Origin of the sequence: Aliagarivorans taiwanensis DSM 22990 (assembly GCF_000429505.1) — a bacterium.
Classification (GTDB): Bacteria; Pseudomonadota; Gammaproteobacteria; order Enterobacterales; family Celerinatantimonadaceae; genus Aliagarivorans; species Aliagarivorans taiwanensis.
Window position 1 is genome coordinate 112,359 of sequence record NZ_AUBZ01000002.1, and the last position, 57,671, is coordinate 170,029.

Genomic DNA, 57,671 nt, shown 5'->3' on the forward strand with positions numbered 1-57,671 from the left:
CGATGGCGCTATGGTCCACCACCCGTGAGCGCGCAAAGTCGATCACCACATCTTGAGGGTCGTTCTTGGCATCGAACAGCTCTAAGAAGTTGGCGGTGGAGGCGAAGAACAGCGGGCCGTTGAGTCGGTAGGTTTTGCTTTCACCGTCGATGGTGGAAATCGCATGGATCTGCTTGGCGTGTTTGTAAGCGAACACCAGCGCAGAGACAATCACCCCAACGAATACCGCAATGGCCAGATCGGTGAAGATGGTCACTACGGTCACCAGTACGATCACGATAAAATCAGCCCTTGGCACCTTGCGGAACATGTTCAGGCTGGCCCACTCGAAGGTGCCCAATACCACCATAAACATCACCCCGACCAAGGCGGCCAGCGGGATCTGCTCGATAAGGCTGGAGCCAAACAGGATAAAACACAGCAGCGCGAGAGCGGCGGTAATGCCCGACAGGCGACCACGGCCACCGGAGCGAATATTAATCATGCTTTGGCCGATCATTGCACAGCCGCCCATGCCACCAAACAAGCCGGTTACCACGTTGGCAGTACCCTGGCCGATGCACTCACGATTACCGCGGCCACGGGTGTTGGTCATCTCATCGACCACGGTCAGGGTGAGCAGCGATTCAATCAAACCGATCGCCGCCAAGATCAGTGCGTAAGGGAGGATAATCTTCAGCGTTTCCAGGTTAAACGGCACGCTGGGAATGGCAAAACTTGGCAGGCCGCCGGCAATTGAGCTCGCCGGATCGCCAGTCATGGAGCGGACAAAATCCACCACGGTGCGAGTGTCCAGAGCGGCCAGCTGAACCAGCGCCGTTACGCCAACAATCGCCACCAGGGAAGCGGGTACCGCAGTGGTTAGCTTGGGCAGGAAGTGAATCACCGCCATGGTTAGCGCGACCAAGGCGAGCATGGTGTAGAGCTGAGTGCCTTGCATCCACTGTAGTTGGCCGTCTAAATCCGGGATCTTAAACTGCCCAAGCTGGGCCAGGAAAATCACGATGGCCAAGCCATTCACAAAGCCGAGCATCACTGGATAAGGTACCATGCGGATAAACTTACCGAGGTGGAATACCCCGGCGAGGATCTGCAGTATCCCCATAAGCACCACCGTGGCAAATAGGTACTGCACGCCATGTTCGGCGACTAGTGCCACCATCACAACTGCCAGTGCGCCGGTTGCGCCAGAGATCATGCCCGGACGACCACCCATGATGGAGGTAATCAGGCCCACCATAAATGCCGCGTACAGGCCCACCAAGGGTTCGACTCCAGCAACAAAGGCGAAGGCGACCGCTTCTGGCACAAGGGCCAACGCGACCGTAAGGCCGGAAAGCAGATCATTTTTGACACTGACACCCTTAAACTGGGGGAACTCGAACATGGTTATATCCCTATCATGACGTTGGTTGGCTTCGTTACACGAAATCGCCGCGAGTCTAGCATCATATGTGATCATCATCAAAAAAAGCTGATGCTTTAATCTTCTGCTACAAACCCTTAGATCTCCTCTAGAGCTGGAGATAAGTGCTTGAATCAGACATACTTATTGCTCGTGACTCAGGGTATGGAACTGTGAACACTCTCGCTGCCAACACTACAATGCGCCGGGCTTTGCATCATCTTTGGCACTTTAGCATCGCCTTGGTGCGTCGCCTGCAACACGACCGCTTGACCATGATGGCGGGCTCCTTGGCCTACGTCACCCTGCTGTCTTTGGTGCCTCTAGTCGCTGTCACCTTTTCTATTATTAGTGCTTTTCCGATGTTTGCCGACTTTCAGGGCTTGATTGAAGACTTTGTTTTCAACAACTTTGTGCCGGCGGCCGGGGCGGTGGTGAAGCAAAACCTGCGCGGTTTTGTCGAGAACGCTTCGCGTATGACTACCGTGGGGGTGTTGGCGCTGATGGTGGTGGCCTTGCTGCTGATCTCCGCCATCGACAACAGTTTAAATAAGATCTTTCGGGTGCAAGCGCACCGGCGTTGGACCCGTGCCTTTCCCATGTATTGGACGGTTCTGACGCTCGGCCCGCTGTTAATGGGCGGCAGTCTGGCGGTAAGCTCCTACCTGCTGTCGCTGCAGCTATTTCGTGAAACGGCCGTCACCTCGCTACTTAGCGAACTATTGCGCGGGCTGCCGTTTATCTTTTCGGTGGGCATGTTTTGCTTGCTGTATCTGATGGTTCCCAACCGGCGAGTGCCCTTTATCCATGGTCTGGCTGGCGCGGTGGTGGCGGCCTTGCTGTTTGAGTTGGGTAAGCGCGGCTTCGCTATCTATATTGCATCCTTCCCGACCTATCAGCTGATCTACGGCGCCCTTGCTAGCATCCCGATCTTGCTGGTGTGGATCTACCTTAGTTGGGTGGTGGTGCTGTTTGGCGCCGAGTTTACCGCGGCACTGGACGAGTACCAGCAAGTGCAGCGGCAGGCTCAGTTATCATCGGGACCACAAGCTCTGGATCAAGCCAGCTCGCCTCAGCAAGCGAAGCAAAAGCAACAAGAACAACAACAGGAACAAGCATGATTGCATTAATTCAACGAGTGTCTCAGGCCAGCGTCAGCGTGGCTGGTGAGACGGTAGGGGAAATCCAACAAGGGCTGCTGGTTCTGCTGGGCGTGGAGCAGGGCGACGACGAGCAAAAAGCAAATAAGCTGTGCGACAAGGTCATCAAGTACCGCCTGTTTGCCGATGAACAGGGCAAAACCAACTTAAACGTCCAGCAAGTGAATGGCTCGCTGTTGGTAGTATCGCAGTTTACTTTAGTGGCAGATACCGACAAGGGGCTGCGCCCCGGCTTCTCGCGTGGCGCTTCTCCGGAGCAGGCCAAACACCTTTATCAGTACTTTAGCGAGGCTTGCAAAGAGCGTGGCGTGCCCACCGAAAATGGCCAGTTTGCCGCCGATATGCAGGTCAGTTTGGTTAATGATGGACCGATGACCTTCTGGCTGCAGGTCTAGAGAGTCTTGCGCGCCGCCACATGAAACTCATGGCAAAAGCCCACAATTTTTGTCGTTTTTTTCTCAATCTGTGGCTTTGTCACATGCAAAGCCACTAGCCCCTAAGTAGTATCGCCTTACTTGGCGTTCCCCTTGGTAACGAGTATTTCGTTTATCTTCGATTAATTTGGGAGCGCGTCCAATTGAGCTCGTCCAATTGAGCTCGTCCAATAGAGCTAAGGCTAAGAGGTAAGGCTATGTTTCCCTATCAAAATTCCCAACTCGATACCGAACAGCGAATCGCCGATCTGTTGGCGCGCATGACCCTTGAAGAGAAGGCTGGTCAGCTATTGCAGCTACCCGCCCACAATCCAGAATACTTCGAACAGCTCGAAGAGATGCACATTGGTTCCTACCTGCATTGTACCGATCAGCAGATGCACCAACTGCAGCAGCGCGCTGCTAATACCCGCTTGGGTATCCCGCTAATTTTTGGTATCGATGCGATCCATGGTCACTGTCTGGAGAACGACACCACCGTGTTCCCCACCCAGCTGGCAACCTCCTGCTCGTGGGATGCGCAGTTGCATCGCGACATGGCTGAAGCGACGGCAAAAGAAGTGCGCGCCTGTGGTCACCACTGGACCTTCTCGCCGGTATTGTGTGTGGCGCGCGATGCGCGTTGGGGCCGGGTGAGCGAAACCTACGGTGAAGATCCTTGGCTGATTGGCGAGCTGGCTGCGGCGACCATTGAAGGCTACCAAGGCGAGCAGATTGGTGGCGCTGAAAGTATCTTGGCCTGTGCTAAACACTATGTTGGCTACGGCGATACTCTAGGTGGCCGTGACTCTTACGAGGGCGATACCTCCAAGCGCAAGCTGCTATCGACCTTCTTGCCACCCTTTGAAAAAGCGGTGAAGCAGGCCAACTGTGCCAGCCTGATGACCGGCTATCACTCGATGGATGGCGTGCCGGCTACCAATAACAGCTGGCTGTTGCGTGATGTGGCCAAGGACGACTGGGGTCTGGAAGGGTTTATCGTGACCGACTGGGAGAACGTCACCTCGCTGCATACCAAGCAGGGCGTTGCCGAGAGCCGCAAACACGCCAGCTATCTCGCCTTGGCGGCAGGTAACGACATGATGATGTCGAGCCCGCACTTCTATCAAGACTGTGTTGAGTTGGTCAATGAAGGCCAGCTAGATATCGCGCTGGTGAATGATGCGGTTGCCCGTATCCTGCGTATGAAGTTCAAGCTAGGCCTGTTCGATGAGCAGCGCTTCGCTGATGTCAGTAAGAAAGCTCAGGTGATCGGCAACGACGCCCACTGGGATCTGTCGCTGCAAGCCAGCCGCAAATCCATGGTGCTGCTGAAAAACGATGGCATCCTGCCGCTAGAGAGCGATCGTCTGCAACGGGTGCTGCTGGTGGGGCCAAACTGTGATGACGTGGTGGCGCAACTCGGCGACTGGTCGTTCGGCTCCATGCAAGCCGGCGCGGCCGATGACAGCTTCCACCGTGAAGATACCACCACAGTGCTGGACGCCTTCAAACTGGCGGCTGAGCGCTATGGCTTCCAGCTGGACTACCTCAAAGGCGCAGATTGTGTCGATGCCGAGTTTAACGAAATCAGCGAAGCAGTTGAGCTGGCTAAACAAGCCGATCTGGTGGTGGCGTGTGTGGGAGATACCCTGCGTTTGAACGGGGAGTTTCATGACCGTGCGATGCTCGATCTCACCGGGCAACAACAGGCCTTGCTGGAAGCGGTACAGCAAACTGGTACGCCGCTGGTGGTGAACTACATCGCCTCTAAACCGCTGACGATTCCGTGGATTAAGGAGCATGCCAACGCACTGCTGTGCGCCTTCAACCCGGGCTGTAAAGGCGGTCAAGCGATCGTTGAGACCCTGTTCGGCGAGATTAACCCAAGCGGTAAGCTGACCATCAGCTTCCCGCATCATGTGGGGCAGCTACCGGTTTACTACAACAAGTTCCAAGGTTGGCATGCGCAAAACTCGCAATATCTGGATGGCCAGGAGCGCTACATCGACCTGCCAATGGAACCATTGTTCGCCTTTGGTGAAGGCTTGCAGTACACCACTTACCGCTATCAGGATATGCAGCTTAGCGCTAGCGAGTTACGCACTGGTGAGGTACTAACCGTGAGCGTTGAGGTGAGCAACACCGGCGAGCGCGACGGTGAAGAGATTGTGCAGTTGTATTTTAACGACATTTACAGCTCCGTGACCACGCCAATCCAAAACCTGTGCGCCTACCAGAAAGTGTCGCTCAAAGCTGGTGAGTCAAAGCGGGTGAGCCTCAGCTTAGCGGTGGATGAACTGTATGTGATTACGCCGGAGCTTGAGAAGCGTGTCGAAAATGGCGATTTCGAGGTCATGGTTGGCGGATCGAGCAAACCTGATTCACTATTGTGTAAGCGGTTTACTGTTGTCGGTTAGTCCGACGCCAGGCCTTGTCACACAAGGCCTGGCGCTGTTTAGCTCGGCGCCAAGAGTGGACCGATGTCACACCGCTGAATCTTAGCAAGTTGTTGTAAAATAAGCGCTTATTCACATGAACTTGGTGTAAGGTGATTTTTTTTCGATGAAATTACATCAGCTTGCGGAGAAAAGTTGCTGCTGTTCACAGAATCGACGGTCAGCTTTGATACTCAATTGACTTTAGTTCGAGGGATCAGTGATAGTCAGTGTAAGCGCTTTCAATATGCCAATGTGGCGTTAATAACTAGAGTGGTTCAAAACCAAGAGTAGGTCAGGGGAAGTTGAGCGGTGGCAACGATTAAGGAAGTTTCAGAACTTGCACAGGTATCTCAGGCGACAGTGTCGCGGGTTATCAATGGTCACAAACGAGTTTCTGAGGCTAATCGAGAGCGAGTGCACAAGGCAATGAAAGAGTTGGGTTATCGCCCTAACTCATTTGCCCAAGCATTGGCGTCAAACCGCTCAAACAGCGTTGGCATGGTGGTCACCCATATCTCGGGTAACTTCTTTGGCCCGATGCTACATACCGTTGAAGAGACGCTGCGCGCGCAAGGTGTCCACCTGATTGCTGCGAGTGGCTACGACGACCTCGAGAAAGAGCGCGATGCGGTGCGTTTTCTATTATCCCGTCAGGTTGATGCGCTGATCTTGCATACCAATGCCTTGCCCGATGATGAGCTCATCGAGCTCAAGCAGCAAGGAACCCGAGTGGTTGTTATCAACCGCTTTATTCCTGAACTGGCTGAAGATTGCATCCGCTTGGACAACGAGCTAGGTGGTTACTTAGCGACTAAGCATCTGCTGGATCTGGGCCATAAAAAAGTTGCTCATATCTCAGGGCCGCTGCTCTACGAAGATGCCCGCGATCGCTTTAATGGCTATCGCAAAGCGCTGGATGAGCATGGGGTCGAGTTCGATCCGCGGCTAATCGTCGAAGGTAGCTTTATGGAAGACCGCAGCATGCCGGTTATCGAAAAGCTATTTAAGCGCGATGTAGAGTTCAGTGCCGTGTTCTGCGGCAACGATAACCTGGCGTTGCAGGTGTATGACTGGCTCTCACAAAACAACTACACACCGGGAGATCAATACTCGGTGATTGGGTTCGATGACATGGCTTTCGCCCGGCACCTGCGCCCGCGCTTAAGCTCCATCGATTTCCCGATTATAACCATGGGCAAACTCGCCGCTGAGTATGCTCTGGATAAAGACAGTACCCGACAGCGAAACAGCAATCTTCGTCTGGAGCCTTCTTTGATGGCCCGAGACTCCTCTGCTAATCGTCGCTGCTGAAGGAAAATGACTAAAAGAATTGAGGGGGCCATCGAGCCCTTAAGTTTAATGCGCTGTTGTGCAGCTTGGAGAATTTAACGTGGCTTCGTTAACCTTTAAAAACGTAAAGAAGAGCTTTGGTAAGACCGAAGTAGTAAAGGGCTTTGACCTGGAAATTAAAGACGGCGAGTTCGTTGTTCTGTTGGGTGGTTCTGGCTGTGGTAAGTCGACAACCCTTCGAATGGTGGCTGGTCTTGAAAGCATTACCTCCGGTCAGATCCTGATTGGCGATCGTTGCATCAACGATGTTGAGCCGATCGACCGCGACCTGGCGATGGTATTCCAAAGCTATGCACTCTACCCACATATGACCGTGGAAGAGAACATCTGCTTCGCCCTAAAACTGGCGGGCATGAAAAAAGAAGAAATCCAGAAGAAAGTAAACTGGGCCGCCGAGATGCTGCAGCTAACTCCGCTGCTGCAACGCAAGCCTAAGCAGCTTTCTGGTGGTCAGCGTCAGCGTGTTGCCATGGGCCGCGCGATGGTTCGTACTCCACAACTATTCTTGTTCGATGAGCCGCTGTCTAACCTGGATGCCAAACTGCGTGGCTTGATGCGCTCTGAGATTAAAGCGCTGCACCGTAAACTGGGCACCACCACTCTGTACGTTACCCACGATCAGGTAGAGGCAATGACCTTGGCTGACCGCGTAGTGATTATGGAGAAAGGCGTTATCACCCAGATTGGTACGCCGCACGAAGTATTCAGTAAGCCTGCCAACAAGTTTGTGGGTGGCTTTATTGGTAGCCCAACCATGAACATGATCCCAGCCAAAGTGCAGCAGAAAGACTCCAAGCTGGTACTGTCGATGTCAGACCAAGAGCTGCCATTGCCAGCGCAGTTTGAAGGTAAGGCACAAGCGGGTCAGGAAGTGACTGTGGGTATTCGCCCAACCGATATCCACCTACGTGAGAAGCAAGTGGCAGAAGGCTCAGCCCTGAAAGCCCACTGTAAGCTGAAGAACCACGAGCTACTGGGCGCAACCGTGCTGCTCAATGCCGAAATGGGTGGCCAAGCTATCGTGGCGGAAGTGCCAAACGAAGATGCTGAGTTACACGAAGACCAAGAGCTATTTATCGATACCAAGTCGTTCCACTTGTTCGATAAGAACAGCGAGCTGTCGCTAATCTAGTTCTGTATTCCCTTAACAAGGCCAGCCATCGTGCTGGCCTTTTTTGTACCCGCCGAATAGCTGCATCCTGTATCTTTCCAACCCTGCTCTAGTTGACCCACTCATTAATGAACTGTTCAGGCCGAGAGATACGGCGGGTTCGCTTACTTGTTCGCTTGCTGGATTGGCCGTAAATACATCAATCACTGAGCTACTGCTTTGATTGCGAACGATTACACTATCGTATGGGTTTTCGGTGGTAGACTAAAATATCGCCTATATCTTGTGGGTGGACATATGATCTAAATAATGGAGTGAGGGTAGCTCATTATGCTGCCTTTCACACGATTTCATAACTTGATTTGATCTGTGCAGATTTTTGGCTGTTGCCATGTGATATATCGCCCAAACTTCATTGAGCAGTTAATTAAACTGGTTTCCGATGTCCGCAAAGATTGGGCACACATTATTAAACCTATAAGGAAATCAGTTATGAAAATGAAAGCGCTTACAGTTGCAATGGCAGCGGCGATGGCAATGAGCGGTAACGCGATTGCTCAAGATGGTTTCAGCTTTAGCGGTTACGCCCGTTACGGTGCAACCTACCAAGCAAATGAAGATTCTCTGTATGTTGGCCCTGCGGGTGAAGTAAACGGCCGTAGTGCTGGTCGTTTGGGTAACGAATACAACGGTGGTGAATTCCAGTTTGACTACAACACTACTGCTGCAAGTGGTGCTCGTTGGAAAGTTGGCGTAATGCTGGATCACTGGGCTGCCTACGACTGGTATAGCTCTGGCGACGTAAACCTTAAGAAAGCGTTCGCTGCCGGTACCGGTATCTTTGCTTCACAACCTGATATGACGGTTTGGGCAGGTCGCGACTTCCACCAGCGTCCTCAAACCAATCTGATGGACTACTTCTGGATGACTCACGATGGTCAAGGTGGTGGTTTTGATAACTTGGATCTAGGCGGCGCTAAGATGAACCTAGGCTTTGTTGGCCAAGTTGACTGTAGCCACCCTGACCCAGATGTAAATGGCCATGGTTGTCACGGCAACGACAGCGGCGTTTACGCGATTACCAGTAAACTGCACTCGATTGAAGTTGGCGCGGCTACTGTAGATTTCTACGCTAACTACGGTTTCACCTCTGAAGCGATCGATACCGATGACGCAGGTATGGCCTCAAGCGCTTACCAATTGGCAGCAAACGTTAAGATGGCTGGCCACTCGTTGGTGGTTCGCTACTCTGACAATGCTCAAGATAGCGTATTTGACCTGAAAGAAGACTACAGCGCTTTGTTCGTACATATGGAAGGTGGCTTTGGTTTCTCTGAGCGCTCTGGTATGGACTACGGCATTGGCTATCAATCGGTAGATGCTGATGATGACGCAGAAGATCGCGTAAACTACAACGTGGTAGTACGTCCACATATCTCTTGGGATGACACCCACTCTACGTGGCTAGAAGCTGGCTACAGTGTGGTTGACTACGATGAAGGCTCTAAGAACTCTGCCTGGAAACTGACCCTGTCTCAAAACATGGCGGTGGGCCCTCACACCTGGTCTCGCCCAATGCTGCGTTTCTACGCAACTGTGGGTAATGCAGACAACAAGAACGACGGTACTGATCTAGATACCCTGACTCTTGGCGCAATGTGGGAAGCTTGGTGGTAAGTCTGGCTTAACCAAGTAAACACTGCCTTAACACTTAAGCCCCCGGTCCGGGGGCTTTTTCTACTCAATCCAGCCTCCAATGCATAGGCGACCAAGTACAGACCTATTTTCCGGCTCTCCGCGGTGAACAGCATGTTGAGCTTAACCTGTCAGCAGGCGATCTTTACCCTTCACTCCCTTGTTTTTTGCACTCTGAAACTCGCGCCAAAGCCCCATTGCATACTGTGCACACGATCACGCGAATGGTAGCGTTTTCAACGCTTCAAAGTTTCACCATGAAACCGCGGTCTTTGCTTTCATCGAAGCGATTGCTGATATTTATAGAAAATACTACTCGATAACCCTTCAGGCAGTTGCTTATTCATTTATAAGTCGAATAAAAAAAAGCTATAACTGTATAAAAGGGCTCTAGTGGTTGTTATGTCTATGTTTTCGCAATGTGATAGCGAGGCTTTTGTAGAGAATTGTCTCGTGAGTTTGATCTCGTTTCCAGCTTAGTTGCCTTCTTATAATTTTTCCAGTCGCCGAGGAAGTCAGCGTGGCGGCTTAAAAATAACAAACACAAGGAATTGAAATCATGAAATTGAAAGCGCTTACAATTGCACTAGTCTCTAGCGGCATGCTGTTCAGTGGCACTGCAGCAGCCGGCGAGTTTAGCTTTGGTGGTTACGCTCGCTACGGCGCGACCTACCAAGGCAGCGAAGATGCACTATACGTGGGTCCTGCAGGTGAACTGAATGGTCGCAGTGCCGGTCGTTTGGGTAACGAATATAACGGTGGAGAATTCCAGTTTAACTACCACACTGAAGCGGCAAGCGGTGCTAAATGGCAAGTTGGTGTAATGCTGGACCACTGGACTCAGTACGATTGGTGGAGCTCAGGTGATGTTGCTCTGAAAAAAGCCTTTGCAGCAGGTACTGGTATCTTCGCTTCTCAACCTGATATGACTGTATGGGCTGGCCGCCGCTTCCATCAGCGCCCTCAGACTAACTTGATGGACTACTTCTGGATGACTCACGATGGCCAAGGTGGTGGTTTTGATAACCTCGACTTGGGCGGCGCTAAACTAAACATTGGTCTTGTAGGTCAAGTTGATTGTGGTTCTCACCCAGGCGGTGCGGATGGCATTGGCTGTCACGGTAATGACAACGGCAAGTACGCCCTGACTTCTAAGCTACACAGCATCGGCATCGGTTCTGCTTCTCTTGATCTGTACGCTAACTACGGCTTTACTTCAGAAGCTCATCCTGACAACAGCACCAATGCTTACCAATTGGCTGCAAACTTGAAGATGGCTGGTCACTCATTGGTTGTTCGTTACTCTGATAACGCCAAAGACACAGTATTTGACCTAGTTGAAGACATGGAAGCGTTGTTCATCCACTTAGAGGGTGGCTTCAGCTTCTCTGACCGTGCAGGCATGGACTACGGTATCGGCTATCAAGACATGGATAAGTCTGCGACTAACTACAACGTGGTTGTTCGTCCACATATCTCTTGGAATGATACCCACTCTACCTGGTTAGAAGCGGGTTACAGTGTGGTTGATGTGGAAGGTCAAAGCAAAGACAACGAGGCGTGGAAGCTGACCCTATCGCAAAACATGGCGGTAGGCCCTCACACCTGGTCTCGTCCAATGCTGCGTTTCTACGCTACCGTGGGTGAAAATGACAACGCGGGTGTTACCCAAGATGTGTTTACTCTAGGCGCAATGTGGGAAGCTTGGTGGTAAGCCCTGCAACCGACGCATAGCTTAGTGAAGCCGCCTTAATAGGCGGCTTTATTTATCCCTTCCTTGCATGCGTGACACCACCAACTACTTCCACCTTATTTTCCGACCTTTCTACCCTGCCGAGCCCAACCAACTTATCAGCAAAAATTAATAGGAAGCATGCAAACCAGCTATGAATCCTGTTGCAAGGAGGTGCCTGAAACGGTGTGCTGAATCTCAAAAAATGGCGAGTTGCATCAGGTGCATAAAATCTCTATGAAATCGTTATCATGAATTTCATGACAGTAAAGTTTATAAAAGTGTGTTTATCCTGAGGTAAACGTCATCCCTAGGTCAATCTGTAGTCACTGGCATGCTGGTTTGAATCTTAAATGATGTTTTTGTTGGGTTGCTGAAATATATCTCTTTCTGCTGTCAGTGTGATCAAGCGGTTTCAAGCTTGCGAACGCTCGTGAGTTTGATCTCATTTCATCTTTTTTTGACTCCATATAATTTGTGACGTTAGCTCAGTGGCTTAGTTTCCTGCAGCTATCAAATAAAAAACAAATCACAAGGAATTGACATTATGAAATTGAAAGCGCTTACAATTGCACTGGTCTCGAGCGGCGTACTCTGCAGTGGTATTGCAACTGCTGGTGAGTTTAGCTTTGGTGGCTATGCCCGCTATGGTGCAACCTACCAAGCTGATGAGGACTCTCTATACGTAGCGCCTGCCGGTGACCTCAATGGCCGCAGTGCTGGTCGTTTGGGTAACGAATACAACGGTGGTGAATTCCAGTTTAACTACTTCACCGAGGCGGCTAGCGGAGCGAAGTGGCAAATCGGCGTCATGCTTGACCACTGGACCCAGTACGATTGGTGGAGTTCGGGTGATGTTGGCCTGAAAAAAGCCTTTGCGGCGGGTACCGGTATCTTTGCCTCTCAGCCTGATATGACAGTATGGGCGGGTCGTGATTTCCACCAACGTCCTCAGACCAACCTGATGGATTACTTCTGGATGACCCACGATGGTCAAGGTGGTGGTTTTAAGAATATGGACCTAGGTGGCGCTAAGCTGAACCTTGGCATTGTTGGCCAAATTGACTGTGGTACCCACCCGGGTGATGCTAATGGTATTGGCTGTCACGGTGGTGACAGCGGTAACTATGCTTTGACCAGTAAATTGCACGGTATTGGCTTGGGTAGCGCTACCCTGGACATCTATGCCAACTACGGCTTTACCTCGGAAGCGAAACCAGACAACGATACTAACTCTTACCAAATCGCTGCCAACGTTAAAATGGCAGGTCACTCGTTGGTGGTTCGCTACTCTGACAACACTAAAGATAGTGTTTTTGAGCTAACTGAAGGTAAGAAGGCTTTGTTTGCTCACTTGGAAGGTGGCTTCGGGTTCTCTGAGCGTGCTGGCATGGACTACGGTATTGGCTATCAGTCACTTGAAGAAGCTGATGATAGCGCTGATCGTGCCAACTACAACGTAGTGGTTCGCCCGCATATTTCTTGGGATGACACTCACTCAACCTGGTTAGAAGCTGGCTACAGCGTGGTTGATTACGATAATACCGATGCAACCAATACTGCCTGGAAACTGACCCTGTCGCAAAACATGGCGGTAGGTCCTAAGACTTGGTCTCGCCCAATGCTGCGCTTCTACGCAACTGTGGGTAACGCCGACAACGAAAGCAACAGTACTGATCTAGATACCCTGACTCTGGGTGCAATGTGGGAAGCATGGTGGTAAGCCCCGCCTCTTAACCATCTAAAATAGAAAAGCCGCCTGTAACAGGCGGCTTTTTAGTTCTGTTGAATCTGTCCGTGACTAGAGCAAGGGCATCGGCAAGCGATTCAGCGAAAACTCACTGTCATTAAAGATCAGGTTAATCTGATCGCGCCCATCGACATTATCCAGATACCCCACCTGACGTAGGCCTTCGACATACAAACGATAAGGGCTGTTATCGAAAAACTCTTCGTTGACGCTCATATGGGCGTTCACATCCAGATAGCGCAGCAGTTGCTGTTCGTAGCTGATGTCTTCCAGGCGAAAGGGCTGAACAATGACCTTGGCTTTGGCATCAACATCTCCTTGCATCTTTACGCCGGCTTGCTGGGTATCGATGTCGAAGGCAAACTTACGCAGATCCCATAGCAGCGGCTTGTTGAGCAGCGCTTGGAACAGTTGTTGTTGCTCTTCGGCGCTGGGCGACTGACTTTGCTGGGCGATAAGCTCGAGCAACAACTGCTCTTCCACACCGCCTAGCTGGGCATCCAATTGCAGGTTAGCAAGCTCAAGCTGTTGGCCTTGGCTGCGGCTGGTGATTTGGGCAATACGGGTTTGCAGGTCAAGATAGCTCAAGCCATTCTCGACAAGGTACTGGTTTTGCGTATCAAAATCGCTGGCCGTCACTGCAAAGCCTTCGGCTACCCAGTCTAGCTGTTGTAGCGACCAGTGGCTGCGCTCGGCCAGCCATTGCTGCTCAACCCGGGTAAAGCGTTCGTTCAGGCTGAGACCTTTCACGCTGAAGTGATCGCGGCTGTTTATCCCCTTCAGGCTGGCGCCTTGCCAGCTCATCTCCAGCTCGCCCTTGGTGCCTGCCAAGTCGCTAGTAAATACTGCGTTGAGTGGCTGGATCTCGAAGGGCAGGGCATCCAGCTTGCCGCTAAAGGCTTGGATATTGAGTTGGCTGTTAAGTTGATCGAGCCAAAGATTGGCGTGCCATTTACCTTGGTGGGGGATGTGGGTGAGTCCGTGGCGATGCAGCCACGCTTGAATGCTGCCCTGAGTCATGTCCAGCTGCCAGTGACCACTGGCCCACAGTGGCAGTAGCTGAACGTTCTGATCGATGAAAAATGTCCAGCTCTGCGTCTCGTCTAGCGCAAGCTCAAGTTGCCAACGTTCTTGATAGCTGACGGGGCTGCGCTGGCGGTCGAGCAAGGTTAAGCTGAGGTCATCTTGCTGCGCTAGCTCATTGAGCAGGCTTTCACTGTGCTGCTGGTAGCTATGGTGGGTGAAGTACTGAAGCGAGACAATCACCACGAGAATTGCCAGCACAATGAACTTTTTCATCTATCTCTTTCCTAACGTTATGGCGCACTATTGTGTGTATTGGACTGCGCTACAGCGCCCTAGCTTATCACCGAAGTGGTTAAAATGCGTGGTCACACTGGCGGTGAAGGCTTATAGTTATTACTTATGTCAACAACGGATGTTAGTCATGGTTGCAGTGGTCTGCCCCGACTCCATAGGGGAAATGGAGAAGTACTATCACTTTCGCTGGGAGGTGCTTAACAAGCCGTTGCAGCTGCCCTTGGGAAGTGAGCGCGATGCCTACGATGCCCACAGCATTCATCGGATGATCTGCGACGAACAGGGTGATGCGATTGCTGTGGGACGGCTGTTTGTCAGTGACAATCAAGAGGCGCTGATCCGCCATATCGCGGTAGATCCCATCAAACGTAACCAAGGCATAGGTACGCTACTGATGATGGCGCTGGAGAAAGCGGCGCACAGCGAGGGGGTCAAACGTGTGGTGGTAAACGCCCGCGGCGATTCGGTACCGTTCTTTCTCAGCTGCGGTTTTGAGCCCAATGGCAGCGCCACCTTCGATAAGGTGAAAGTAAAGCAACAGCAGATGGTAAAGGAGCTCTCCGATACGCATCGCTTTGTTCGTCAGCCTAAGCTGTGCACCGAGTTACAGCAGATTTTTAATCAGCAGATCCCACTCAGTGAAAAGATGGGCTTGCGGCTGAGACAGTACACCGGCAACCGTCTTACCACTTCCCTGCCATTGGCTGGAAACCACAATCCCCACCAGACCATGTTTGCCGGCAGCCTGTATAACCTGGCGACTTTATCCGCTTGGGGGATGATCTGGCTGATGCTAAAAGAGCACGGCATCGACGCCGATATCGTGCTGGCAAAATCGGAAATCCGCCATCGCCACGCAGTGACTGAGGATGCCCGAGCCGCCGTGAACAAACGCAGCATGAAGGGCAGCTTGTTGCCGCTTATCAATGGTATAAAGGCCAAGATGCGCGTGGTGGTCGAGATCGGCGACAGCCAACAATGCTGCGCCGAGTTTCGCGCGGTGTTTGTGCTGTTACCGACTGCGCCACCGGCATCCGGCTAGCGCGCTTGGCAAGCCTCAGGGCGGTTAATCGGCTCGACGTGGCTGGCTTGCTCGAGGGCATAAGCCCACGGGCTGTCTTGATGAAACAAGTAGGTTTGCGGTGAATCGCTGGTTCCCCGCCAGCGCTGGGTCAGTTGCCAGCAATCTTGCTCTTGCACCTGAAGCTCCACGTTACGGCTGTGCTGGGCTAAATCGAACTCACCGGCTAGCTGCAGCTGATAGCGCATGCCCGGCAGTTGCTGCGGCGGAATGTGTAGCTTACCTTCGCGAAAGTCGACCTGCAGGCTCAGCTCGCTCAGTTGAGTAACCCCGCGCGGCAGCGCTTGAGGCTCGGTCCATACCAGCGCAACGCCTTGCTTCACCAACGCAGAGGGTGATTCAAAGTGTTGCTCTGGATGGTCAATCACTTGATCGAGCCCTAACTCTAAGTCGCCGCCGGGTAGCTGCAGTAATCGGCTGTTCAGTTGCAGCTCGCCCTCTAAGTTGGCCACGAACTCTTGCAGCTGGCCCTGCCAGCGGCCGCTAAGCTCAAGGTCGCCCACCAAGCGAAACTGACGGTTGTCCGCCAAGCGAGCCAAAGGGCTGATATCCAGCAGCAGAGCCTGCAGCTGTGCTTGCCACGGGCGGTGCGGCTGATCTAGCTGGGTTTGCGCGCTTAGCTCCAGCTGCCCGAGGGGGAGTTCGGCGTACACGCTCAAATAACCTAGCTCGGCCTGTGAGCTGGCATCCACATTAAAGCGTTGCACCACCAAGCCGCGGTAGGCCAGCTCTGGCGCCTCTAGAAACAGCGCGCTGGAGGGCTGCCACAACTGCTCCATCGGTTGCCATTGGCCATCTTCGATAAGTGACAGGTCGCGCAGGTCCAGACTGATCCCTTCGGCGGCGAAGGGGAAGCTATCCACATAGGAGAGCAGCTTTAACTTATGCACTCGGACCTGCTCAAGATACAGTCTGTTTAGCGGTAGCTCGGTGCGAGTTGCTTGACTTTGTTGCGGATTGAACCAGCTCTCCTCAATCGCGAGTTCAATATCATTGGCGGCAAAGCGGCGGATGTGCAGTGACCTGTCGGCAAGCGTGTACTCGCCGCTCACATCAAACTCGCCTTCAAAGGCTTGTGCGCCGAGATAGCCCAGCTGCCATAGCTCCGGTGTCAGCTTGGCTTGAGCGGTGAGCTGCTGGAAATGGTACTGATTGTAGGAAAACTCGCTGGCCTGCCCACTTAGCTCGCCGGACAACTGCTCGATGGCGAACGGCCAAGGTAGGTGTAACTGGCTTAGCTCGGCGTTGACTTGGTTGAGGGTTATTGAGTGTACTGGCTGTCCCTGTTCGGCGGCGTGGCTGAGCATTGCGCTGGAGTCGATAATCAGGGCGCGGCGCAGCGAAAGCTGTTCCAGCCACGCGAGCTCAGGCAATGGACTATCCGCTGGGGCTGGCGACGGCGCTTGTTCATTAAAGTACTCAAAGCGCAGGGTATCGATGACCAGATCGTCTATCCGTAGGTGCTTATCGCGCCAGTTGGCTTGCGCGTAAATACTGCCCTGATAAAGGTCGGCGCTTAGGTGATTGAGCTGCAAGGTGCTGCCATCCCAGGCGAGCGCCAACTGAGGTGCAGCGAGGTTAACCCACGGTGTATGCAGCTGCCCGGCATTTAACAGTAGCTTGAGTCGCCAGTTCTCTGGGTCGAGGCTGTGCTGCTGATAGAGCTGCCAATCCTCAACGATCAGCTCGCCTTTGAGCAGGCGAAAGCTATCGAGGCCATCTTGGTAGTGCACATCGGCATCACTGAGTAGCAGCTTGCCGATACTGGCTTGCTCGAACCACGGTAGCTTACTGCTGGAGGGCTGCGATGTGGTGTTTGAGCTTGTCAGGATACTCGGGCGCAGCGCCAGCTGAGGCTGACGAACTTCTAAGGTGTTGACCCTTAGGTGCTTGTTGAGTAGTGCACTGGCAGAGAGCTGCAGTTCGAGCTCGTCTACCAGTAGCGAAGCGGTATTGGTTTTGCCAACCCGAACTTGCTTGAGGCGCAACACCAGTGGCGCGGAGAGCTGCCAGTCGGCGCTGCGATAGTCGACCTGCCAGTCACTTTGTTGGTTGACCCACTGGAGGATCTGGGAGCGATATTGGTCGGGATGAAACGAGAAGGCCAGGAAGGTTAACCCGGCCAATACCAATAGCAGCAAGATTGCGAGTAGGTCTATCAGGCGTCGGAGCACCACTTATCCTTGTCACTGAGCACTAATTAACATCCATTTTATTATCATAGATTTAGCGCACACAAGGAGTAAACACTCAGCAATGACTGGTTAGCTGGCCCGCTCCAGTGATGACGCCGCTCCAAGCTTACCCTGCAGGTAGTCTTCCAGCTGCGAAACCTGCTGTTCGTTTAAGTAAAGGCCTTGCTTGGTGCGCCGCCAAAGAATGTCCTCGGCGCTGACTGCCCATTCGTTGTCAATCAGGTAATCGACCTCACTTTGGTACAAGCTGCCGCCAAAGTGCTGACCTTTTGCTTGGCTAAGTAGCAACTCAGCGCGGCTGCCATAGTGTTTAATCCAGCGCTCCAGTATGTCTGAAGGTTGCTGGTTATGATGTTGGGCACTTGCGCGTATGTACTCATCGCGGGTGCCTGTGATATCGCCACCCGGCAGAGTATGGCTGGCAGTCCATTCCGGGCCCATTTCGGGAAAACTGGCTTGCAGCATTTTTAGCGCGGCTTCTGCCAGCTTGCGATAAGTGGTCAGCTTGCCGCCGAATACCGATAACAGCGGGGCGCCATCCACCTCAGGCGACAGCTCCAGGGTGTAGTCACGGGTGACCGCGGAGGGGTCACTACTTTCATCCTGACAAAGTGGGCGTACCCCAGAGAAGCTATGTACCACATCGCTTGGGCTAATTGACTGTTTAAAGTGCTGGTTGACGATGTCGCACAGGTAGCTCACTTCATCATTGCTGATCGCCACCTTGGATGGGTCGTCTTGGTATTCCACGTCGGTGGTGCCAATTAGGGTGTAGTCCTGCTGATAAGGAATGGCGAACACAATCCGCTTATCGGCATTTTGCAGGATATAGGCTTGGCGCTCATCGTGGATCTTCGGTACCACAATGTGGCTGCCCTTCACCAAGCGAATGGTACGCGGCGGCAGTTCGCGGATGGTCGATTCGATAAAGCTCTGCACCCACGGGCCCGCCGCGTTCACCAAGCCCCTGCTCTGGTAATGCTTGCTCTCGCCGCTGCGACGGTCTTTGACTTCCACCTGCCACACACCGGCTTCGCGACGGGCACTGACCACTTGCTGGTAGTTGCCCACCAATGCGCCTTTTTCGGCGGCTTGCTGGATATTGGCCACTACCATGCGCGCATCATCGACCCAACAGTCGGAGTATTCAAAGCCACGGGTAATGTTCGGCTTGAGTGGGCTACTTGGGCCAAAGCGCAGGCCCTGACAGCCTTCCAGCTGGCCGCGCTTGGCAAGGTTGTCGTAGAGGAACAAGCCGCTGCGAATCATCCACCACGGGCGCAGGTGAGGGCGATGGGGCAGACGAAAGCGCATTGGCTCGACCAAGTGCGGTGCCTTGCTCAGCAGGGTTTCGCGCTCTTGCAGCGCTTCTCGCACCAAACGAAATTCGTAGTGCTCAAGGTAGCGCAGCCCGCCATGGATAAGCTTAGAGCTGGCCGATGAGGTGGCGCTAGCGAAATCGTTTTGCTCGAATAGGGCAACCTTTAGTCCGCGACCGGCCGCGTCGGCGGCGATACCCGCGCCGTTGATCCCACCACCGATGATCAACAAATCAAATAACTGCTTGCTCACGCCCTTCTCCTTGAGTGCAAATGCGCGTTTATGATCGTTTGCGAAGAATATAGTTCGTATTACGCGCATGATCCATAGAAAAGTTCACATTTGCGCGGTTAGAAATGAAACACTTGTTTAACTAGAGCTCAGGCTCTAGGCTGTAACAAGGCATTAACATAAGGGTTGGAGATGCAGCTTCATCGCATAGCGGGGCATATTCAAAATATCTATCTGGTTCAGTACCCAGATAAACTGCTGCTGTTAGATGGCCTGTGCCGCGCCGATGTGGCGGTGGTGGAAGCCTACGTGCGTGGACAGTTGGCGATGCAGCCACAAGATATCAAAGCGGTGGTGGTCACCCATATGCATCCCGATCACGCGGGCGGTGCGGCACTGCTGCGGCGGCGCTATGGCTGCCAAATACTCACCTGGCAGCACAGCCACGCCTGGTATCGGGGGGCTTGGGGGCTAGGGCGATATCTGTGCGATATGCTGCTTGCTTACTTTGTGGCGCGCCGTCAGGGCAAGTGTTGGCAGAACCTGTTTTACTCGCCCTACCTTAAAGCCGATGGCCACTTGGACGATGGCCAGCCGATTCCCGGATTCGAAGACTGGCAGGCCCTGCATACCCCCGGTCACACCGATCGCGACCTGAGCGTCTATCACTCGCAATCACGCGCCATCTATGTGGCGGACAGTATTATTCGCATCAAGGATAAGCTGGTTGCGCCGTTTCCGGTGCACTATCCTGCTCGCTATCGACAAAGCCTGACGCGCCTGATGCAATTAGAGATTGGGGAGTTTTTGCTGGCACACGGTGAGGGAGGGGCGCTCAGCCGAGCGCAGCTGAGCGAGTTGATCATCAACAGCCCTGAGCGGCCGTCATCGTATTATCGTTTGGCCAAGCAGATGCTGCGGCGTCAGTTTAGCGCTTAGCGTTCTAGTTGCGCTTCCCCAGCGCAATGCAGGCGTACCTCGTTGAGTGTTAAGCATTCGCGCAACTCAGATTGCGGGGCTTGGTCGGTGAACAGCCGGTCGACCTGACTGATCGAGCCAATATTGACCATCGCATTGCGGCCAAACTTATGATGATCGGCGGCCAGCCACACCTCGCGCGAGCTGTCGATAATCGCCTGTGTCACCCTCACCTCGTGGTAGTCAAAATCCAGCAGTGAGCCATCGTTGTCCACGCCACTAACGGTGATGATCCCGTAGTCGAGGCGGAACTGCTTAATCAGATCGATGGTGGCTTCGCCGACGATCCCACCATCTTTATTGCGCACCTCGCCACCGGCCACAATCACCTGACAGTCCGCCTTGCCCATCATTAACGCAGCAACATGCAGGTTGTTGGTGACCACGCGCAGGTCGTTGTGTTCCAGCAATGCTTGGGCGATGGCCTCGCTGGTGGTGCCGATATCGAGGAATAGCGAGGCACCATCGGGGATCTGCTCGGCGATCAGGCTGGCGATCTGCTGTTTGGCATCAGCCGCGAAGTTCTTGCGGGCTTGATAGCTGTCGTTGGTCACGCTGCTGCTACGCAAGGATGCTCCGCCGTGGTGGCGCAGGATCTGCTGCTGGTCGGCCAGCTGATTGAGATCGCGACGGATGGTTTGCGGGCTGACCTGGAGCTGGGCGACCAAGTCTTCGGTGCTGCGAAAGCCATGCTGGCGAAGTTGCTCAATAATCTGCTGGTGGCGTAGCGCTTGTTTCAAAGTGGCATCCTGTCTCTGCGGCGAATAGGCCTTGTTGGTGTGACTACTTTAATAATCTTGAGTCAGTAAAGTTTGATCATGATCAACTATTTCGAAAGCGAACTGCGTGCTTTGAGCGAAATCGAGCATAATGCGCTCAAGACGTTATGCAAGGAACATCAATGAGTCACGAACAGTATGTAGTCGCGCTCGATCAAGGCACAACTAGCTCGCGTGCCATCATATTCAACCATCAAGCCGAAATTGTTGCCAGCTCTCAGCAAGAATTTCCCCAGTACTATCCCAAACCGGGCTGGGTGGAGCACGACGCTATGGAGATCTGGGCCAGTCAAAGCGCATCCTTGACCGCGGTGTTGGCAAAGAGCGGTATTCGTAGCGATCAGATTGCTGCGATTGGTATCACCAACCAACGCGAAACCACCATTGTGTGGGACAAGAACACCGGCATGCCGGTATGCAACGCTATCGTCTGGCAGTGTCGACGCACCACCGAGATCTGTGAGCAATTGCGCGAGCAAGGCTGGGAAGACTATATTCGCGACAACACCGGCTTGGTGCTGGATGCCTACTTCTCGGGCTCCAAACTGAAGTGGATCCTGGAAAACGTACCGGGGGCGCGGGAGAAAGCCGATGCCGGGGAGCTGCTATTCGGTACGGTCGATAGCTGGCTGGTTTGGAAGCTCACTAATGGGCGGGTGCATGTCACCGATATGAGTAATGCCTCGCGCACCATGCTGTTTAACATCAATACCCTGGAGTGGGATGACAAGCTACTGGACTTGTTTGGCGTGCCGCGCAGCATGCTGCCGGAGGTTCGCGAATGTAGCGAAGTTTATGGCCAAACCAACATCGGCGGTAAAGGCGGTACTCGGATCCCGATTGCCGGGATCGCTGGTGACCAGCAAGCGGCGCTATTCGGCCAGCAGTGTTTCAATCAAGGCATGGCCAAGAATACCTACGGTACCGGCTGTTTTTTGTTGATGAACACTGGCGATAAGCCAGTACGCTCGCAACACGGCCTGCTCACCACCATTGCCTTTGGCCTGAATGGCAAGGTGAATTATGCCTTGGAGGGCGCGGTGTTTATGGGCGGTGCGACCATTCAATGGCTGCGCGATGAGCTGGGGTTGATCCGCGATGCCAGCGATACCCAATATTTTGCTGAGAAGGTTAGCGATACGAATGGGGTGTATCTGGTGCCGGCCTTTGTCGGCCTGGGCGCGCCATATTGGGACCCCTATGCACGTGGCACCATGGTCGGCCTTACCCGTGGTGCTAACCGCAACCACATTATTCGCGCTGCACTGGAGTCGATCGCCTACCAAAGCCGTGATCTACTGGACGCGATGCAGGCCGATGCCGGGATTCCCCTTAAAACCCTGCGAGTGGATGGTGGCGCAGTCGCTAATGATTTCCTGCTGCAATTCCAAGCGGATATCACTGGCGATGAGGTGGTGCGACCAAGCCTGATTGAATCCACCGCACAGGGCGCTGCTTTCCTAGCAGGTCTGGCGGTGGGTTATTGGAAAGATACCGCCGAGCTGGCCGACAAGGCAGCCATCGATCGCAGTTATCTGCCAAAGATCGAAGAGTCGCACCGCGAACGGCTGTATAAAGGCTGGAAACGCGCCGTTGAGCGCAGTCTTGCCTGGGAAGAGTAGCGCAGCCTCGTGTGGGAACTCCCGTGAGAAGAGCATGCAAGGTATGCTTAAAAGCCGGACTGAGTCCGGCTTTTTTGCGAGCCGGCTTTGTTGAGACAGTTAGAAAGGAATAGGCGATGTTGGGTGATGTAGTGCTGTTAATGGTGTTGGTGTTTGTCGGGCTGTGGTTTTGGCAGCTGCGGCAGATGGCCGAGGCGAGTGAGCGCCACGCCAAGCGTGCCTGCAACAGCCAAAACCTGCAGCTACTCGCGGTTGCACTGCAGCGTGCTCGCCCCGCCTTTGGTGGCAACAGCGGCTTGAGCTGGTGCGGTAGCTACCTGTTTGAGTTCAGCACCGATGGGGTTAACCGGCTGCAAGCCACTATGACCCTGCACGGTCAAACCTTGCTTGGGATTGATTGGCCGGTCTTCCCGGAACCGGAGTGGCAGCATGCGCCGGAGAGTAAGCGACGCAGCTGTTGTGGCTAGGGCTGTTAGTGCTGCAGGCTAAGCTGACGCGCTCGTACTTTTTGGGCCAGTAGCACCAGCACACTAAGGCTAAGGGCATAGCTGGCATCCATCCCGAGCGCCAGCAGCACCAGAGCACACAGCGCGGTGCTGATCGCTGCAACTACCCGCCACAGGCCGTTTAGTAGCACTACGCCCGCCGCCATGCTAATCAGATACACCACCACAAAGTTGCCGTTGGCATAGCGGATCAGTTGCTCTATCGGTAGTGACCACCATTGGGTAACCGTGGCGCTAAGCATCGACGCGCCCACCACGACCAACAGGGCTCGGCCGGGCACTTTGTTGCTGGTAAGCTTGGCCAATGGATGGCTGTGGCTATGTTCGTCACTGAGGCTCCAAATCAAGCGGGCAAAGCCTTGCACGTAGATGTTGATACTGGCAAAGCAAGCCAGATAGCCAATTACGGCGGCCACCCAAAGGCCTTTTTCACCCAACAGCGCGGCAAAGATGGTCGGCAAGGATTGGCTGTTGGCCAACTCATCTCCATAGCTGTGATGGTGCAGCACCAAGACTGACGCCGCGTAGTACACGCCGCCTGCCAACAACACGCCGCAAATAAGGGCGATGGGGAAGTCGCGTTCCGGGCGTTTGAACTCTTCACCTAGGTGAGTGAAGGCCTCAATCCCAACAAAGCACCAAAACATCACACCTAGCGCCGAGGCCACTTGGCCGTCGATAATCGCGCTATTGGCCGGTGGCGACCACAGGGCCAGGCTAGGTGGTTCAAGGCCGAGAAGCACCACCACGGCGGAGACAATCGCAATCGCGATCACCGCCTGGATCTGGCCAACTTTCTTGGCGCCGGAAAGGCCTAAAAGCAGCATCAACGCCAGAGAGCCCAACTGAATAAGCAGAACCTGCCAGGATTGCAGCTCGAACAGCGACTGCCAGAAACCACTGGCGATACCCAGCGCCGCAGGCAGGCCAACTGGTAGTACTGTGAGAAACAAGATCGCGGTTAAGCGTTCCGCCTTCTTACCAAAGGCCTTGGCGGCCAAGTGTGCTGGCCCACCCGCATGGGGGTAGCGCTTGCCCAGCGCGGCAAAGCTAAACGCGATAGGTAGCACACACAGCACCAACAATAGCCATGAGGTAAGTGAGTATTCACCAGCGATGCTGGCGACGATGGCCGGAATAATGAACACCCCGGTCCCCAACAGGGAGGTGGTGAGCAAGGCAATCCCCTGTGGGATGCCGAGTTGGCGGTTGAGTCGGTCCATGCTGATCGTCCTTAATAACAGCTAAAGGCGGGAGTTAGGGCCACAGTCTACTGCTAACGCTGGGGGGTGAGCACGAGTGAGAGTGGCGGATTTCCCCGTGAAATTCACGGAAGCCAGCGACGAATTCACGGCGGGTTGGCTTGGGCTGCGCGCCCATTGAGATTTTGCAGCGAGTGTAGCGATTTTGCCTAATCGCAAATAACCAGTACACTCGTGCATAGAGTGTGAAGGAAGGACTTGAGATGGACAAATTTGATCGGCAAATCATTAGCTTACTGGTTGAAGACGCGCGCCAGTCGGTGAGCGAGCTTGCCCGTCAGATTAATCTATCGCGTTCGGCCACTGCCGATCGACTTAAGCACTTGGAAGAGCAAGGCATTATCCAAGGCTACCATGCCCGCCTCGGCAGTACTGCCGCCACCTTATGTGCCTATCTGGAGCTGCACTACCGCGAGCATAACTGCGATGCCTATGCCGAGCAGATCCGTGCCATCCCCGAGGTAAAACGCTGCTGCGCAATTAGCGGGCAGGTGGATATGATCCTCTATGTGGAAGTTGAGAGCATGGCCCGGCTCGATGAAATTCGGATCATTCTCGAGCAGATGGAAAAGATGGTGATGGTACGCACCCACATGGTGTTGCGCGATATCTGGCGACGCGACTAAGGCGAGCTTAGGCCCGCCCTCGCGATCATTAAAGCTTTGACTTAGTTGGCTTCCGCCTGAGCCATCGCCGCGCGTTCTTGCTTAGCTGGTGCTGGCGTAAACAGTAGCGTCATCACCACGGCGGTGATCCCACTGGTGGTTACTGGCGAGCTGAAGATACTCTGCACAATGGCGGGCGCTTGCTTGAGCACTTCCGGCACCATCATGACCCCCAAGCCCGTACCAAACGACACCGCCATAATCATCAGTTTGTGCCTGTCCAAACGCTCCTGAGCAATGATCTTGATCCCCGCCGCTGCGACGGTGCCAAACATCACCAGTGTAGCACCGCCAATCACTGGCTTGGGAATGGTCGATAGCAGCGCACCAACGATGGGAAATAGCCCCAGCAACACCAGAATCAGCGCAATGTAGTAGCCAATATAGCGACTGGCGATGCCGGTTATTTGAATCACGCTGTTGTTCTGACTAAAGGTGGTGTTGGGAAAGGTGGTAAACACCGCAGCCAGCATCGAGTTGATGCCATCACCTAAGATGCCACGCTTCACCCGCTGCAGATAGCTCTCCCCTTCAACGGGCTGTTTGGTGACCATGCAGTTCGCGGTAATGTCGCCAGCAGTCTCGATAGCGGTGATGGCGTAAATCAGTGCCACCGGCACAAACAAACCCCAATCGAAGTCAAAGCCGAAGCGAAAGGGAATCGGCACGCTAATCAGCGGCTGGTTCAGCTTGCCTTCAAGGCTGACCATGCCCATGGCGCTGGCCAGTAGGTAGCCGGTCAGGATGCCAATCAAAATAGACGAGATGCGCAACATCGGGTGCTTGGAGCGGTTAAAGGCAATAACGGTGATTAACACGGTGCCGCCGACCAGCAGGTTTTGCCAATGGCCCAAGGTTGGCGAGTTGAAGCCGCCCGCCAGATCGGTCATGCCGACCTTGATCAGCGACACGCCGATGGTGGTCACCACCACACCGGTCACCAGCGGGGTGATCACCCGTCGTAGCTTGCCAATAAACTGGGAGATGACAATCTCTACCAACGCGCCAACCAGACACAGGCCAAACAGCATCGCCATTACTTGCTCAGGAGTACCGCCGTTGCCTTTTACCAGCAAGCCTGCGGCCAAGATGGTACTTAAGAACGCAAAGCTGGTGCCCTGCACGCAGATCATGCCGGCGCCAACCGGGCCAAACCTACGCGCCTGAATAAAGGTACCAACGCCAGATACCATTAGCGCCATGCTGATCAGGTAAGGTAAGTAGTCGCCCAGACCTAGCACACCGCCGATGATCAATGTCGGCGTGATAATGCCAACGAAGCTGGCGAGTACATGCTGTAAGCCCGCATAAAGGGCAACTGCCGGTTGGGGACGATCCTCTAGCTGGTACACCAGCTCTGTGTCGCCGTGTGGGTGCTCGCTCAATGTAACCTCCTTGTTTAGACTGCTGGCCTTGCTCGGCAAGGCGGCAGGGAAGGTATCCCCGCCTCAATCTAGTAGGGGTGAGCAAAAACCTGACCAATTATTCAAGTTCTGACTGTGAAATACTCGAAAACGCGTTGTGGTGCAGGTGTGATCGTAATGTAGCGATGCTGTTGCGGGGTGGGCTGGCTAGCGCAGGGCAGCAGCCTGCGCAGTAACTGTGCGGCTACGCACGGTTATTGAGCGCGAGATTATCAACCGGCAACTTAGGCCTGAGCGAACTGCTGCTTGTTGCCCAGCCAACGCTGGATAAGCGGCTCAACGGTTTCAGGATGCTGCTGCAGGAGCTGGCGAGCCAGATTCTGCGCCTCTGGCAGTAGCTGTTGGTCGCGTAGCAGATCGGCTACCTTAAACTCCGCCACACCGGTTTGTTTGGTGCCTAATACCTCGCCGGGGCCGCGGATCTCCAAGTCGCGCTGGGCAATCACAAAGCCATCAGTGCTCTCACGCAGCGCTGCCAGTCGCTGCTGGGCAGTTTTGCTGAGTGGGCTGTGGTAGAGCAATACGCAATGGCTTTCGACCTTGCCCCGGCCGACTCGTCCGCGTAGCTGATGCAGCTGCGCCAGCCCCAGCCGCTCGGGGTTTTCGATAATCATCAGGCTGGCATTAGGGACATCCACCCCAACTTCGATCACCGTGGTAGCCACCAGTAGGTCTAGCTCGCCTTGTTTGAACTGCTCCATCACCCATTGCTTTTCTTGGGCCTTCATTCGCCCGTGTACCAAGCCGATGCGTAGCTCTGGCAGGCGTTTTTGCAGCTCGTCGGCGGTATCCTCGGCGGCCTGGCATTGCAGAACCTCTGATTCCTCAATCAGGGTACAAACCCAGTAGACCTGGCGCTTGTCGTTGACGCAGGCCTGGCGAACTCGCTCAACAACCTGATCGCGACGGGTATCGGGCAGCGCAACGGTGGTGATTGGCGTGCGCCCGGGCGGCAGCTCATCGATTATCGACAGCGATAAGTCGGCATAGGCGGTCATCGCCAAGGTGCGCGGGATCGGCGTGGCAGTCATGATCAGTTGATGCGGCAGGCTGTGGTCGACCCCTTTATCGCGCAAGGCCATGCGCTGGTGGACGCCAAAGCGGTGCTGCTCATCGATGATTACCAGTGCCAGCCTGGCAAAGCTCACTTGGTCTTGGAAGATGGCATGGGTGCCGACTACCATCTGGGCTTCACCACTGGCAATGCGCTCCAGCGCCAGTTTTCGCTCGCTGGCTTTTTGCTTGCCCGCTAGCCACTCAACGCCGATGCCTAAGGGCTCCAGCCATTGGCGGAAGTTCGCGGCATGTTGCTCGGCCAAGATCTCGGTGGGGGCCATTAACGCCACCTGCAGCTGATTACCCAGCGCTTGCAGGGCCGCCAATACCGCTACTAATGTTTTTCCGCTGCCCACATCGCCCTGTACCAATCGCATCATCGCATGGGGCTGTTGCAGATCTTGTTCTATCTCTGCCACCACCCGCTGCTGTGCCTTGGTGGGCTCAAACGGCAGGCTGGCCAGTAAGGCTTGGGTGAGCTTGGGGCAGGGCGGCAGCGCTTGCGCGGGCAGCTGATGCTGGCTTTGCCGCAGCTTGAGCATACTCAGCTGATGGGCGGCCAACTCTTCGATGACCAGTCGCTGCTGAGCTGGGTGTTGGCCCAGCTCAAAGCTGGCGTGTTCGGTGGCTGCATTCGGGCGATGTAGTTCACTGAGCGCCTCACTGAGGACGAGGCGATGGGGGCGAAGCGGCTCAGGGATCAGCTCTTTCATTGGGTAGCGGCGCAGCATATCCAGTGCCTGCTCGCTAAGCTTGCGCAGGCTCAACTGCTTTAACCCTTCGGTGGTGGGGTAGACCGGGGTGAGTTGCTCTTCCACCTGCACCGGTTGGCCCGCTTGGCTGATCTGGTATTCCGGGTGGATCATCTCCCAGCCGTGGTTGCCGCGTTTGACCTCGCCAAAACAGCGCATCATCAGGCCGTTTTGCATGGCCTGGCGCTGGGCATTACTGAAGTGGAAGAAACGCAGGGTAATGGCACCGCTGGCATCGCTAATCCGGCAGACTAGCATGCGCTTGCGCCCTTGTAGCACATCGACCTTGTTGATCTCGCCCTGCACGCTGACATGCAGGCCATTGAGTAGGTCGCCAATCGGCCAGAGCCGAGTGCGATCCTCGTAGCGCATAGGGAGGTGTAGCAGCAGGTCCCCGACGCTATGGATGTCGAGTTTGTGTAGGCGCTCCGCCAGTTTTGCGCCCACGCCTTTTAAGGTGGTGATGTCGAGCTTATTCGGGTCCACGTCGCTTGCTGCTAATAGCCACTGTAAATTTACACAGGTATCGGCAGTATATATGAGTTTTCAGCAATTTATAGCGTGGTTGCGCGATTCATCGTCAGGATTTTGGCTCTTTATACCCGCACAACCTCTGAATCCTGCATCTTGAGATTGTTCGGGTATAGTGCATGGATTTTGCTAGGATCAGCGAAGATCGACGATGTGGAGGATCTATGAAATCAGACTGTTTTATCCGCCTTGGCCTGTTCAGTAGCGCATTACTGAGTTGTGTAGCAATGGCCTCCTCGGGGCCGCAGATTGAGCAGCCCATTGAGCGCCCCAGACCGGAACATCCCATCGAGATCCCACGCCCAGAACAGCCGATCGAGCGTCCGGGTCGGCCCAATCGCCCTGGTGGGCGGCCCTATCCACCGGTGGTGGTGTATCCCCCTAGCATTAACCTGCCGGTAGACTGGCAAAGTTCCACCATCACCTTTTATCAGGTGGCAAAAGAGCAGGCCCCGCTACCCGGTGAGCTGACCAATATTGAAGTAGCAGCGGATGACCGCGCCAAGCTGATGATTATCGACGCCAAGCAAGAGGTGGTGTTTGACGGCTGGCTGGGTATGGGCGATCTGCGCCAATGGCAGGTGCGCCACCCCGTGCAGCTGTTTTTCTCTGAGCTCAACGAGATTGAGCTCACCGTGGCGGGTGAGGCCATCGACCTAAGTGGCTACCCCCAAGATAGCGCGGTTTCGTTACGCTTCGGCGAAGCGGAAGGTCAATGACAACTATTCACCCCGCTGTTGGCTTCACGTATCATTAGCCCATTCGATTTAGGGGGATCACATGGCAAAGTTGTCACTGCAAGAACAAATGATGAAGGCTGGCCTGGTTAGCCAGAAGAAGGCGCAAAAGGCCAAGAAGCAAGCGAAAAAGGGCCGCACTATGCGCCGTGAAGTGCAAGCCGCCACTCAGGCTCAGCGCGAAGAACAGTTGCAGCGCGATCAGGCGCTCAACCAGCAGCGTAACCAGGAAGCCCAAGACAAGGCCATTGCCGCGCAGGTGAAGCAGTTGATCACCAGCAATGCCATCGACATCAGTGGTGGTGATATCACCTACAACTTTACCCACGATAGCGTAGTGAAGAACCTCGATCTTAACGCCAAGCATCGCCAAGATGTGATCGATGGTCGTTTGGCCATTGCAGTATCAGAAGGTAAGTACTTTGTACTGGCGAAAGTGGTGGCCGAGAAGATTGCCCAACGCGCGCCAGAAGCGATTGTGGTGCTGTACGACCCTGCCAGTGAGCAGGTGGATGAAGATGACCCTTACGCAGATTATCAGATCCCAGATGATTTGATGTGGTAATTCACTGAGCCGACCTTGGGTCGGCTTTTTTGTGCCAGAATGAAAGCAAGTTTTACGCGAACTATCCGGAGCTCTCGTGTTACTGAATAAATACAGCGCATTCTACTTGTTGGTACTGGTTTCCATCGGTGTGCTTCATTACTCCCTGTTTCCTGTTCACTTGGAGTTCGATGTTGCCAGTATTCTGGCCGAAGGCTGCATTAGCCTGGTGGTGTTGTTTATCTTGTTGAATTTGTCTCAGCTCAACCTCACCCGCCGCACCCTCAACTTGCTACGGATTGCGTTCTTATTATTGCTAATTTCCCTGAGTGTGGACGTGCTCGATGAGGTCTATCAGCAGCCTGACTTTGTCGTATCGCTGTTTGAAGACCTGTTCCAAGTCATCGGTTTTGTGGTGCTGCTGTTCGGTATTCGCTTATGGATCCGCAGCAATAACCAGCAAAAAGAGAAACTTAAACTGTTGGCCACCACCGATTCAATGACCGGTGCACTGTCGCGGCGGGCCTTTTCAGAAGCGGCCAATCTGGAGTTTCATAAGATGAAGCGTGGCGGTATGCCGTTTGCGGTGCTGCTGCTCGATCTGGATAACTTCAAATCGATAAACGATACCTATGGCCATAACGCCGGTGATGCCATCCTTAAGGGCTTTGTGGACGAAATCAGCCACTCGATACGTCAGAGCGATGTGTTTGCCCGCTGGGGGGGGGAAGAGTTCATCTTACTTGCAACCAACATCGACGATGCGGGTCTGAACACTTTTGCAGAGAAGCTGCGAGAGGTGACGGAGGGCATGGCGGTGCGCCATCAAGGGCAGTTAATTCGCGTGACCACCAGTCTCGGTGGCGATTTCTCGCGGCTTGAGGATGATGGCTGGGAAGACACCATCAATCGCGCCGATGATTTGCTGTATAAGGCCAAAGCGAAGGGGCGTAACCGGGTTGAGTTGCCACTGCAATAGCGGGTTGGCCATGCAAAAGAAAGCCGGCTGACGCCGGCTTTTTACTGGCTAGAGCTGTCGAACTAGATGGCTTTGAGGATGTTATCCACCGAGGCCTTGGCATCGCCAAACAGCATGTCGGTGTTCTCTTTGAAGAACAGCGGATTTTGCACCCCGGCATAGCCGGTGGCCATGGAGCGTTTAAACACCACCACGTTCTTGGCGTTCCACACTTCCAGCACGGGCATACCCGCAATCGGACTACCGGGCTCTTTGGCTGCTGGGTTTACCGTGTCGTTGGCGCCGATAACCAATACCACGTCGGCATCGCTGAAATCGTCATTGATCTCATCCATCTCGAACACGATGTCGTAGGGCACCTTGGCCTCGGCGAGCAGTACGTTCATATGGCCGGGCAGGCGCCCTGCCACCGGGTGAATCGCAAAGCGCACATTCACGCCTTTCTCGCGCAGCTTCTTGGTGATATCGGCCACCGGATACTGGGCTTGGGCAACTGCCATACCGTAGCCCGGTGCGATAATCACCTCGTTGGCGGCTTTGAGCATCTCGGCAACGTCTTCTGCTTGCACCTCGGTGTGCTCACCTTGCTCGCCATCGCTCACCACTGTGCCGCCTTCGGCGCCAAATCCACCCAAAATCACGCTGATAAAGGAGCGGTTCATCGCCTTACACATAATGTAGGAGAGGATGGCACCCGAGCTACCCACTAGCGCACCGGTGATAATCAGCAGCTCGTTGCTCAGCATAAAGCCCGAGGCCGCCGCTGCCCAACCCGAGTAGGAGTTGAGCATCGATACCACCACTGGCATATCGGCACCACCAATGGCAGCCACCAGGTTGTAGCCAAACACAAAGGCAATCAAGGTCATCAGCACTAGCGCCCAAACTCCGCCCGTCGACATATAGATAGCGCCGAGCAGCAGCGAGACGATAATCATCGCCAGATTGAGCTGGTGGCCACCGGGCAGGCCTTTTGCAGCCGATTTAATCACGCCGCGTAGCTTACCGAATGCCACAATCGAGCCGGTGAAGGTTACGGCACCAATAAAGATACCCAAGAACACTTCCACGTCGTGGATGGTTTTAGCGGCGCCCGACATAGGCGCGTGCTCGATGGCGCTGGAAAAGCCCACCAGTACCGCGGCCATCCCGACAAAGCTGTGCAGCATGGCGACCAGCTCAGGCATCTCGGTCATCTCTACGCGCAGCGCGACTCGCACCCCGATGGCGGCACCGACGGCCATCGCTAGGGTGATGATCCAGCTACCGCCGCTGACTTGGGAGCTGGCGAGGGTGGCGATGATCGCCAGTGCCATACCCACGATGCCGAAGATGTTGCCGCGTTGTGCGGTGTCTTGGCGGCTTAGGCCCGCCAGACTGAGGATAAATAGCAGAGCAGCGATCAAGTAGGCTGCAGTTACAATTCCCTGTGACATGTTCGCTCTCCTTACTGCTCGTCTTTACGGAACATTTTCAGCATCCGTTGGGTAACCGTGAAACCACCGACAATGTTAATGGTGGCAATCAAAATCGCGATTCCCGAGAGGAACAGCACGATACCAGAGGCTTGGGTGGTCATTTGCACCAATGCACCGAGCACGATGATGCCACTGATGGCGTTGGTCACGCTCATCAGCGGCGTATGCAGCGCATGGGTCACGTTCCATACCACGTAGTAACCGACCACACAGGCCAGCACGAAGATGCTGAACAACTGCAAAAACTCGGTGGGGGCGTTGTGGGCGATCCAACCAAACAGCAGAGCACCACCGGCAGCCAAGGCGGGTTTGAGCCATGGCTTGGCCGGTTTCGGCTCTTCCACGGGGGCGGGCTCTGGAGCGGGGGCCGCTTGTGGCTGGGCACTGACTTGAATCGGCGGTGGCGGGAAGGTGATTTCACCATCTTTAACCGCCGTTACGCCGCGGATAACTTCGTCGTCAAAGTCGATATCGACTTGGCCATCTTTATTAGGGGTCAACAATTTGAACAAGTTGACCAGGTTGGTGCCATAAAGTTGACTGGCTTGCGCGGGCAGGCGGTTAGACAGATCGGTAAGGCCGATTAACGTCACGTCATGCTTTACCACGATCTCGCCGGGATCGGTGAGTTCGCAGTTACCGCCAGTGGCCGCTGCTAAATCGACAATCACGCTGCCCGGTTTCATCAGCTCCACCATATCCGCCAGAATCAGCTTCGGCGCTGGCTTCCCGGGGATAAGCGCGGTGGTGATGATGATATCGACATCTTTGGCTTGTTCGCGGAATAAGGCCATCTCGGCGTCGATAAAGGCCTGGCTCATCTCCTTGGCGTAGCCGTCACCCGGCCCGGTATCTTCCTCTTCGTAGTCCAGCTCTAAGAACTCAGCGCCCATGGAGTTGATCTGCTCTTTTACCTCGGGGCGGGTATCGAAGGCGCGGACAATCGCGCCCAAACTACCTGCTGCGCCGATGGCGGCCAAGCCGGCAACACCGGCACCGATAATCAAAACCTTCGCCGGGGGAACCTTACCGGCTGCGGTGATCTGTCCGGTAAAGAAGCGACCAAAGTGGTTAGCGGCTTCGATAACCGCGCGGTAGCCATCCACGTTCGATAGGGAGGAGCGGGCATCCAGCGACTGAGCGCGCGAGATCCGCGGCACCATGTCCATGGCGAGCAGGTTGATGCCTTTATCCTTACACTGCTCGAGCAGCTCGGGGTTTTGCGCGGGCCAGGCAAAGCTGGCGATGGTGGTGCCGCTGCTGGTTAGCTCCAGCTCTTCGCTGCTTGGTGCGTTGATCTTAAAAATAACGTCTGAGGCAAAGGTTTGTGCCTGGCTACCAAGGCTTGCACCGGCCTCTTGATATGCCTCGTCCAGAAAATTGGCGGCGCTGCCTGCGCCTGTTTCTACCATTACGTCAAAGCCAAGCTTTTGTAACTGCGCCACGGTTGCGGGGGTTGCAGCTACCCTGGCTTCATTGGCGACGCTCTCCTTGGGTATTCCAATTTGCATAGTCTGTTCCTGCTAGTTGTAGGTATTTGTCTTAACGGCGTTCCATTGTGCGATTACTACTCAAGTTGTTGGTTTTTTAATCCTGTGTTGGCTATGTAAGAGAACTCAGAGCTAAAGGTCAATAGCAAAAGTGACATTTACCTGCTTTATCGCAATGGTAAAACCTCTTATGTTAACAATGGGTTACATTCTCGCTTGGGCGTTTAGCCCGCGCCAACTGGGCGCAGGCTCGCAGAAATGGCGCTGTTTGAAGAATTGGCCCCAGGATTGCTTATACTGATGTTAAGGAAGTGTTAATTGCAAACTGCAATCAACACGGATTAAGGAAGACATAGAACGACCCTGTCTAAGTACAATTTTTTGGAGGTGTCTATGATCCTTAGAACATTAGTTTTGATATTGAGTTTTGTGTGTTGTTCGGCCGGTGCCAGCCTGTTGTTTGATGTAAAGGTGTCGCCTAAAGCCTTGGCCCGCGGCGTTAGTCAGAGCCCAGGCCCTGCGGTGTTGGCTTTTCGTTCCAGCATCTCAAGCGAGGGCCAGAGAAATGTAGTGCAACGCTCGGGCATTGCCATCGAATATCAACAGAGCTCGTCGTGGAAGCGCAACTTTAGAGGCAGCCTTAGCTGGCAGGTCAATCCAAACCTCAGCTTTAAAGCGCGTAGTTCCGGTATCAAGTCGCGGCTATATATGCCGATGAAACAACTATGCAGTTACTGTTTTACCCAAGTGGAAACCTCGTTAAGACGTAATGGCGATGTGAAGCTGCAGCTTCGCACCTACTTTGAGTAGATTGCATCGAGCCTTACGGAAGGTAAAATGCGCGCGGTGAGTCTTCATTGCTTAGGGTTTCAGTATATACTGTTGCCGTTGGCTTTCGGGCTGTTTGTTTCGATAACTAGATAAGTGAATTAAGGTGTTTCATGCTGGGCTATGTGCTGTTGGCCCTGCTCTTGGTTGTCGCACTTCCTATCGCAAGTTTCTTTACAGGTTATATGGATGCCTACCTTCGCTTTGGGCCAAGTATCTCGGGCGCTGCGATTCTAATGTGGGTGGTGCGAGACATAAAGCAGATGGTACGACGCCGCCGATAAGGTTGGCGGTTTAAAAGAGGCGGTGAATAAATATTCATTACCTCTTTTGTTTTTTCTCCAAAACTATTTCTAAGCGCTTGTTTTTTCGGGGCTTGTTGAGCTGTAACGCAGGTGAATTAAGACTGATCTTTTACGAAAAATCGCTGATTTTCAGTTGACCTCTGTAGGATGTAAGTCATTGATAAATAAAGGTTATATTGTTTTGTTTGTGACCTAAAAGACAGAAGATATACTTTTCACTTCACATTTCACCGAAAAAAACGTAACTTATCTGACTCGAAACTGAGCAAGATCAAACTGATTAGATAAATCTAAGCGAAGTCACGGACTCAGGCTTGCGGAATTTTTATTCAAGTTCTAGCCTGAAATTGGCAGCGGATAACAAGCAGAGATTGCTTCCTGCTGCACAGATAAGGAGATTATTATGAGTCAAGAAGAACAGCCGACAATGCGTTGTTACGCAACTGGTAAGGGCTTTTTTGTTCGCCTACCCATCACCAATGACGAGTTAGACGTAGAAGAGAAAGACAACGAAGCTGAAGCTTGCGAGTAGCCCCCTCAGTTACTACTTGAAGCTCACTGTTTTTGCTCAGAGTACCGCCTGCAATCGCAGGCGGTTTTGTTTATATGGGCTTAAACATTCCGTCACAATGTTGGCGCAGCGCCAACAAAAAGTTCTTCACCAAGGGGTTTTCCAGATGATGGTTGGGGTAATAGGCCATCAGTGCCCGTGTTTCAGAGCGCAACTGGGGCATAATCGCTTGTAAGCGCGCCTGCTGCAGATCGCGTTGGATAGCCTCTTCGGAGATGAGGATGATACCCATGCCCTGGATGGCGGCTTCAATAATCCCTGCGGGTGATTCGCACACCACCTGAGGCTGCTGATTAAGCAAGGTACCATCACTGAGCATGACACCGCCGTTGTCGAGCTGCCCTTTGGCCAGCAATATCGGAAGCTGTTGCAGTTGATTCACGTCCTCTATCGGCCCGTGGCGCTGAATAAACTCGGGACTGGCATAGAGCCTCACTGAGTAGTCAAACAATCGGGCGGCCTTAAAGCTGGCGCTTTGCCAATCTTCCAACTCCTTAATCACGGTCAGATCGACCGATAAGTCGGGCGCATCGTTAGGCTCCACATCCAGCAGTTTGACCTGAACCTGCGGGTGTTGCTCGAGAAAGCCCCGCAGTGCCGGAACCAATATCAGCTTAGTGGTAACCGAAGTAGCACCGATAGTCAGCAAGCCTTTCAACCCTTGGCTTTGATCATTCAGGCTGTCTTTGAGTTGGCGAAACTGCTGCAGCCACTGTTTACTGTGTTTGTAGAAATGCTCGCCGCGTTCGGTTACGCGGATCCGACGGGTACTTCGGATCAGCAGTTGGCAACCTAGCTGCTGCTCCAGCCAGTTGATGCGTTTGCTGCAGGCGGAAGTGGTCAGGCCGAGCCGCTCCGCGGTTTTCACAAAGCTCTGCTGCTCAACCAGCTCGATATAAGTATCGACCGCGTTGTACCAATCCATGTTTCCCCTTAAGAAATAATAATTTTCTTTAGTGCCTGATTATCAGAATACCGCAAAGCGATAGAATGGGGTATGAATAAGAATCTGTTGCCTCTCGTCTTTTCCATCGCGTTTATTGCGGGCTCACAGCTGACCAATAGTTTATTGGGGCCGGCGCTACCGGTGATGGCTGAATTTTATGCGGTTGCTGAACACCAAGTGCAGCAGCTGGTGGTCAATTTCATGCTTGGCTTGGGCTTCTCCCAGCTAATTTATGGGCCGCTGGCGGATGCCTATGGTCGCCGTCGCGCATTCTGGTTGGGGCAGTCTATCTTCCTACTGGGTAACCTTATCGGCTTACTCGGTATCGGTTCGCTGCAACTGTTGAGCTTAGGGGTATTTGTTCAAGGACTGGGTGCGGGCAGTAATCAGATCTTAGCGCGCTGTCTGTTGAGCGATAGCTATCGAGGAAGCCGATTAAGCAACAGCTTTGCCTTATTGGGCATGGCCGCCTCAGTAGTGCCGGTGATTGCGCCGCTTGCCGGTGGCTTTATCACCGCGCATTTCGGCTGGCAGGCATTGTTTGCCGTGGTGGGATTGAGCTGCTTTAGCTTGCTGGTGGTTGCCGGCTTGTGGCTTCCAGAAACCCACAGCACAGCCGATGGTCAGCTTAAGTTAAGGCCGGTACTTGTCCAGTATCAGAAGCTACTGAGTGAGGCTCCTTTTATCCGCTATTCCAGCTTCGCTTGGATATCCAGCGTGGGATTGATGTACATGATTACCTCAGTGCCTTTCGTGCTTCAGCATGATTTTGGCTTGGGGGTGGAGCTGTCGGGCGCGCTGATGATGATTCCGGCGGTGGGTCTGGCATTGGGCGGGGCTGCGAACCGGCGCTTGCTGGGGCCATTGGGCGAGCTTAAAACCTTATTGCTGGCAGCAAGCGTGCCGGTGAGTGCAGCGCTGATCCTGCTTTTTGCCGGGGATTTACTGGCGTGGGTACTGATTGCAATGATTGCGATTAGCTTGAGTGTGGGCATGATCTACCCCATCTCCCAGACCGGCTTGTTTAGTCATTATCATCGCCAGGCCGGCACCGCGTCGGCTTTAATGGGCTGTCTACAGATGTCGATCACCGCGTCGGTGATTGGTGGCGTGCACCGAATGATAGAGCCGTCTGTTCACGGTATGACCTTGGTATTTGGCTTGATGGGTCTGGCGGTATTCGCTGTTATATCCATGGCCGCCAAGCTGCAAGCGGGGCCAGTTCTCAGTGGCGGCACCGACTGATAGCTGATGGCTATCGAAGCTAATGAAAATAACAATTTGGGGAAGTGGGGCTTAGCAAGTAAAGTACTATACCCGAGCAACCTCAAGATGCTTGTTCAGCGAGGTTTTACAGGCCCTCAGGTAAGGCACTGTTCCGCCGATCTAGTGGTCTAAATCAAGGAACAGTAACGCAGCATGAGGGCCTGTAAAACTCGCCCTTTGGGAGGCGCTCAATGTCCATAGCTCTTCGTTGAAAGCACTTGAAATGGGTCACCATTCCTTCGAACTTTCGCCTCGCCCTATGGACATTGAGTTCCTCTGAATCCTGCATCTTGAGGCTGTTCGGGTATATCAACGTTATCCAAGGAGTTACATCATGTTTGCAGTTATTTTTGGTCGTCCAGGTTGTCCTTATTGTGTACGCGCTAAGCAGATCGCCGAGCAGCTTTCTGAAGCCAACGAAGACTACAAGTTCCGCTATGTGGATATCCACGCCGAAGGTATCAGCAAAGCTGATCTAGAAAAGACCGTAGGCAAGCCGGTAGAAACCGTTCCTCAGATCTTTGTTGATGAGAAGCACGTGGGCGGCTGCACCGAGTTTGAAGCGCTGATGCGTGAGAAGTTTGACTTCTAAGACTCCTTAGTAAAAACCATCCTCCATATATAAGCTCGGTATCAACCGGGCTTTTTTGTGCGCGCTGAGCGCGAAATACTAGGCTTCAGGGTCAAACAGTGAACTTGGGCACAGATAAAGCAGTAAAGCTAGGTCTACAGTTTAGCGAGTAGTCTCAAAGCAGCTTTTCCTTGATACCCAGTAATCTTGGCTAAGCTGATCGTCTCAATCGCTATTAATAATTGTGCCGAGCTAGCTAAGGGGGCCTTATGGACGCGAGTTATGTGCTGAACCTTGAAGCAAGCATCTTGCTTGGGATCGTCAACGAGAAGCTGCGTTTGGAGTGTCATAGTCTGGAAGACTTGGCCTTAACCTTTGGGGTGGAACAGAGCCTGTTATCACGCCGGCTGGAAACCATTGGCTATCACTATGATGTGATTTCCAATCAGTTTAAGGCGATTTAAGATCTTAAACTGCTACCTATTTAGGACTAAGGTAGGCTTAGTTAGCTAATGCCTGCCTTATTGTTCCCTGTATCATTTTACTGACAGTTGGACTGTTCGGCGTGCTGCGCAGTGTCACCTATCTTTCTCTATCCCCTTCATATTGTTACTGAAATATCTTCTGTCATCATTTTGTCATAGTCTCGAGCTATGTTTTGGCACATCTTTGCAACATCCCTTCCTATTTAGCTTCAAGTCAAAAGCGTAAAGATTTCTTTATAGTGCTTAATTATTAGTTGTTTAGCGTTTGACGTAAAAGTTCCCCTGTCACCTAGATTTCATGTTGATGACATGTAAATGTCACATGGCGCGAATAGCATGACTTGCGTCACATTCCAATTGACTGAAACAGTGTTAAGGACAAACATAATGAAAAAGTTAAGTGTTATTGCTCTGGCAATCGCAGCTGCTACTACTGGCGGCGTAAATGCAGCTTCTGTATACGATGATGGCACTACTAGCCTGAAAATCGGTGGTCGTGTTGAGCCTCGCATGAAGTTTCAAGACCGTAACGACGAAGACAAGTCTGATTTCTCTGATGAGAGCCGTTTCCGTGTTGCATTCTCTGGTAAGACTCAAATCACCGACAGCCTGACTGGTATCGGTCACTACCAAATGGAAATCAAAGACGGCAGCGATCAGACTGTTAAGACTAAAGAGCTATACGCTGGTCTGGGTACCGCTATCGGTTCTTTCACCTACGGTCAACAAGATGGTGCGTTCACTCCTATCGCTGACATCTCTGATATCGCGTCTTACCACTCAGGTAACCACATCGGTATCATCGACGGTAACGGTGACGAGATCCAAAACACCCTGACTTACGCTGGTGATTTCGACGCGCTGGCTGTAACTGCTCACTACACCATGAACTCTGACAAAGACACTGACGGCTACGGTCTGTCTGCTGTTTACGGTTTCGACTTCGGTCTTGACCTGGGTCTGGGTTACATGGGTAACGACTTGGGCCGTGGCGCTGGCTCTGCTGACGCGTTCACTTTCGGTGCGGGTTACTCAATCGAGAACTTCTACATCGGTGGTGTATACGTAACTGGTGAAGGTGCAGACGGCGACAAAGACACTGATTTCGATGCATACGAAATCTCTGCTCAGTACAAGTTCGGTAAAGCTCGCGTAGTTGGTGTTTATGCTTACCAGCAAAACGACCCAACTGGCGCTGCTAAGTACGACGAGACTGACCAGTTCGCTCTTGAACTTCGTTACGACTTCAACAAAGCCTTCCGTGTAGTTGGTTCTTACGTATTCGAGCAAATCGATGGCGGCGAAGATCAACTAGTACTGGGTGCTCGCTACAACTTCTAAGTTGTTGCAAACCACTGCCTAGAAAAAAGGTCGCCATCGGCGACCTTTTTACTTCCTTACCCTCGTGATTCGCTGGCAGAACTAAATATCCATTAACAGAATCTTAGAGCGGCGCTGCAGGTTATACATCGCTTGCTTCTCTTGCGGTAGCTGATCCAGTTCAGCCGGGGCGAAGCCGCGCTCGCGGAACCAGTGAATGCTCTTGGTGGTGAGCACAAACAGCTGCTGTAGCCCTTGGACTTTGGCTTTACGAATAATCGTCCTCAACAACACATCACCACGGCTCGCCTGACGATAGTGGGGGTGAGACACCAAACACGCTAGCTCGCCGATGTTATCTTCGCTAAAGCTATATAATGCGGCGCAGCCGATGATCATCCCATCCCGCTCGACGATGGTGAAGCGATCGATCTCCATCTCCAGCTGGTCGCGGGAGCGCCTGACCAACACGCCTTGTTCTTCCAAGGGGCGGATCAGCTCGATAATGCCATTGATATCTTCCAGGTTAGCGTCGCGTACCCGCTCGTAGCTGTGCTGCACTAACTGGGTGCCGCTACCGTCGCGGGTATAGAGCTCTTGTAGCAGCGCGCCATCACGCTCGTAGCTGACCAAGTGGCAGCGATCGACTCCTCGCTCACAGCAGTCTAAGGCCGAGCGCAAAAAGCGCTGGGAATCTTCGCCGTTTTTCTCACAATCGGCTAGCTGGCGGGCTTGCTCTGGCAGCAGCTCACTGAGTAGCTTGCCTCGCTCATCATATAAGCCGCTGCGCGGGCCGAAGTAGATGACCTTGTCGGCTTTGAGCGCGACGGCGACTTCGCTGGCAATGTCCTCGGTGGAGATATTAAACAGCTCGCCAGTGACTGATACCGCCAGCGGCGATAGCATCACGATCTGGCCTTGTTCTAACTGGGCCTGCAAGGCTTGGTGGTTAATTCGGCGCACCTTGCCGGTGTGTTGAAAGTCCACCCCGTTGTCCACCCCGATCGGCTGCGATACCACAAAGTTGCCACGGATGACGCTGATATCGGCTTGATGAAGCGGTGAGTTAACCAGACCCATGGAGAGCTGGGCTTCGATATCGATCTGGATCTCACCAACCGCCTGTTTGATCAGCTTGAGGGTGTGGATATCGGTGATGCGCTGCTGCTGATAGAACTCGCAGTGAAGGTTTTGTTCTTCCAGTTTCTGTGAAATCTGCGGTCTTGCTCCGCAAACCAAGATCAATTTCACTCCCAAGGTTTTTAAAAGCGCGATATCTTGAATGATATTAGTGAAATTACTAGAATTTATCGCTTCGCCGCTGAGCATAAGCACGAAGGTCTTGCCGCGGTGAGCGTTAATATAGGGTGCTGACTGGCGAAACCAGCTCACCAGATCGTCTGTTTGACTTCTAGAACTCATCTTCCTGAATCGTTGTGTTGTAGTTTTGCGTAATTATGCACTTATTTGGCTGCATTGTTGCGCGAAGTTGCCTGCTTGTCGAGTAAAAAAGATAGTAGTTGGCTGCGTGAAATTTATACAATTTGCGAAAACCTCACCAATATATAAAATTTTAAGGAACCAGTTGTTGCTGTAGTTGGTCGAAGTGGCTATGTTGTCGCTGTGATAAATATTTGAGGTAAAGTATGACGGCATTTCCTGTTCCGCCGCACTTAGCCTTGCGGAAGGAGCCGAGCCAAGCCCGTACCCGCAGGTTATTGGACAAAATTTTAGATACCACCGCAGTCCTGATCGAAGAGAAGGGCTTGTCGGCGGTGAATACCAATCTGATTGCTGAGCGCGCCGATATCGATATCGCGTCGCTGTACCGTTTCTTTAAAAACAAAGAGTCGATCTTCTTTGCTGTCGCCCGCCGTTGGTACGACAAAGTACAGATGTCGGTGGAAGAAGCGGTGGTAGCCGAGCAAGCGTTTAGCATCGTCAGTTTCAACCGGGTTATCCACCACGAGGTGCGGGCGCTCCCCGACACTTACGTATTGTTGGTGCAGATGACCGAACTGTTCTCTAAAGACGCGGATTTCGCCGATCTGGAAGCGTGGCACCGTGAGCGCCTTGAAGAGATCATCGAGAAAGTGATGCGCGACAGCGGCTGCGACTGGGATACCAGCAAGCTGCATGAAGGTGCTCGCTATATCTACGACTTTATGCGCGCCTTCTTGGTGAGCGAGTTGAGCAAGACCGCCAGTGAACATCAACGCTCATTTGCCTGGCATGAACTGATGATGCAGCAGTTGGATCACATCATTCATCAGGATGCTCCTCGCAACGTTGCACTGATTGCCTAGATCGCATTTACTGTAAGGGAGTTCTTCACGGAAGAAGGATACCCTTGTGGATCTGCAAATTTTATTCACCCGCGCTAAGACCTTGCCGGTGATGCCTGCCATCATGCAGGAACTGCTATCGTCGCTCGATAGTGACCTCCTTGAGCTACCAGAGCTTGCAAGTAAACTCGCTAAAGATCAGGTGCTTAGCGCTAATGTGCTGAAGATGGCTAACTCTGCTGCTTTTCGTGGCCAAAGCCAATTAGACTCCATCGATGCTGCAGTGATCCGCTTAGGCCTAAGCCGAGTGCGTTCACTGGTGGTGGCTGCTAGCCTGAGTACCGTGAATCCCGGCCAACACTTCAATCACCAGCAGTATTGGGAGCAGGCAATGTACGTTGCGCTGCTAAGCCAGACTTTGGCTGAGTTCTGCGATGCCAGTCCAGATGTCGCCTTTACCTGCGGTATGTTGCATAGCATTGGCGAGTTGATGATCGTCAGCGCAGCGCCCGAACAAGCGGGCTTAATTGAGCTGAGTATGGAACAGGGCGAGACCCGAGTGGTCGCCCAACGCCAAGTGCTGGGGCTGGATTACTCAGAGATTGGCGGAGAGTTGGCGAAGCGCTGGCAGTTTGCACCAGTGATTGTCTCGGCCATCGAGCAGCAACTAAACCCTCTGGGCCACAAGCCGGTATCGCCCTACGCAGTACTGATCCGCTTAGCGATCTTCGTACATCACGCCTTGGTTGCCGGGGTAGCACCGAACTTGCTGGTGAATAACCTACCTGCGAGTTTGTGCAATCAGATCGAGCTGCAAACCGATGGCTTGAGTGATGCCTTAGCCAGTGTCGGCGAAAAGGTGAAAGAGAGCCTTAGTGGTACCCCAGCCTAAGCGGGCTTTAGCTTAGCAAACAGACCTTTGGCATCTTCCAGCAACAGGTAGTTGACCGGTACCAGTAACAAGGTAATCAAGGTGGCGAATAAGATGCCAAAGCCCAAGGATACCGCCATCGGTATCAAGAATTGTGCTTGGGTGCTTTTCTCAAAGATCAGCGGCATCAGTCCGGCGAAAGTGGTCAGCGAGGTGAGCATCACCGCCCGAAAACGTGCGCTGCCGGCCTGACTCACTGCTTGTTGCAGCGGAATGCCTTGTGCCCGCTGCCGATTCACGTAGTCCACCAACACTAAGCTGTCGTTCACCACCACGCCCACTAAGGCCAGCATACCCATCATGCTCATAATGCTGAGCGACATCCCCATCAACATATGACCGAGGATTGCACCTATGCAGCCAAAGGGGATGACCGACATCACGATCAGAGGCTGCCAGTAGCTGCGAAAGGGGATCGCCAGCAGGCTATAGACCACAAACAGCACAAAGATCAGCCCCAGTTGCAGGCTGCCAAAGGACTCGCGCTGCTCCTTGGCTTCCCCTTCTAAAGAAAAACTGACTTGTGGAAACGCCTGCTGCTGTTGGCCTAACCAGGTGACCAGCTCCTGCTTAATCGACTCGATGTTGGCGCTTTGCTTGTCCAGATCGGCACGGATGTTTTGAGTGCGTTGGCGATCCAAGCGGTTAATAGTGAGCGGGCTTTGTGAGGGAACAAGAGCGGCAACCTGGCTAAATGGCACGTCGCCGCCTTCACTGGTGCGGATCAGCAAACTGTTCAGGTTGGCCAAGGAGCGGCGCTGCTCGGCGGGGTAACGCAGGTAGACCCGCAAGTCTTCGCGGCCGCGTTGGATACGCTGTACCTGATAGCCGTAAAAGGCACTGCGCACCTGCGAGGTGAGGCTACTCAGGCTTAAGCCGAGCGCTTCGCCCATTGGCGTTAGGGTGAGCTGCAGCTCTCGCTTGCCCTTGCTCAGGCTGTCCTCGATGTCGAACACCGCCGGAAACTCCGCCAGCTTCAGTTTGACCTGCTTGGCAAAGCGCGCCATAGCGGCAAAATCATTACTGGCTAGCTGCACATCCAAGGGCGATCCGCCGCGGCCGATCTCAGCCCGAAAACTCAGGCTTTCCACCCCCGGCAGCGGGCCTATCAGCTCACGCCATTGCTGTACTAGCTGCTGGCTGGTGATCGGGTTGGCGCGGGTCTCCGGCGGCTCAATCTCGAACACCACGCGGCCCCGGTGGGTTTCAGCACTACCGCTGCCGCCCCCTGAGCCGGTGGTGGCTAAGATATTCAGGATCACGCTCTCGCCCGTGTCAGGGTCTTGGTGGCGCTGCTGCAGTTGTTGGGCAGCATGTAAGATCCGCTGCACGTAGTCATCGGTTAGCTCAAAGCTGGTGCCTGCGGGCATCACCAAGGAAGCGCGTGCGGTCTCGCTGGGGATGCGCGGGAAGAACACAAAGCGCACCCAACCGGAGGTAGCCAAGGTGGTGACAATCAGCAGGATCGCCAGCGCCATTGATAGCGTCAGGTAGCGGCGATGAAGGCAGAAGTCCAAGCTAGGCCGATACACCTTCGAGATAAATCGCTCCAGACCGTTGGCTATGCCTTGTTGGATGCGGGCCAGTCGACCAGGCTGGGGGTTAATCCGCACATGGCGCAGGTGGGCAGGGAGAATCAACTTGGACTCGACCAAGGAGAACAGCAGTACTGGGATCACCACCAGTGGGATCTGCGAGAAAATCTTGCCCCTCACTCCTTCAATCATCATCAGCGGAATAAATGCTGCGATGGTGGTGAGCACCCCAAAGGTCACCGGCACCGCCACCTCTTGAGTACCTCTAATCGCGGCTTCAAGCGGCGGCTCGCCACGATTGAGCCGTGAGTAGACATTCTCGCCGGTGACGATGGCATCATCCACCACGATCCCCAGCACCATGATAAAGGCGAACAGCGAGATAATGTTGAGGGTGACGCCAAGCTGCGGCATCAAGATAAGGCCACCCATAAAGCTCAGCGGGATCCCAAGGCAGACCCATAGCGCAACCGCTGGGCGTAGAAACAGTGCCAGCAACAGAATCACCAGCAGGCAGCCTTGAATCGCCGAGTTTTTTAAGGTGTTGAGGCGGGCCTTCACAATCTTGGAGCGATCCCGCCAGTAGGCCAGCTCGATGCCTTGTGGCAGCGCCCCTTCCTTGACCGCGATGTAGTCTTTGACCGCATTGGCCACCTCAATGGCACTTTGCTGGCCGACCCGATACACCTCCAACAAGATCGCTGGCTCGCCATTAAAGCGGGTGTTGATGGGGTCTTCCTCAAAGCCATCCTTGATGGTGGCGATATCGCCCAAGCGCACTCGACTGCCGCCTTGGTCACTGACCACCAATAGTTGTGCGAAGTCTTCGCCGGTATAGGCCTGGCCTTTGGTGCGCAGCATGATCTCGCCTTCGCGAGTGCGCAGCGAGCCTGCGGAAAGTTCCAGCGAACCTTGTTGTAGCTGTACAGCCAACTGATCCATCTGCAGGCCGTACTCGCGCAGGGTCGCCTCGTCGACCTCAATGGAGATCTCATAGTCGGCGACGCCATCGAGCTCCACCTGAGTGATTTGCGGAAGCTGTTGCAGTTCGTCGCGCACCTGCTCGGCCAGTTGGCGCAGTTGCCAGTCTTCCAATGCGCCGTAGATCGCCAGGCTGATGGTTTCCCGTTGTCGCTGGGTCAGGCTCACCACCGGGCGCTCGGCGTCACCGGGGAAGGTGGAGATGGCATCAACTCGAGACTTAATATCCGCCATCAGGTCGCGGGTATCGTAGCTTGGGTAGATCTCGGCGCTGACTCGGGCTGCGCCCTCGCGGGATACCGAGCTGAGCTGCTTGATGCCCTCTAAATCGCTGATTGCCTCTTCGATGCGGATCGCCAGGCCTTTCTCGGCTTCTTCTGGGCTGGCACCCGGTAGGGCAATACTCACGTTGACCTGATCGAGCTCGAACTCTGGGAACACCTCCAACGGCAGGCGGGTTTGCACCGAGAACCAACCGCCAATCAGGATCAATACCATCAGCAGGTTAGCGGCAACCGGATTGCGGGTGAACCATGCGATCAGGCCGTGCATTAGTTAGCCCTCAACTGGGCGCGGCTGCCCTCAAGCACTTGTCCCAGTGGGGTGGTTACCAGCTGCTCGCCGGCTTGAAGTTCGCCACGTACCACATAGTGCTCGGGGTCTTGCCAGAGCAGTGCTACTTTGCGGTAACTGACCTGGCCATCGTGGAACACCAACACCTGCTGATTGGGATAGAGGCTGGTGTGGGGGATGACAAACACCTCCTCGAGCTGTTTGCCATAGATCTGCGCTTCGACAAACTGCCCCAGCTTTAAGCTGGGCTGCTGAGTAAATGCCGGGCCATAGGGATCATCGATCTGCGCGAGCACATACAACTGGCGCGAGCGGCTGTCTAACACAGCCTCGCTGCGCACCAGTGTAGCTGGCCACTGAAACTGCTGCTCACCGAGGCGGGCAATAATCTCCACCTTGGCGGGCTCGCTGGGATGCGACTGGGTCTGTGCGCGGAACTCCTCGGGGATCGTCACCTGCTGCTGTTGCTCGAGGCTCAGTGGCAAGCGCACCTCGAGATAGTCCACTGCAAAGCTGCTGGCTAGCGCTTCGCCGCGGTTCACGTATTGATTGAGTTCGACCTGTTTGTCGAGTACTCGGCCAGCAAAGGGGGCGCGGATCTGGGTGCGCTGCAGGTCGCGCTCTGCCTGTGCCAGACGCGCCTTGGCCGAGGCCACCGCCGCTTGTTGCGCGGCTTGTTGGGGTTTTCTTAACACCAGCGCATTGGCTGGTTGCTGATCGCCCAGCCGTTGCCAATCTCGCTCGGCTTGGGCGGCGCGAGCCTGCTCTTCGGCCAGAGCCAGCTGCTGTTGGCTTAGCTCGGAGCGGGCGATGGTGACCGCGTTTTGATAATCCGCCGGGTCGATGCGTGCCAGCAGCTCGCCTTGCTCAAAGTAGCTGCCCTCGCGGAAGTTTTCCGACAAGTAGGTGATGGTCCCGGCCACTTCGGCGGTAAGGGTTAGCTGGGTATGCGCCTGGACATTGCCATAGCTGGTGAGCATCAGCTGGTAGCTTTGCGACTCGAGGGTTTGCACATCCACCAGTAGGCTCGGTTTCTCTGGCTCACTGCGGCGCTGGGCTTGTGGGCTTTGCTGCTGTAGGTATTGGCTTATCCAATAGGCTGCCAGCAGTATTAGTATCGGCAGGGCGATGCGCCACAACTTAGCCATTGTTTGTCTCCTCTGTGGCAGGGAATGGAGTCTCTATATCAGGTAACGCCCCATCTGGTAACGAATCGGGGCGAACCGGTAGCGATGTATCGAGGCCACCGCCCAGCGCTTGATAGAGCTGCAAGCGGTTCTGCACTTGTTGGTTGAGCGCGCTTAAGGCGGCACTGCGCGCATCAAAGGCGCGGCGCTGTGACTCCAACACCGTGATGTAGTTGACCAACCCTAGCTGGTAGTTCTCAAAGGCCAAAGCGGCAGCCAACTCCGAATCGCGGGCGGCGGCATCCAGCAGCTCACCGCTACTTTGCAATAACGGCTCCTTGCTCAGCGCCTGCTCTACCTCGGCAAAGCTATTGAGTACCGCCTGCTGATAGGCCTTATCGAGGCTGGCGGCCAAGGCTTGCTCGGCCTGCTGTTGGTTTTCCAGGGCTCCGGCATCAAACAGCGGCGCGGTGATGCCGGCGAACAGACTCCACAACAGCGACTCGCCATCTAACAGCTCGCCGAGCTGCTCGCTTTGGCTGCCGCCGCTGGCGGTTAGTCGCAGGCTGGGGAAACGCTCGCGGTAGGCGGCAAATACCCGTTTATCGGCGGCGGCTAGGCGAAAGCTAGCGGCCCGCAGGTCGTGGCGGCGTTGCAGTAGCTCTGAGGGGATCCCGGCGGGGAGTGGCGCCAGCGGAACCCCTAGCTCGCCCTTGGCCAGGATCTTACCCGCCGGGTAGCGGCCCAAGCTTAGTTCCAAACTTAGTTGCGCCTGTAGCTGCTGTTCTTGGCGCTGATTGAGTTGGCTGCGCACTGCATTGAGGTCGGCTCGCGCCAGATACACATCGAGCGCTTCGCGTAGACCGCTGCGATAACCGGCCTCGATAATCTCCAGATTGCCTTGTTGGTTAGCAATTCGCTGTTCGATCAACTGATACTGAAGCTGGGCTTCTAGCAGCTCAAACCACTGGGCAATCACCGTAACCGCGAGTTCCAGTTGGCTTTGCTGCCACAGCTCCAATTGCACTCGGGCATCGAACACCGCCGCTTGGGTGCGAGCTTCGAGCTTACCAAGCCAATCGAACTCCCAGCTTACGTCCAGCCCCAATCGGAACTGCTCCGTGCTGCTGTCGCGATCGCCACTGCTGGCGGCGGAGAGGTAGGCATCGATCTGTGGCCAACGCTGGGCATGTTGCTGCTGGATTAGGTAGAGCTGGCGGTCCAGCAGTAGGGCTTGCTCTGTGACACCGGGGTTGTTGACTAACGCCTCGGCGACTAGCTGCTGCAGCTGTGCACTGAGTTGGCTTTCAAAGCGCTGCTCGGCGAAGCTGCCGAGCTGATGCTGGCTGCTCCAGTTTGCTTGAAGCGGTGGGCTAGGTTGGCTGGGAAGCGGCGTTTGAGCGCTACAAGCGAGCAGCGCCAGGGAGCTTGTGAGTGTTATAGCAAAACAACGCCACTGCTTTGTCACCGGTTTGCCTTCACCTTGGTCGAGTCCTTGAGTATTAAAATCTAGCCTGCTCAGATAGATATGTCACCTAAGCGTTGTGTTAATAGCTAATACGCAAGTACTGGCTTAGTGGTTTTCTGCCAGATCAAACAGCTCCAGTATCCAGCGAAATACCAAGGCATCATCCAGCTCCAGAGCCAAGCTGTGCTGCGCCTGCTGGAAGTGTGTCGCACTGAGAATATCCTCGCGTTTATCGATCAGGGCTTTGGCATAGCCTTTGGCAAACTCTGGGTGGCCTTGTACGCAGAACACCTGCTCGCCAACCTGATACATAAACAGCGGACAAAACTCGCTACGTGCCAGTAGGGTCGCCTTCTCGGGCAATTGCTGGACTTGGTCTTGATGGCTCACCAACAGATGAAAGGGGCGAGCCGACTCCGCCTTGCTGGCCCAGCTGGGCGCTTGTATCAGCTCAGTGGTGGCGCAGCCCAAGCCCCAGCCTTTGTCTGAGTTTGCCGTGACGCCGCCCAATGCCCGCGCCAGTAGCTGGTGGCCAAAGCAGATCCCGGCCAGTTTCTGACCCTGTTGGTAGGCTTGTTGGCACCATGCGACTAACTCCACAATCCACGGCTCATCGTCGTGGGCATTGTGGCGGCTGCCGGTAATCAAGTAGCCGGCGTACTCCCCAAGTGGTGGAAGCTGGCCATCGATGGCGTGGAACACCTCAAAGGTGAGAGTAGAGTTTTGCGCGCGTAGATGCTCGATAAACATCTCATAATACTCGCCATATTCCGCAGCCAAAGCCGGGTCGACGTAATCACAGTTGAGGATTGCCAGAGTGCACATGGTGTTACCATCCTTGGGTGAGCGGCTTACTTGGGTGTTAATTATACTATGTCATCATCAGCCAATTATTGGCAATCCCCGCTTCATTGTTAAGTATTCGCCGATTTTTATCGGGAAAACTCGTGTCGAGTTGTGGAAGAAATTAATCAATTGTTTAATTCTGTATGAATTTCTCCGCTCAACTTTTACCCAGCGCCTGGCGTAAGATATTAAACATGTGATTAATTTACTTGAGTGATTGCTTGGTTATGGCCGATGCGATGGGGAGTAACAGGCGTGCCGGAAGGCCTGCTGGCGGTGACAGCGACGCACGGCAGACGCTGATTGATAGTGCGCGGCGGCTGATGGTGCGGCTGCCTTACGATAAGGTGTCTACCCGCATGATTGCCGAGCGAGCCGGGGTCAACGTGGCGATGATTCGCTACTACTTTGGCAACAAAGCCGGCTTGTTTGAGGCGATGTTGGAAGACACCCTGGCACCGATGCAGGAAGGCATGCGCCGGGTGCTGAACCAGCGGCAAGCCTTCAACTTCATCGATATGATGCGCACTTACTATCACACCATGATCCCGCAGCCGGAGTTTCCCCGGATGATTGCGCGCTTGATGGATAGCCCAGAGGATGATCCTGCACGGCAGATGTTGTTCAAGCATATGGATCAGTTCTTGGTTCCTATGGAGCAGATGGCCAAGCATCAGATCCCCAACCTGCGTGATGGCATCGACCCCCAACTGGCCAAGTTCAGCTGCATGAGCCTGATGATCTTCCCATTTTTAATGCCAACAGCGGCCTTTAAAAAGAACGGCATCGAACGCAATGAACAGTTCCTGATGCAACTGCTTGAGCACAATCTGCGCTTACTCGAGCACGGCATGCTAAGCCCTTTACAAGAGAATTCCTGATGAGCCTGCGAAAACGCCTATTATTCATTCCCGCCAGTCTGCTCGGTGCCGCTATTTTGGTGCTGGCTATCAAGACCCGACCGTCTCCGGAGCTGAATCCCGCAGCCAGTCAAGAGCGGGTGGTGGAGGTGCTTGCGCTCAGCCGCCAGCCAATGGCGCCACTGGCCACTGGCTTTGGCCGGGTGACCCCCAAACTTGAATGGCAGAGTATTGCCGAGGTGAGTGGCCGGGTTGTGTATAAATCCTCACTACTGGAACGGGGCCGGGTGGTGCCTGCGGGCAGCTTGCTGGTGAGAATTGACCCGCTCGATTATCAGTTGGTATTGGCGCAAGCCGAGGCGGATCTGCGCTCAGCACAGGCTCAGCTTAATAAGCTGGATCAGCAAGAGAGTAGTCTGCGCAGTCAGTTGCAGATCGAGCAGCAACGCCTGAGCATTAGCCGTCAGGAGCTGGCGCGCAAGCAAGACCTGCGCGAGCGTGGATTGATCTCTCAATCGGAGGTCGATATCGAGCAGCAAGCGGCCCTCGCCAGCCAGCGCACCGTTGAAGACTTGGAAAATCAGCTGTTTGTACTGCCGGATGAGCGCAAGGTGTCCGAGGCGCAGGTCAACGTCAATGAATCACGGGTGAATGAAGCGCAGCGCTCGCTCGCTCGCACCGAGATCTACCTACCCTTCGATGCCCGGATCGCCGAGGTGGATGTGGAGCAGGATCAGGTGGTGAACCTACAGCAGGTAATGCTGCGCGCCCATGGTCTGGATGTGGTGGAGATCGACGCTCAGATTGCCTTGCACGATTACAGCAACTTGGTTGCCAGCTTCAGCCCTGAGCAATTAACCGATCCCGATCGCCTCGAGCTGGGTGCAACAGTATTTTTAAACAGCGGTGAGCGGCGCTATAGCTGGCCAGCCAGCGTATCGCGGATCAGCGATAGCGTCAGCCTCAATCAGGCGACTACCGGTATTATTGTGGACGTGGAGCTGCCCACGCAGCAGCTCAACCCAGAGCGCCAGCCGACGCTAGTTAACGGCATGTTTGTGGAAGTGCAATTCGAAGGGATGGCCCAGCCGCATTGGTTGGTGCCCGAGTCCGCGTTGCACGGCGAGCGGATCTATCTGATGGAAGAGGGCCTGCTTAAGGTGGTCGCTGTCGAGGTACTGTTCCGCCGTGATGGCATGGCGGCAGTCGCCAGCGTTGAGCCTGCCGAGTTATACGAGGGCGCCTTACTGGTTCTGACCGACCTGCTTCCAGCGGTAGAAGGTATGGCGCTGCGCGCGCTTGATGCCGATAGCCCTGAGTCAGACAGCGCTGCGCCAGCAGAGGAGCAAGCCCAGTGATCCGCTACTTCTCGCGCCACCCCACCGCGGCCAACCTGATGATGTTGGCGATGATCTTGGTGGGTCTAGTCGCCCTGCCCAAGCTAAAGCGGGAAACCTTTCCTGAATTTGCTCCCCCTTATGTGATTGCGTCGGTGGTTTATCCGGGCGCCTCACCACAAGAGGTGGAGGAGAGCATCTGCCTGCGCATGGAAGATGCGGTGGATGGATTGGCGAATATCGTCGAGACCCGCTGTGAAGCGGTGGAAGGCAGCGCCTCGCTGATCCTCAAGTTGACCAATGAGGACGTGGTGCAGCGCATGCTGGTGGATGTGCAAACCCAGATTAACGCGATCAACGACTTCCCCGCTGAGATTGAATCACCGATTGTGCGTGAGCTGGACTGGAATGAGCCGGTGGTGGACGTAGCCATCCGCGCCGATATGCCGCTGCCGCAGCTAAAAGCCTATGCCGAATCGCTCAAGCGTGAGCTTAAGATCGATTATGGGGTGTCGCTGGTGGAGGTTAGCGGCTTCTCCGACCACCAACTACGGGTTGAGCTGGATATGACCGGCTTGCGCCAGCTCGGGCTGAGTGTCGCCGACGTGGCCAATCAGCTGGCCAATCAGAATATCCGCCTGCCCAGTGGCAACCTGGAAACCCCAGAGCGCAACTTCCTGTTAAGGGTGGATGGCCAAAAGGTCACCCCGGAAACGCTGGCACAGACCATTATCGGCGCCGATAGCGATGGTGCGGTGCTGCGATTGGGCGACATCGCACGGATTACCGACCGCTTCGAGCTGGACGAGCAGAAGCTGTTGTTCGATGGCGAGCCAGCGGCGATGCTGCGGATTAGCAAGAACAAGGCCGACGATGCGCTGCGGATTAAAGAGCGGGTCGCCGATTTTGTCTATGCCACCAATGAGGCCGCGCCAGCGGGCGTAACCTTGAGCATGACCAACGATATGTCGTCGCTGCTGTGGGATCGCCTGACCATGATGGTGCGCAACGGCTGGCAAGGCATCCTGTTGGTATTCGCGGTGATGTGGCTGTTTTTCTCATTCCGCTACTCGTTCTGGGTAGCGGCGGGTCTACCGGTGGCCTTTTTGGGTAGCATGTATCTGATGTCGGCCTTTGGCTTGTCGATCAACATTATGTCGCTGGTGGCGCTGCTGATGGCCATCGGCATCATGATGGATGATGCGATTGTTATCTCCGAGTCCATCGCCTCGCATATCGACCGGGGGCAAGAAGTGAAGCAGGCGGTGTACAACGGGGTGAAGAAGGTACTGCCCGGGGTTATCTCTTCCTACCTGACCACGGTGTGCATCTTTGGCAGCTTGATCTTTCTGGAAGGGGAGATGGGGGCGGTGCTCAAAGTGGTGCCGATGGTGCTGATTTTGGTGCTCAGCCTGAGTCTGGTGGAAGCCTTTTTGATTCTGCCTAACCACTTGCGCCATAGCCTGGAGAAACACCGTGAAGATAAGCAGGCGCAGGCCTGGAAGCAAGCCTTCCTAGCGCGCTTTGAAGGCTTTCGTAACAATCAGCTGGTTGCTGCGGTGAGCTGGGCGGTGCGCTGGCGCTATCTGTTTGTTGGCGCTGTGCTGGGGCTGATGCTGGCCTCGGTGGCGCTGCTAGCCGGCGGCGCGCTTAAGTTTGTGGGCTTCCCTGAGCTGGATGGCGATATTTTGGAGGCGCGGATTATTATGCCGCCGGGATCTAGCCTGTCGCAGACCGAAGCGGTGGCAGCCCAGATTGTCGCGGCTGCGCAAGTGATCGATGCCGAGTGGAGCGAAGCCAAAGAGGGTGGCGAGCCCTTGGTGCTCAATATCACCGAGCAGTATAACTTTAACGCCGATGCCGATGAGTCTGGCCCGCATGTGGCCACGGTTCGCCTGGACTTGCTCAGTGCGGAAGTTCGAGCTACCCGACTGGATGACTTAATTGAGGCATGGGAGGGTGAAACCGGTGAGCTGGCCGCGCCGGTGTCGGTGGTGTTTAAGCAGCCAGCGATGGGGCCGGGTGGCAAGGATATCGAGATCCGCATGCAGCATGACGATCTGGACATCCTCAAACAGGCCTCAGTGCAGACCCAGCAATTCTTGGCGGGCTTCGATGGGGTCAGTGGCGTGCTCGACGATATGCGCCTGGGCAAGCCGGAGATCAGCATCAGCCTGCGCCCGGGGGCGGAGAGCTTTGGTGTCAGTAGCCAGATGGTGGCGGCCCAGCTGCGCGCCGCCTATTACGGGCAAACTGCCGATGAGATCCAGCTGGGGCCGGAGAACATAAAAATCCAGGTGATGCTGGATAAGCGCCAATCCGGCGACTTGGCCAATCTGGCCAGCTTCCCGATTATCCTCGCCGATGGCAGTCAGCTGCCCTTGGGCACGGTGGCGCAGCTGGAGCACCAGCGTAACTACGTGCGGATCCAGCGGATTAACGGGCTGCGCACCTTAACGGTATCGGCCGATCTCAAGCAGAGCGTTATAAGCTCCAATGAGCTGCTTAGCCAGTTCCGAGCAGAGCTAATGCCTGAGCTGCGTAAGCAGTACCCGGGGCTGCGCTTTAACTTTGAAGGCGCAGCCAAAGACACCTCGGAGACCGGCTCGTCCATGGCCAGTGGCTTCTTGCTGGGGATCTTTGGGGTGTTTGTGATTCTTAGCTACCAGTTCCGCAGCTACCTGGAGCCGTTTGTGGTGTTGCTGGCGATACCGCTGGCCTTTATCGGTGTGCTGTGGGGCCACTTCCTGCTTGGCTATCCGATGAGCATGCCGAGTATGATGGGTTTTGTATCGCTGGCAGGTGTCGTGGTCAATGACTCGATCTTGCTGGTGCAATACATTCGCTACCACCTCGATGAGGGGGAGGATATCTACTCCTCGGTGGTGCAGGCCAGCCGCGAGCGCTTCCGGGCGGTGTTCTTGACCTCGATTACCACCGCTGCCGGTCTGCTACCGTTGATGCTGGAAACCAGCCTGCAGGCGCAGGTAATTAAGCCCTTGGTGATCTCAATTGTGTTCGGCATCTTTGCCTCGACCTTGCTGGTGCTGTTTATGATCCCCGCCGCCTACGCGATCTTGGGCGACTTTGGACTGGTTAAACGTCACGGCAAGCTGAGTGACGAGGGTCACTAACTAACGGTTTTCGGGCCTATCAGCAATACGGCCAAGTTGAAAAATGTTCACTATACTGGTTCGATAGGAACAGTTTTCGCTGAATACTGGAGCATTTGTTCAGTATTTTATAACAGCAAGCCAAGGAGGGCCCATGACCGACAGTCCGCATAGCCAGCAATTGGAATTCCCCAGCCAAGCCTTTATTAACGGCGAGTTTGTTGACGCCATCGACGGGCGCCGCTTTGCCTCAATCAACCCGGCCACCGAGGCCTTACTGGCCGAGGTGGCTCAATGTGATGAAGCCGATGTAGAGCTGGCGGTGAGCGCTGCCCGCGCCGCCTTTGAGCAGCGCGTGTGGGCCGGACTCGCTCCTGCTGAGCGTAAAGCGGCGCTGCTCAAGTTTGCCGACGCCATCGAGCAGCAGCGTGACCAGCTTGCCTTGTTGGAATGTCTGGATATGGGCAAGCCACTGGCTGATGCGCTGGGCTACGATGCGCCCGCCACCGCCCGCTGTGTGCGCTGGAACGCCGAGGCCATCGATAAGGTCTACGACGAGGTCGCCCCGGTGGGCGATGGCGCGCTGGCGCTGGTTACTCGCGAAGCCTTGGGCGTGGTTGCGGCGATTGTGCCATGGAACTTTCCCTCGGTGATGGCGGCTTGGAAGCTGGCCCCGGCCCTAGCCACCGGCAACTCGGTGATCCTCAAACCCTCGGAGAAATCCCCGCTCACTGCGCTCTATCTGGCCAAGTTGTGGCAGCAGTGTGAGCTGCCTGCTGGGGTGTTTAATGTGCTGCCGGGCTTTGGCCATGAGGTGGGCAAAGCGCTGGCGCTACATCCCGATGTGGACTGCTTAACCTTTACCGGTTCTACCGCGACCGGCAAGCAGTTGATGGTCTACGCCGGACAATCCAACCTCAAACGGGTATTCAGTGAATGTGGCGGCAAGAGCCCGAATATTGTGTTTGCCGATGCCGATCTGGACAAAGCGGCAGCCTCGGCGGTGGGGGCGATCTTCTACAACCAAGGCGAGGTGTGTACCGCTGGCTCACGTCTGCTGGTGGAGCGCTCGGTCCATCAAGCCTTGCTAGAGAAGATGCTGGCGCAGCTGGATGAGTGGCAGCCGGGCGATCCGCAGTCGCTCGCTACCCGCATGGGGGCAATGGTGGATAAAGCCCAGCTGGAGCGGGTGCTTGAGTACATCGAGAGCGGCAAACAACAAGGCGCTAAACTCGTATGCGGCGGTGAAGCGGTACAGATCGATGGCAAGGGCTACTTCCTACAACCCACTATCTTCGATGGGGTGAGCCCTGAGATGCAGATCTGGCAGGAGGAGATCTTCGGGCCGGTGCTTAGTGTGGTGTGTTTCGACACTGCCGATGAAGCCATCGCGCTAGCTAACGACAGCGTTTATGGGCTGGCTGCAGGGGTATGGTCGAGCAATGTAAATACGGCGATTCAGTGCTCGCGGCTGCTGCGGGCGGGTACCGTGTTCGTCAACAATTGGGATGGCGGCGATATGACTATGCCTTTTGGTGGCTTCAAGCAAAGCGGCAACGGGCGCGACAAGTCTTTACACGCGCTGGAAAAATACACTGAGCTCAAGTCCACCTGGATCGAGCTTACTTAAGATCCGGATCGTCAATGGCGGGCCGGGTTGCCCGCTTTTTACAAAACTTCTCGATAATAAACTGCTGATCGCGCGGGTTTAAATCAAAACGAAAAGCCACATCATTGAGCGAGCGGATGTCATCGCAGTGATGGTCGCTGATGTAGCGGATCGCCTTACACAACTGGGATCCCGGGGAGAAAAACTCTGAGCTAATCATAGTCAGTCCTCGCTCGGCTTGGGCTGGCTAATATTTAACCACAAAATAACTATGGTTTTTGTGAACGAGATGTAAATTACCACTAAAACTAGTCGTTCACTTACTCCGGCTAGACTCATCTAAACTCAGGGTAGGCGCGTAGTCTGGACAGTAGCTGATCAGCTATTTAGACTCAATAACTTAGCAAGGACGACAGCATAGAGCTGGCAGACAGAACAAGGATGAAACGATGGTGATTTCGGCGGTGGCTCGGGCTTTTAACAAGCGGACTTCGATCATGCTTGCTCTGTTGTTACTGATGGGGGGAAGGGCGGCTCCGCTATTGGCGGAAGAGAGCATCGCAGACGATGCGGTCAATATCGCCAGTGTTCGCGCCTTCGTCCCCGAACGCATCCCCAGCTACTCGGTGCAGCGACAATTCGTTGGCCAAGTGGTGGCCAAGCAAACCGCCGACATCGGCTTTGAGTTGGCCGGTAAAATCTCCCAG

General features: G+C 54.5%; 46 protein-coding genes (2 of these 46 cut by a window edge). 29 read left to right on the plus strand and 17 right to left on the minus strand.

Annotation, left to right across the window (positions count from 1 at the left end):
* Positions 1-1,387: the 5' portion of a SulP family inorganic anion transporter gene (locus G462_RS0102100; protein ID WP_026957509.1), read on the minus strand. 167 nt of this gene lie to the left of the window's left edge; only the first 1,387 of its 1,554 coding nucleotides appear in the window; its start codon is at positions 1,385-1,387; its stop codon lies beyond the left edge, outside the window.
* Between the two features lie 191 nt (positions 1,388-1,578).
* Here G462_RS0102100 and G462_RS21515 point away from each other — a divergent pair, with 191 nt between their 5' ends.
* The 8 genes from G462_RS21515 to G462_RS0102140 all read left to right on the plus strand — a co-directional run bounded on the left by G462_RS21515 (position 1,579) and on the right by G462_RS0102140 (position 13,030).
* On the plus strand, positions 1,579-2,526 hold the full coding sequence (locus tag G462_RS21515) for a virulence factor BrkB family protein (protein WP_245579517.1): 948 nt from the start codon (positions 1,579-1,581) through the stop codon (positions 2,524-2,526).
* A complete protein-coding gene (gene dtd, locus G462_RS0102110; RefSeq protein WP_026957510.1) occupies positions 2,523-2,960 on the plus strand; it encodes a D-aminoacyl-tRNA deacylase in 438 nt (145 codons plus the stop codon). Before G462_RS21515 ends, dtd begins: the two co-directional genes overlap by 4 nt.
* A gap of 236 nt (positions 2,961-3,196) precedes the next feature.
* On the plus strand, positions 3,197-5,398 hold the full coding sequence (locus G462_RS0102115) for a glycoside hydrolase family 3 N-terminal domain-containing protein (RefSeq protein WP_026957511.1): 2,202 nt from the start codon (positions 3,197-3,199) through the stop codon (positions 5,396-5,398).
* A gap of 330 nt (positions 5,399-5,728) precedes the next feature.
* Positions 5,729-6,730, plus strand: a complete 1,002-nt coding sequence (locus G462_RS0102120; RefSeq protein WP_026957512.1) for a LacI family DNA-binding transcriptional regulator — start codon at positions 5,729-5,731, stop codon at positions 6,728-6,730.
* 79 nt (positions 6,731-6,809) lie between these two features.
* A complete protein-coding gene (locus tag G462_RS0102125; protein WP_026957513.1) occupies positions 6,810-7,901 on the plus strand; it encodes an ABC transporter ATP-binding protein in 1,092 nt (363 codons plus the stop codon).
* Between the two features lie 471 nt (positions 7,902-8,372).
* Positions 8,373-9,557: a carbohydrate porin gene (locus tag G462_RS21520; RefSeq protein ID WP_051326469.1), complete on the plus strand. Its 1,185-nt coding sequence runs from the start codon at positions 8,373-8,375 to the stop codon at positions 9,555-9,557.
* 577 nt (positions 9,558-10,134) lie between these two features.
* Positions 10,135-11,289 (plus strand): carbohydrate porin, encoded by a 1,155-nt coding sequence (locus G462_RS0102135; RefSeq protein ID WP_026957514.1) that lies wholly within the window; start codon positions 10,135-10,137, stop codon positions 11,287-11,289.
* 565 nt (positions 11,290-11,854) lie between these two features.
* Entirely contained in the window at positions 11,855-13,030 is a 1,176-nt protein-coding gene (locus G462_RS0102140; protein ID WP_026957515.1) for a carbohydrate porin, read from the plus strand.
* Positions 13,031-13,108: 78 nt separating this feature from the next.
* On the opposite strand, the gene G462_RS0102145 is transcribed toward G462_RS0102140, so the two are convergent.
* On the minus strand, positions 13,109-14,356 hold the full coding sequence (locus tag G462_RS0102145) for a YdgA family protein (RefSeq protein ID WP_026957516.1): 1,248 nt from the start codon (positions 14,354-14,356) through the stop codon (positions 13,109-13,111).
* Positions 14,357-14,504: 148 nt separating this feature from the next.
* Here G462_RS0102145 and G462_RS21525 point away from each other — a divergent pair, with 148 nt between their 5' ends.
* Complete coding sequence (locus G462_RS21525; RefSeq protein WP_035476460.1) at positions 14,505-15,419, plus strand: bifunctional GNAT family N-acetyltransferase/hotdog fold thioesterase; 915 nt, start codon at positions 14,505-14,507, stop codon at positions 15,417-15,419.
* Here the strand turns inward: G462_RS21525 and G462_RS0102155 are convergent.
* A complete protein-coding gene (locus G462_RS0102155) occupies positions 15,416-17,632 on the minus strand; it encodes an AsmA family protein (RefSeq protein ID WP_026957517.1) in 2,217 nt (738 codons plus the stop codon). The two genes, G462_RS21525 and G462_RS0102155, sit on opposite strands and share 4 nt — an antisense overlap.
* A 90-nt stretch (positions 17,633-17,722) precedes the next feature.
* Positions 17,723-19,225 carry a glycerol-3-phosphate dehydrogenase gene (gene glpD, locus G462_RS0102160; RefSeq protein ID WP_035476462.1) on the minus strand — a complete coding sequence of 501 codons (1,503 nt, stop codon included), beginning with the start codon at positions 19,223-19,225 and terminating at the stop codon, positions 17,723-17,725.
* Between the two features lie 171 nt (positions 19,226-19,396).
* Between glpD and G462_RS0102165 the strand changes: the two genes are divergently transcribed.
* Positions 19,397-20,143: an MBL fold metallo-hydrolase gene (locus tag G462_RS0102165; RefSeq protein WP_026957519.1), complete on the plus strand. Its 747-nt coding sequence runs from the start codon at positions 19,397-19,399 to the stop codon at positions 20,141-20,143.
* On the opposite strand, the gene G462_RS0102170 is transcribed toward G462_RS0102165, so the two are convergent.
* Positions 20,140-20,922: a DeoR/GlpR family transcriptional regulator gene (locus tag G462_RS0102170; RefSeq protein ID WP_026957520.1), complete on the minus strand. Its 783-nt coding sequence runs from the start codon at positions 20,920-20,922 to the stop codon at positions 20,140-20,142. The two genes, G462_RS0102165 and G462_RS0102170, sit on opposite strands and share 4 nt — an antisense overlap.
* Positions 20,923-21,083: 161 nt before the next feature.
* Between G462_RS0102170 and glpK the strand changes: the two genes are divergently transcribed.
* Positions 21,084-22,583 carry a glycerol kinase GlpK gene (gene glpK, locus G462_RS0102175; protein ID WP_026957521.1) on the plus strand — a complete coding sequence of 500 codons (1,500 nt, stop codon included), beginning with the start codon at positions 21,084-21,086 and terminating at the stop codon, positions 22,581-22,583.
* A gap of 116 nt (positions 22,584-22,699) precedes the next feature.
* Positions 22,700-23,050 (plus strand): DUF3301 domain-containing protein, encoded by a 351-nt coding sequence (locus G462_RS0102180; protein ID WP_026957522.1) that lies wholly within the window; start codon positions 22,700-22,702, stop codon positions 23,048-23,050.
* Positions 23,051-23,055: 5 nt separating this feature from the next.
* On the opposite strand, the gene yjeH is transcribed toward G462_RS0102180, so the two are convergent.
* Positions 23,056-24,312 carry an L-methionine/branched-chain amino acid transporter gene (yjeH, locus tag G462_RS0102185; protein ID WP_026957523.1) on the minus strand — a complete coding sequence of 419 codons (1,257 nt, stop codon included), beginning with the start codon at positions 24,310-24,312 and terminating at the stop codon, positions 23,056-23,058.
* 242 nt (positions 24,313-24,554) lie between these two features.
* On the opposite strand from yjeH, the gene G462_RS0102190 reads away from it, so the two are divergent.
* Positions 24,555-24,977 carry an Lrp/AsnC family transcriptional regulator gene (locus G462_RS0102190; RefSeq protein WP_026957524.1) on the plus strand — a complete coding sequence of 141 codons (423 nt, stop codon included), beginning with the start codon at positions 24,555-24,557 and terminating at the stop codon, positions 24,975-24,977.
* 41 nt (positions 24,978-25,018) lie between these two features.
* Here the strand turns inward: G462_RS0102190 and G462_RS0102195 are convergent, their stop codons facing one another.
* Both G462_RS0102195 and recG read right to left on the minus strand, forming a co-directional pair.
* Positions 25,019-26,401: a uracil-xanthine permease family protein gene (locus G462_RS0102195; protein WP_026957525.1), complete on the minus strand. Its 1,383-nt coding sequence runs from the start codon at positions 26,399-26,401 to the stop codon at positions 25,019-25,021.
* Between the two features lie 263 nt (positions 26,402-26,664).
* Positions 26,665-28,734: an ATP-dependent DNA helicase RecG gene (gene recG / locus G462_RS0102200; protein ID WP_026957526.1), complete on the minus strand. Its 2,070-nt coding sequence runs from the start codon at positions 28,732-28,734 to the stop codon at positions 26,665-26,667.
* Positions 28,735-28,943: 209 nt separating this feature from the next.
* Here recG and G462_RS0102205 point away from each other — a divergent pair, with 209 nt between their 5' ends.
* From G462_RS0102205 to G462_RS23735, 3 genes are all read left to right on the plus strand, one after another.
* Positions 28,944-29,498, plus strand: coding sequence for a RodZ domain-containing protein (locus G462_RS0102205; RefSeq protein ID WP_026957527.1), 555 nt, complete (start codon positions 28,944-28,946; stop codon positions 29,496-29,498).
* 61 nt (positions 29,499-29,559) lie between these two features.
* Entirely contained in the window at positions 29,560-30,081 is a 522-nt protein-coding gene (locus tag G462_RS0102210; RefSeq protein WP_026957528.1) for a DUF2058 domain-containing protein, read from the plus strand.
* A 76-nt stretch (positions 30,082-30,157) separates the two neighbouring features.
* A complete protein-coding gene (locus G462_RS23735; RefSeq protein WP_051326471.1) occupies positions 30,158-31,039 on the plus strand; it encodes a GGDEF domain-containing protein in 882 nt (293 codons plus the stop codon).
* A gap of 62 nt (positions 31,040-31,101) precedes the next feature.
* On the opposite strand, the gene pntB is transcribed toward G462_RS23735, so the two are convergent.
* Both pntB and G462_RS0102225 read right to left on the minus strand, forming a co-directional pair.
* Positions 31,102-32,475, minus strand: a complete 1,374-nt coding sequence (pntB, locus tag G462_RS0102220; protein WP_026957529.1) for a Re/Si-specific NAD(P)(+) transhydrogenase subunit beta — start codon at positions 32,473-32,475, stop codon at positions 31,102-31,104.
* Positions 32,476-32,486: 11 nt separating this feature from the next.
* Positions 32,487-34,028: a Re/Si-specific NAD(P)(+) transhydrogenase subunit alpha gene (locus G462_RS0102225; protein WP_026957530.1), complete on the minus strand. Its 1,542-nt coding sequence runs from the start codon at positions 34,026-34,028 to the stop codon at positions 32,487-32,489.
* A gap of 372 nt (positions 34,029-34,400) precedes the next feature.
* Here G462_RS0102225 and G462_RS0102230 point away from each other — a divergent pair, with 372 nt between their 5' ends.
* The gene (locus tag G462_RS0102230) at positions 34,401-34,817 is read left to right on the plus strand and encodes a hypothetical protein (protein ID WP_157378536.1); all 417 of its coding nucleotides are present in this window, start codon (positions 34,401-34,403) and stop codon (positions 34,815-34,817) included.
* Between the two features lie 726 nt (positions 34,818-35,543).
* Positions 35,544-35,672: a hypothetical protein gene (locus tag G462_RS25035; RefSeq protein WP_281171845.1), complete on the plus strand. Its 129-nt coding sequence runs from the start codon at positions 35,544-35,546 to the stop codon at positions 35,670-35,672.
* A gap of 70 nt (positions 35,673-35,742) precedes the next feature.
* On the opposite strand, the gene G462_RS0102245 is transcribed toward G462_RS25035, so the two are convergent.
* Positions 35,743-36,636 carry a LysR family transcriptional regulator gene (locus G462_RS0102245; RefSeq protein WP_026957532.1) on the minus strand — a complete coding sequence of 298 codons (894 nt, stop codon included), beginning with the start codon at positions 36,634-36,636 and terminating at the stop codon, positions 35,743-35,745.
* A 72-nt stretch (positions 36,637-36,708) separates the two neighbouring features.
* Here G462_RS0102245 and G462_RS0102250 point away from each other — a divergent pair, with 72 nt between their 5' ends.
* The 4 genes from G462_RS0102250 (at position 36,709) to G462_RS0102265 (ending at position 40,320) form a co-directional block, all read left to right on the plus strand.
* Entirely contained in the window at positions 36,709-37,902 is a 1,194-nt protein-coding gene (locus G462_RS0102250) for an MFS transporter (protein WP_026957533.1), read from the plus strand.
* A 355-nt stretch (positions 37,903-38,257) separates the two neighbouring features.
* Positions 38,258-38,515, plus strand: coding sequence for a GrxA family glutaredoxin (locus G462_RS0102255; RefSeq protein WP_026957534.1), 258 nt, complete (start codon positions 38,258-38,260; stop codon positions 38,513-38,515).
* A 248-nt stretch (positions 38,516-38,763) separates the two neighbouring features.
* Positions 38,764-38,958, plus strand: a complete 195-nt coding sequence (locus tag G462_RS0102260) for a DUF4250 domain-containing protein (RefSeq protein ID WP_026957535.1) — start codon at positions 38,764-38,766, stop codon at positions 38,956-38,958.
* 408 nt (positions 38,959-39,366) lie between these two features.
* On the plus strand, positions 39,367-40,320 hold the full coding sequence (locus G462_RS0102265) for a porin (RefSeq protein ID WP_026957536.1): 954 nt from the start codon (positions 39,367-39,369) through the stop codon (positions 40,318-40,320).
* An 81-nt stretch (positions 40,321-40,401) separates the two neighbouring features.
* Here the strand turns inward: G462_RS0102265 and argA are convergent, their stop codons facing one another.
* On the minus strand, positions 40,402-41,721 hold the full coding sequence (gene argA, locus G462_RS0102270; protein ID WP_035476469.1) for an amino-acid N-acetyltransferase: 1,320 nt from the start codon (positions 41,719-41,721) through the stop codon (positions 40,402-40,404).
* 296 nt (positions 41,722-42,017) lie between these two features.
* On the opposite strand from argA, the gene G462_RS23740 reads away from it, so the two are divergent.
* Together G462_RS23740 and G462_RS0102280 are read left to right on the plus strand one after the other, a co-directional pair.
* Positions 42,018-42,605, plus strand: a complete 588-nt coding sequence (locus tag G462_RS23740) for a TetR/AcrR family transcriptional regulator (protein WP_026957538.1) — start codon at positions 42,018-42,020, stop codon at positions 42,603-42,605.
* A 46-nt stretch (positions 42,606-42,651) separates the two neighbouring features.
* A complete protein-coding gene (locus G462_RS0102280) occupies positions 42,652-43,476 on the plus strand; it encodes an HDOD domain-containing protein (RefSeq protein ID WP_026957539.1) in 825 nt (274 codons plus the stop codon).
* Here the strand turns inward: G462_RS0102280 and G462_RS0102285 are convergent.
* The 4 genes from G462_RS0102285 to G462_RS0102300 all read right to left on the minus strand — a co-directional run bounded on the left by G462_RS0102285 (position 43,473) and on the right by G462_RS0102300 (position 50,024).
* A complete protein-coding gene (locus tag G462_RS0102285) occupies positions 43,473-46,583 on the minus strand; it encodes an efflux RND transporter permease subunit (RefSeq protein ID WP_035476472.1) in 3,111 nt (1,036 codons plus the stop codon). The genes G462_RS0102280 and G462_RS0102285 overlap by 4 nt on opposite strands.
* On the minus strand, positions 46,583-47,752 hold the full coding sequence (locus tag G462_RS21540; protein ID WP_035476475.1) for an efflux RND transporter periplasmic adaptor subunit: 1,170 nt from the start codon (positions 47,750-47,752) through the stop codon (positions 46,583-46,585). Before G462_RS21540 ends, G462_RS0102285 begins: the two co-directional genes overlap by 1 nt.
* Complete coding sequence (locus tag G462_RS21545; RefSeq protein ID WP_051326472.1) at positions 47,745-49,199, minus strand: efflux transporter outer membrane subunit; 1,455 nt, start codon at positions 49,197-49,199, stop codon at positions 47,745-47,747. Before G462_RS21545 ends, G462_RS21540 begins: the two co-directional genes overlap by 8 nt.
* A 105-nt stretch (positions 49,200-49,304) precedes the next feature.
* Positions 49,305-50,024 (minus strand): glutamine amidotransferase-related protein, encoded by a 720-nt coding sequence (locus tag G462_RS0102300; RefSeq protein ID WP_026957541.1) that lies wholly within the window; start codon positions 50,022-50,024, stop codon positions 49,305-49,307.
* Positions 50,025-50,254: 230 nt separating this feature from the next.
* Between G462_RS0102300 and G462_RS0102305 the strand changes: the two genes are divergently transcribed.
* From G462_RS0102305 to G462_RS0102320, 4 genes are all read left to right on the plus strand, one after another.
* The gene (locus G462_RS0102305) at positions 50,255-50,926 is read left to right on the plus strand and encodes a TetR/AcrR family transcriptional regulator (protein WP_211234175.1); all 672 of its coding nucleotides are present in this window, start codon (positions 50,255-50,257) and stop codon (positions 50,924-50,926) included.
* Entirely contained in the window at positions 50,926-52,263 is a 1,338-nt protein-coding gene (locus G462_RS0102310) for an efflux RND transporter periplasmic adaptor subunit (RefSeq protein ID WP_026957543.1), read from the plus strand. The genes G462_RS0102305 and G462_RS0102310 overlap by 1 nt, the downstream gene beginning before the upstream one ends.
* Entirely contained in the window at positions 52,260-55,376 is a 3,117-nt protein-coding gene (locus tag G462_RS0102315) for an efflux RND transporter permease subunit (RefSeq protein WP_026957544.1), read from the plus strand. Before G462_RS0102310 ends, G462_RS0102315 begins: the two co-directional genes overlap by 4 nt.
* Positions 55,377-55,509: 133 nt before the next feature.
* Positions 55,510-56,985, plus strand: a complete 1,476-nt coding sequence (locus G462_RS0102320; RefSeq protein WP_026957545.1) for an aldehyde dehydrogenase — start codon at positions 55,510-55,512, stop codon at positions 56,983-56,985.
* On the opposite strand, the gene G462_RS21550 is transcribed toward G462_RS0102320, so the two are convergent.
* Entirely contained in the window at positions 56,978-57,184 is a 207-nt protein-coding gene (locus G462_RS21550) for a hypothetical protein (protein WP_035476479.1), read from the minus strand. The genes G462_RS0102320 and G462_RS21550 overlap by 8 nt on opposite strands.
* Before the next feature lie 277 nt (positions 57,185-57,461).
* On the opposite strand from G462_RS21550, the gene G462_RS0102330 reads away from it, so the two are divergent.
* Positions 57,462-57,671: the start of an efflux RND transporter periplasmic adaptor subunit gene (locus G462_RS0102330; protein ID WP_245579518.1), read on the plus strand. Its footprint extends 879 nt past the window's final position; only the first 210 of its 1,089 coding nucleotides appear in the window; the start codon lies at positions 57,462-57,464; its stop codon lies beyond the right edge, outside the window.

Excerpts from the sequence above, each read along its gene's own strand:
- dtd (WP_026957510.1), top strand. The coding sequence starts at position 2,523 with ATGATTGCATTAATTCAACGAGTGTCTCAGGCCAGCGTCAGCGTGGCT.
- G462_RS0102115 (WP_026957511.1), top strand. The coding sequence starts at position 3,197 with ATGTTTCCCTATCAAAATTCCCAACTCGATACCGAACAGCGAATCGCC.
- G462_RS21520 (WP_051326469.1), top strand. The coding sequence starts at position 8,373 with ATGAAAATGAAAGCGCTTACAGTTGCAATGGCAGCGGCGATGGCAATG.
- G462_RS0102135 (WP_026957514.1), top strand. The coding sequence starts at position 10,135 with ATGAAATTGAAAGCGCTTACAATTGCACTAGTCTCTAGCGGCATGCTG.
- G462_RS0102140 (WP_026957515.1), top strand. The coding sequence starts at position 11,855 with ATGAAATTGAAAGCGCTTACAATTGCACTGGTCTCGAGCGGCGTACTC.
- G462_RS0102145 (WP_026957516.1), bottom strand. The coding sequence starts at position 14,356 with ATGAAAAAGTTCATTGTGCTGGCAATTCTCGTGGTGATTGTCTCGCTT.
- G462_RS21525 (WP_035476460.1), top strand. The coding sequence starts at position 14,505 with ATGGTTGCAGTGGTCTGCCCCGACTCCATAGGGGAAATGGAGAAGTAC.
- G462_RS0102165 (WP_026957519.1), top strand. The coding sequence starts at position 19,397 with ATGCAGCTTCATCGCATAGCGGGGCATATTCAAAATATCTATCTGGTT.
- glpK (WP_026957521.1), top strand. The coding sequence starts at position 21,084 with ATGAGTCACGAACAGTATGTAGTCGCGCTCGATCAAGGCACAACTAGC.
- G462_RS0102180 (WP_026957522.1), top strand. The coding sequence starts at position 22,700 with ATGTTGGGTGATGTAGTGCTGTTAATGGTGTTGGTGTTTGTCGGGCTG.
- yjeH (WP_026957523.1), bottom strand. The coding sequence starts at position 24,312 with ATGGACCGACTCAACCGCCAACTCGGCATCCCACAGGGGATTGCCTTG.
- G462_RS0102190 (WP_026957524.1), top strand. The coding sequence starts at position 24,555 with ATGGACAAATTTGATCGGCAAATCATTAGCTTACTGGTTGAAGACGCG.
- G462_RS0102205 (WP_026957527.1), top strand. The coding sequence starts at position 28,944 with ATGAAATCAGACTGTTTTATCCGCCTTGGCCTGTTCAGTAGCGCATTA.
- G462_RS0102210 (WP_026957528.1), top strand. The coding sequence starts at position 29,560 with ATGGCAAAGTTGTCACTGCAAGAACAAATGATGAAGGCTGGCCTGGTT.
- pntB (WP_026957529.1), bottom strand. The coding sequence starts at position 32,475 with ATGTCACAGGGAATTGTAACTGCAGCCTACTTGATCGCTGCTCTGCTA.
- G462_RS0102225 (WP_026957530.1), bottom strand. The coding sequence starts at position 34,028 with ATGCAAATTGGAATACCCAAGGAGAGCGTCGCCAATGAAGCCAGGGTA.
- G462_RS0102230 (WP_157378536.1), top strand. The coding sequence starts at position 34,401 with ATGATCCTTAGAACATTAGTTTTGATATTGAGTTTTGTGTGTTGTTCG.
- G462_RS25035 (WP_281171845.1), top strand. The coding sequence starts at position 35,544 with ATGAGTCAAGAAGAACAGCCGACAATGCGTTGTTACGCAACTGGTAAG.
- G462_RS0102245 (WP_026957532.1), bottom strand. The coding sequence starts at position 36,636 with ATGGATTGGTACAACGCGGTCGATACTTATATCGAGCTGGTTGAGCAG.
- G462_RS0102250 (WP_026957533.1), top strand. The coding sequence starts at position 36,709 with ATGAATAAGAATCTGTTGCCTCTCGTCTTTTCCATCGCGTTTATTGCG.
- G462_RS0102255 (WP_026957534.1), top strand. The coding sequence starts at position 38,258 with ATGTTTGCAGTTATTTTTGGTCGTCCAGGTTGTCCTTATTGTGTACGC.
- G462_RS0102260 (WP_026957535.1), top strand. The coding sequence starts at position 38,764 with ATGGACGCGAGTTATGTGCTGAACCTTGAAGCAAGCATCTTGCTTGGG.
- G462_RS0102265 (WP_026957536.1), top strand. The coding sequence starts at position 39,367 with ATGAAAAAGTTAAGTGTTATTGCTCTGGCAATCGCAGCTGCTACTACT.
- argA (WP_035476469.1), bottom strand. The coding sequence starts at position 41,721 with ATGAGTTCTAGAAGTCAAACAGACGATCTGGTGAGCTGGTTTCGCCAG.
- G462_RS0102285 (WP_035476472.1), bottom strand. The coding sequence starts at position 46,583 with ATGCACGGCCTGATCGCATGGTTCACCCGCAATCCGGTTGCCGCTAAC.
- G462_RS21540 (WP_035476475.1), bottom strand. The coding sequence starts at position 47,752 with ATGGCTAAGTTGTGGCGCATCGCCCTGCCGATACTAATACTGCTGGCA.
- G462_RS0102300 (WP_026957541.1), bottom strand. The coding sequence starts at position 50,024 with ATGTGCACTCTGGCAATCCTCAACTGTGATTACGTCGACCCGGCTTTG.
- G462_RS0102310 (WP_026957543.1), top strand. The coding sequence starts at position 50,926 with ATGAGCCTGCGAAAACGCCTATTATTCATTCCCGCCAGTCTGCTCGGT.
- G462_RS0102320 (WP_026957545.1), top strand. The coding sequence starts at position 55,510 with ATGACCGACAGTCCGCATAGCCAGCAATTGGAATTCCCCAGCCAAGCC.
- G462_RS21550 (WP_035476479.1), bottom strand. The coding sequence starts at position 57,184 with ATGATTAGCTCAGAGTTTTTCTCCCCGGGATCCCAGTTGTGTAAGGCG.